The sequence below is a fragment of the Brachybacterium sp. ACRRE genome, assembly GCF_022346485.1.
GTDB lineage: Bacteria > Actinomycetota > Actinomycetes > Actinomycetales > Dermabacteraceae > Brachybacterium > Brachybacterium halotolerans.
In genome coordinates, this window is record NZ_JAKRMO010000017.1 from 1 (window position 1) to 56392 (window position 56392).

Genomic DNA, 56392 nt, shown 5'->3' on the forward strand with positions numbered 1-56392 from the left:
GCCCCGGCCCCGGGGGACGACGCATGAGCGCCCCGCGCCTGGGCGTCGGCATCATCGGCGCCGGCCGCGTCGGCGCCGCCCTCGGCGCCGCCCTGCGCGCCGAGGGGCACGCGATCACCGGTGCCTACGCCGTCTCGGACGCCTCCCGCGAGCGCGCCGCGCAGATGCTCCCGGACGTCCCCCTGCTCGAGGTCGACCGGATCGTCGAGCGCAGCGAGCTCGTCCTGCTCGCCGTGCCCGACGACCAGCTCGCACCGCTGGCCGCGGGCATCGCCGCGACGGGCCTCGCCCCGGGCGGGCAGATCTTCGCCCACACCTCCGGCCTGCACGGCATCACCTCCCTCGCCCCGCTCGAGCGCACCGGCGCGATCGCCCTCGCCCTGCACCCGGCGATGACCTTCACCGGCACCGCCGCGGACCTCCCGCGCCTGGTCGGCTGCCCGGTCGCCGTCACCGCCCGCGAGGCATTCCTGCCGATCGCCCAGGCCCTCGTCGTCGAGATCGGCGCCGAACCGGTGACCCTCGCCGAGGGGGATCGCGCGCTCTACCACGCGGCCCTCTCCCACGGCGCGAACCATCTGGTGGTGCTCGTGGACCAGGCGCGCGAGCTGCTCGCCAGGATCGGCATCGACCAGCCGGGGGAGTACCTGCGCCCCCTCATGACCGCCGCCCTGGAGGAGTCCCTGCGGCGCGGTGCGAACGCCCTCACCGGACCGGTCTCCCGCGGCGACGCCGGCACCGTCGAGGCGCACCTGTCCGCCCTCGCCGAGGCCGACGGGACGGCGGGCGCCCTGTCCCCGGGCGACAGCGCCCGCACCTACCGGGCGCTGGCGCGCGCAGCGCTCGAGCGCGCGGGACTCGGTGCGGCCGAGGAGCGCGCGATCCGTGAGATCCTGCGGGAGCCCGGCGCAGAGGAGTGACCTGCGGGCCGACGTGCGTCGGAACGGGCGGGACCAGGAGGAGCAGATGACGAAGCCGGCCACGCAGCTGGTGACGACGAAGGACGAGCTGCGCGCCGCCCGCGCGCGGCTCGAGGGGCCCGTCGCGGTGGTGATGACGATGGGTGCCCTGCACGAGGGGCACCTGAGCCTCGTCCACCGCGCCCGCGAGGTCGCCCGGCATGTGATCCTCACCGACTTCGTCAACCCTCTCCAGTTCGGACCGGGCGAGGACCTCGAGACCTACCCGCGGGATCTCGACGCGGACCTCGCGCTCGTGGACGGACTCGTCGACCTCGTCTTCGCCCCGTCGGTCGAAGAGATGTACCCGGTGCTCCTGCCCGCCGTGAGCGTGAGCGCGGGCCGTCTGGGCACCGCCCTCGAGGGAGCCGCGCGGCCCGGTCACTTCGACGGCGTGGTCACGGTCGTCACCAAGCTCCTGCAGCTCACCGCTCCCGAGGTCGCCGTGTTCGGCCGCAAGGACGCCCAGCAGCTCGCGATCGTCCAGGCCCTCGTGCGCGACCTCGACCTCCCGGTCCGCATCGAGGCGGCGCCCATCGTCCGCGAGCCGAGCGGGCTCGCGCGCTCGAGCCGCAACGTGCGCCTGGACGCCGCGGGCCGCGAGCACGCCCTCGCCCTCTCGCGGGCCGTGCGCGCCGCCGAGGCCGCCGCGCCGTCGGCCCCCGGGATCCGCGCGGCCCTCGCGGACGCCGTCGCCGCGGGGTCGCCCGGGGTGCGCTGGGACTACGCGCTCGCCCTCGACCCCGTGACCTTCGAGGAGATCGCCGACGACCACGCCGGCGAGGTGCTCGTGGTGATGGCCGCGCACGTGCACGGGGTGCGTCTCCTGGACGCCGCTGTGGTGGAGGCGACACCGTCCTGAAGACCACCCCGCCTGGGATACTCCGGGCCGGTGATGCGAGAATCACCCCTATGACTGCACAGCCCCCCAGCGATCAGCATCGCGCCCCGGACGCCCTGGACACCTCCGACCAGATCGCTGTCCGCAAGGCCAAGCGCGAGCGGCTGATCGAGCGGGGCGAGGAGGCCTACCCGGTCTCCGTGCCCGTCACCACCACGATCGCCGCGGTGCGCGAGGCCTACGGCCACCTCGAGGCAGGACAGGAGACGCAGGACGTCGTCGGCGTCGCCGGGCGCGTGGTCTTCCAGCGCAACACCGGCAAGCTCTGCTTCGCGACCGTCCAGGACGGCGCGGGGGAGCGACTGCAGATCATGCTGAGCCTGGCCGAGGTCGGCGAGGAGCGCCTCGGCGCCTTCAAGGCCGATGTCGACCTGGGCGATCACGTCTTCTTCCACGGTCGCGTGGGCGCCTCGCGCCGCGGCGAGCTCTCGATCTTCGCCGACTCCTGGACGATGGCCGCCAAGGCCGTGCGCCCCCTGCCCGTGCTGCACGCGGACCTCTCCGAGGAGTCCCGCGTGCGCCACCGCTACGTGGATCTCATCGTGCGCGAGGAGGCCCGCGCCTCCGTGCGCCAGCGGGCCGAGGTCATGCGCTCCCTGCGGTCCTCCTTCCAGGACCGCGAATTCGTGGAGATCGAGACGCCGATGCTCCAGGTGATCCCCTCGGGCGCCGCGGCGAGGCCGTTCGTCACCCACATGAACGCCTTCGACATGGACCTGTTCCTGCGCATCGCCCCCGAGCTCTTCCTCAAGCGCGCGGCCGTGGGCGGGCTCGAGCGGGTCTTCGAGATCAACCGGAACTTCCGCAACGAGGGCGCTGATTCCACGCATTCGCCGGAATTCGCGATGCTCGAGGCGTATCAGGCCTACGGGGACTACAACACGATCGGCGAACTCACCCGTTCACTCATCCAGGAGGCGGCAGAGGCCGCGACCGGTTCCCAGGTCGTCACTCTCGCGGACGGCGAGGAATACGACCTCTCGGGGACCTGGGACCGGATCACCGTCTACGGGTCCCTCTCGGAATCCCTGGGACAGGAGATCACGCCGGAGACGACTCCCGAGGAGCTGCGGAGGATCGCGCGCTCCCTCGATCTGGATCTCGACCATCCGAAGTTCGGTCACGGGACGCTCGTCGAGGAGCTCTTCGAGCACCAGGTCTCCGATCATCTCCACGCCCCCACGTTCGTCCGCGATTTCCCGGTCGAGACCAGCCCGCTGGTGCGCGCGCACCGGGAGACGCCGGGCGTCGTGGAGAAATGGGATCTGTACGTGCGCGGATTCGAGCTCGCGACCGGATATTCCGAGCTCGTGGATCCCGTCGTCCAGCGCGAGCGCTTCGAGCAGCAGGCGCGTCTGGCCGCCGCCGGCGACGACGAGGCGATGCGCCTGGACGAGGACTTCCTCGAGGCCATGGAGTACGCGCTCCCGCCCACGGGCGGCATGGGCATGGGGATCGACCGCCTGCTCATGGCCATCACCGGCCTGGGCATCCGCGAGACCATCACCTTCCCGCTCGTGAAGCCGGAGGCCTGAGATGGACAGCGGATTCCTCTACGAGGCCGGCTCCCTCCTCCCGCCGATCGGCGTCGGACTGCTGTTCTGGTTCACGATGCGCGCGATCCTGAGGGCCGACCGACGTGAACGCGAGGCGGAACGCCAGGCGGAGCGCGAACTCCGCGCCCAGCAGGGCGGATCGGGAGAGCATCCGGACGCGCCGTGACCGAGATTGTTATGAGACGGACAATGCCTGAGGCGTGATTCATCGGCCGGCGAACAGCTCGGTGCAGGAATTCGCGTTCGGATTGTATTCTCAGGTGCGGTGTGCAGATAATGGGGCGCGTCCAACATGAGTTAGGCGCTCCACACGCATCAAGGAGAACCATCCCATGGCACGGAAGACTTTCGTTGAACTCATCGACGACGTCGACGGGTCCAAGGCCGAGGAGACGGTGAGCTTCTCGCTGGACGGCGTCGCCTACGAGATCGATCTCTCGGACGAGAACGCGGAGAAGCTGCGCGCGGAGATCGGTGAGTGGGTCACCCGTGCGCGCCGCGTGGCCGGGCGCCGTATCCGCGGCACGGGAAGCGGCTCCACCTCCAGCTCCTCGAACGATTCCGCGAAGATCCGCGTCTGGGCCCGCGAGAACGGCCGCGAGGTCTCGGACCGCGGCCGCATCCCCGAGGAGCTCCGCCAGGCCTACTACGCCGCCAACTGACAGCGCGACGGCCTCCTGCACGAGGGCCCCGGGACGCATCAGCGTCCCGGGGCCCTCGTGCATGCTCGGACGGTCGCGCCGTCCCTCGGCGTCACCAGCCGCGGATGCTCCAGGAGGCCGTGTGCTCGGCGCCGGGGGAGAGCCGCACCAGGTCCTCGCCGCTGCGGAACGCATCGGGCGGGCAGGTCATCGGCTCCACGGCGAGTCCCTTGCGGTCGTTCTCCGGCTCCGGGCGATCGCCGGTGTGGACCTGCACCCAGGGGCAGGCGCCGTCGGCGGAGATCTCCACCCCGGTCCCGCCGGGTGCGGTCGCCGTGACGCGCCAGCGGCCGTCGGCCTCGGCGGAGAGATCGGTGAAGGCGTGGTCGAGGAAGCGGCCGGCGACCGGACGCACCCGCCGCAGATCGAGATCCGAGCCCTCCTCGACCGCGCGGGTGCCGACGGGCAGCAGGCGGTCCGGGGTCACCTCGAGGACTGTCGCGGCCGGGCACGACAGCGTCCACTCGTCCAGCGGCTCGGGGCCCGCGAGCAGGTACGGGTGCGGGCACACCCCGTAGGGGGCGTCGGCCGATCCGACGTTGCGGGCGGTGACCGTGGTGGTCAGGCCGCTCTCGGCGTCGAGCCGGTGCTCGACGCGCACCTCGAGCGCGAAGGGGTACCCGGTGGTCGGGTACAGCACGGTGCGCAACGTGAGCGCCACGGCGCTCTGCTCGGCGACCTCGTAGGCCTGGAAGCTCAGCAGCCCGTGGAGGGCGTTGTTCCGCTCGACCTCGGTGATCGGGACCTGCAGCTCCCGCCCGTCCCAGGTGTACCGGCCGTCGCCGATGCGGTTCGGCCACGGGGCGACGACCGCGCCGCGGTAGAAGAGCATCGGGCCCTCGGCCGGACTGCGCAGAAGCAGGTCGCGCCCGCCCACGGTGAGCGACTCGAGGGTCGCGCCGACCTCGGACACCTCGGCCGCGTACTCGCCGGAGGCGATCCGGTGCAGAGCGCCGCGATCGCGCACGCTGCCGGAGGCCGTCACGTCCATCGTCTCCTCGGCCATGGCGATCAGCCGTCCTCGAGGCCCAGCAGGTGGGCGGTGCGGGCGAGGGACGCCGAGGCCGCCGCCGGGTCCTCGGCGAGGTGGGTGCCGAAGCTCGGGATGATCTCGCGGATCCGGGACTCCCAGGTGCCGAAGCGGTCGGGGAAGACCTTCTCGAGCATGCCCAGCATGATCGTGGTGGCGGTCGAGGCGCCGGGCGAGGCGCCCAGCATGCCGGCGATCGAGCCGTCGGCCGCGGTGATCAGCTGCGTGCCGAACTGCAGCACGCCCACCTTCTTGGGATCGGGGGCGATGACCTGCACCCGCTGACCGGCGGTGATGAGCTCCCAGTCGTCCGCGCGGGCCGAGGGCATGTACTCGCGCAGCGCGTCGAAGCGCTTGGCGGGCGAGGCGATGAGCTCGCCCGCGAGGTACTTCATGAGGTCCAGGTTCGGCGGGGCGACCGCCATCATCTGCGCGATGTTGCCCGGCTTGATCGACTCGAACAGATCGAGATTCGAGCCGGTCTTGAGGAACTTCGGCGACCAGCCGGCGTAGGGGCCGAACATGAGCGCCCGCTTGCCGTCGATGTAGCGGGTGTCCAGGTGCGGGACGCTCATCGGCGGGGCGCCGACGGCGGCCTTCCCGTACACCTTCGCCTCGTGGCGGTCGATGATCTCGGGGTCGGTGCAGCGCAGCCACTCGCCGGAGATCGGGAATCCGCCGAATCCCCGGATCTCGGGGATCCCGGAGTTCTGCAGGATCGGCAGCGCGTTGCCCCCGGCGCCCACGAACACGAAGGGCGCGCGGACCACGCGCACCTCGCCGGACGTCGAGCGGGCCATCACGCCCCAGTCGCCGCCCATGCGGCGCAGGGAGGTGACCTCCCAGCCGGTGGAGACCGTGGTGCCGGCTCCCTTCGCGACGTCCAGGAGCTCGCGGGTCAGGCGCCCGAAATCGACGTCGGTGCCGTCGGGCGAGTAGGTCGCGGCGATCGTCTCGGTCTCGGGACGCGCCTCGGTCACGAGCGGCGCCCACTCGCGCAGCTGCTCGTGGGACGTCGTGAACTCCATCGAGTCGAACAGCGGGTTCTTCACGAGCGCATCGTGGCGGCGGCGCAGGTAGTCCACGCTCTCCATGCCGTGGACGAAGCTCATGTGCGGCACCGGGTTGATGAAGGCGCTGGGGTCCTCGATCTTCCCGGTCTCCACGAGGTGCGCCCAGAACTGGCGGCTGACCTGGAACTGCTCGTTGATCGAGATCGCCTTCGCAGGGCTCACCGAGCCGTCGATGTCCTGCGGGGTGTAGTTCAGCTCGCACAGGGCGCTGTGGCCGGTGCCGGCGTTGTTCCAGCCCTGGCTGGACTCGAGGGCGACGTCGTCGAGCTTCTCGAGCACCTCGATGCGCCAGCTCGGCTCGAGGTCGGTCAGCAGGGCCGCCAGGGTCGCGCTGGCGACCCCACCCCCGATCAGCACCGCATCCGCTCGGGTCACGTCCACCGTGAGCTCGCCCATGACACTCCCGTCCTCATCGCTGATGTGCTCCGAAGAGGCTACCCCGGTCCACCTGGGCGGGGTGCTCGACCGACGGAGGGCGGGCTGTGGTCCGCGGCACGGCGGGGCGTCGTCCGGCCCGGGCCCGTGGAGCTCGAGCGCAGCACGATGAGGCGCGCGAGGGCGCGTCAGCGCGCCGCTCCGAGCCCCGCCCGGATCTCTGATGAGGTGGGTGCATGTCCGACGACGTGCATCCCGAGCCACCGCAGCAGCCCGTCCCGCCCCCGCAGCCGAGCGACCCTCTGCGGCCGACGCCCGAGCAGCTCGCATGGCAGCGCGAGGGGCTGGGCGTGTTCTTCCACGTGGGCGTGAACACGTTCGCCGGTCGGGAATGGAGCGACGGGACCCTCTCGCCCGGCATCTTCGACCCCGCAGATCTGGATGCCGACGAATGGGTGCGCACCGCGCACGACCTCGGCGCCGCCTACGTGGTGCTCACCGCCAAGCATCACGACGGGTTCTGCCTGTGGCCGACCGCGACCACCGACTACAGCGTGCGCGCGAGCCCGTGGCGGCAGGGCCGCGGCGACCTCGTCGCCGAGGTCGCCGCGGCCTGCGAGCGCTGGGGGCTCGGTCTGGGCCTGTACCTCTCGCCCTGGGACCGGCACGCACCCGAGTACGCGGATCCCGCGCGCTACGACGCCCTCTACCTCGCGCAGCTGCGCGAGCTGTGCACGGGGTACGGGCCCCTCCACGAGCTCTGGTTCGACGGCGCGGGCTCTGCGGGCCGCGAGTACGACTGGGAGGCCATCGGCGATCTCATCGACGAGCTCCAGCCGGGGGCGATGGTGTTCAACATGGGACGCGCGACCAGCCGCTGGGTGGGGAACGAGGACGGCCTGGCGAGCGATCCCGTGGAGTACGTGACCACGAGCGCCGACCTCAACAACTATGACGCCGACGTGATCGAGACGGCGGCCCCGCGCTACCTCCCGCCCGAGTGCGACGTGTCCCTGCGCGACGGCTGGTTCTGGCAGGAGGGTGAGCAGCCGAAGTCCCTCCCGCACCTGCTCGCGATCCACGACCGCTCGATCGGCCTGGGCGCGAACCTGCTGCTGAACATCCCGCCGGACCGCCGCGGCCGCATCGATCCGGCCGATGCCTCCCGGGTCTCCGAGCTCGCCGGGGCCCTCCGTGCCCGGTTCGGGTCGCCGATCCCGGCCCGCTGCGAGCCCGCCTCCGCGGTGCTGCGCCTGCCCGGGCCGACGACCTTCGACCATGTCGAGCTGCGCGAGCACCTCGAGGGCGGCCAGCGCATCCGCCGCCACCGGATCCTCGACGCCGAGGGCCGGGAGCTCGCGGTCGGCGGCACCGTCGGCGTGCGCAGGATCCACAGGCTCGCCGCGCCCGTCACCGCCGAGGTGCTCCAGGTGGAGATCGAGGGGGAGGGCGCCGCGCTCGATGCGGCCTGCGTGCACGACGCCCGCGGAACCGTCGTCCCGGACCTCTCCGGCGCCCGGCCTGCCCCGACCACGGCGCCGGACGGACCGCTGCCGGGGCGACCGCTCCCGGAGTGACCGCTGCCGGGGCGACCGCTGCCGGACTGATCTGCGGGCCCCTGTCGCGCGCCGTCACGCCCGCGGCGAACAGCCATCGATCGGCGGTGGGGTTCCGACTAGTCTCGATCCATCACCACCGCCCGATGGGGGAGAGACATGTTCGAACGCTTCACCGACCGCGCGCGGCGCGTCGTCGTCCTCGCACAGGACGAGGCGCGTCTGCTGAACCACAACTACATCGGCACCGAGCACATCCTGCTCGGCCTCATCCACGAGGCCGAGGGCGTGGGCGCGAAGGCCCTCGAGGCGCTCGGGGTCACCCTCGACGCCGCCCGGGACCAGGTGCGGGACATCATCGGCGAGGGGAACCAGGCCCCCACGGGTCACATCCCCTTCACGCCGCGCGCCAAGAAGGTCCTCGAGCTCTCGCTGCGCGAGGCGCTCCAGCTGGGCCACAACTACATCGGCACCGAGCACATCCTGCTCGGCCTGCTGCGCGAGGGCGAGGGCACCGCGGTCAAGGTGCTCTCCCGTCTGGGCGCCGAGCCCGCCGCGGTGCGCCAGGAGGTCATCGAGCGCCTGTCCGGCTACCAGGGCAAGGAGCCCGCGAACGCGGGCGGCCCCGCGGAGGGCCAGCCCGCCGGCTCGCTCGTGCTGGACCAGTTCGGCCGCAACCTCACCCAGGCCGCGCGCGACGGCAACCTCGACCCGGTCATCGGCCGCGAGCACGAGGCCGAGCGGGTCATGCAGGTCCTCAGCCGCCGCACCAAGAACAACCCGGTGCTGATCGGCGAGCCCGGCGTGGGCAAGAGCGCCGTCGTCGAGGGCCTCGCCCAGTCGATCGTGCGCGGCGACGTGCCCGAGACCCTCAAGGACAAGCAGCTGTACACGCTGGACCTGGGGTCGCTGGTCGCCGGCTCGCGCTACCGCGGTGACTTCGAGGAGCGCCTGAAGAAGGTGCTCAAGGAGATCCGCACGCGCGGCGACATCATCCTGTTCATCGACGAGATCCACACGCTCGTCGGCGCAGGGGCGGCCGAGGGCGCGATAGACGCCGCGAGCATCCTCAAGCCGATGCTCGCCCGCGGCGAGCTGCAGACCATCGGCGCGACCACGCTCGAGGAGTACCGCAAGCACATCGAGAAGGACGCCGCGCTCGAGCGCCGCTTCCAGCCGATCCAGGTCGACGAGCCCTCGATCGCCCACACGATCGAGATCCTCAAGGGGCTGCGCGACCGCTACGAGGTGCACCACAAGGTGACCATCACCGACGGCGCCCTCGTGGCCGCGGCGAACCTCTCGGACCGCTACGTCAACGACCGCTTCCTGCCGGACAAGGCGATCGACCTGATCGACGAGGCCGGCGCGCGCCTGCGCATCCGCCGCCTCACCGCGCCGCCCGAGCTCAAGGAGTACGACGAGAAGATCGAGGACGTCCGCAAGCGCAAGGAGGAGGCGATCGACGGCCAGGACTTCGAGAAGGCCGCCTCGCTGCGCGACGAGGAGCAGACCCTCAAGACCGAGCGCGACGAGCGCGAGGACGCATGGCGCAACGGCGAGACCGACGCGGTGACCACGGTCTCCGAGGAGGTCATCGCCGAGGTGCTCGCCGCCTCGACCGGCATCCCGATCGTCAAGCTCACCGAGGAGGAGTCCTCGCGACTGCTCCACATGGAGGACGAGCTGCACAAGCGCGTCATCGGGCAGAACGAGGCCATCAAGGCGCTCTCCCAGGCGATCCGCCGCACCCGCGCCGGCCTCAAGGACCCCAAGCGTCCCGGCGGCTCGTTCATCTTCGCGGGCCCCACGGGCGTCGGCAAGACCGAGCTCGCCAAGGCCCTCGCGGAGTTCCTGTTCGGCGACGAGGAGTCGCTCATCCAGCTGGACATGTCCGAGTTCGGCGAGAAGCACACGGCCTCGCGGCTGTTCGGCTCGCCCCCCGGGTACGTCGGCTACGACGAGGGCGGCCAGCTCACGGAGAAGGTGCGTCGCAAGCCCTTCAGCGTGGTGCTGTTCGACGAGGTGGAGAAGGCCCACGTGGACATCTTCAACTCGCTCCTGCAGATCCTCGAGGACGGCCGCCTGACCGACTCGCAGGGCCGCGTCGTGGACTTCAAGAACACCGTGATCATCATGACCACGAACCTGGGCACCCGCGACATCGCCAAGGGCGTCTCCATGGGCTTCACCGCCGGCGGGGATCTCTCCACCGACTACGAGCGCATGAAGTCGAAGGTCCACGAGGAGCTCAAGCAGCACTTCAAGCCCGAGTTCCTCAACCGCGTCGACGACGTGGTGGTCTTCCCGCAGCTCTCCCAGGAGGAGATCGTGCAGATCGTCGACCTCATGGTCGCCAAGCTCGGCACGCGCCTCGCGGAGAAGGACATGGACATCGAGCTCACCGAGGGCGCCAAGGAGCTGCTCGCGGAGAAGGGCTACGACCCCGTGCTCGGCGCGCGTCCGCTGCGCCGCACGATCCAGCGGGACATCGAGGACGCGCTCAGCGAGCGGATCCTGTTCGGCCAGGTCTCGGCGGGCGACCACATCGTGGTCGACTCCGAGGGCGAGGGCCTGCTGGGCGAGCTCGTGTTCCGCCGCCGCACCGACGGCGGGTCCCTCGAGCCCCTCTCGGACGATGTCTCCGTCAGCGCGATGACGGAGGCCCGCACCGAGGACGCCGCCCACCCGGACGTGCCGGAGGGCGAGAGCTCCTCCGGGAACGACGACGGGACCGACGCGGGCACCGGCTCCGGCACGGAGTCCTCCGCGGACACCGATGTGAGCTCCTCGCGCTGACCTCCGGGTCGGCAGAGCAGTGAGCGCCCGGCGCCCCCTGAGGGCGCCGGGCGCCGTCGCCGGAGGCACGGCGCAGTCGGACGGAGAGGCGGAGCGCGATCGTGGGAGTGGGCACGTTCCAGGCGTGGATGACCGGTCTGCAGGACTGGATCGTCGCCGCGGGCGATACCTGGTGGGTGCACCTGGTGGTGTTCGCGCTGTGCGCGATCGACGCCTTCTTCCCCACGGTCCCCAGTGAATCGGTCATCGTCGCGCTGTCCTCCCTGTGGGCGTCGTCCTCGGTGCCTCCGATCTGGCTGACGGTGCTCGCCGCCTGGGGCGGCGCCTTCCTGGGCGACAACATCGCCTACCTGATCGGACGCACCGTGGGCTGGGAGCGCTTCGGCTTCCTGCACCGAGGACGCGGACTGAAGGCGGTCCAGGCGGCGGAGCGCGGCCTGGACCGGCGCGCCCTGCTCTTCCTGATGACCGCCCGCTACATCCCCTTCGGCCGCACCGCCGTGAACCTCACGGCCGGTGCGGTCCGCTATCCCTGGCGCCGGTTCTGGCACCGCTCGCTCGCGGCGACCTTCGTGTGGGCCGTCTACTCGTGCGGCATCGGCGCCGTGGCCGGCAGCTGGTTCGAGGACAATCATCTGCTGGCCATCACGGTCGCCGTGGTCATCGCGGTCGTCGTGGCCCTCGTCGTCGAGCGCCTGGTCTCCCTGATGAACCATCTCCTGGACAGCCGCCACGAGCGTGCCGCCCAGCAGGCCGAGCAGGAAGCGGCGCAGCGGGAGGGCGGGGGCTCCGACGAGCAGCCGTCGGACGGCGCCGAGGACGATGCGCAGAGCGGCGACTGTCCGTCCGCGGCGCCGCGCGAGACGACCGACGGCGCCGGCGCCCGGGCGAGTAGCGTCGGGGAGCACGAATCGTCGGACGAGGACCGATCGGCCGAGAACCCGGGGGCCGAGAGCGACGCCGACACGGACCCCCGAAGGACGGCATCCCCCGCATGAGCATCGAGCTGCGCCCCGCGCTCCCGGCCGACGTCCGGGCCATCGACCGCCTCGTGCAGCCCTTGGCCGCCCGCCAGATCCTGCTCGGCAAGGAGCTCGTGGTCTACTACGAGGCCATCCAGGAGTTCCTCGTCGCGGTCGACGAGGACGGCACCGTGATCGGCTGCGGCGCACTGCACGTGATGTGGGAGGACCTCGGCGAGGTGCGCACCCTGGCCGTGAGCGAGGACGCGCGCGGCACGGGCCTGGGCCATCGCATGCTCGAGGCGCTCCTGCAGCGCGCCCGCGACCTGGGGCTCGAGCGCGTGTTCTGCCTGACCTTCGAGGTCGACTTCTTCGCCCGCCACGGCTTCCGCGCCATGAGCCCGGATCCGCTGCCGCCCGAGGTCTACGCCGAGCTGCTGCGCTCGAGCGACGAGGGCGTGGCGGAGTTCCTGGACCTCGCGCGGGTCAAGCCCAACACCCTGGGCAACACGAGGATGATCCTGCGCCTGGCCGACGCACCGGTCTGACCCCCAGTCTCGGCTGCGGTGTCAGGGCAGGCGCACGGTCCCGTCCTCGATCACCGCGAGCCCGTCGGCGACGAGGGAGTCCAGGCAGCGCGGCACCCTGTCGTCGGCCTCGTCGCTGCGCAGGAGCGCGATCCGCTCCCTGCGCGCGGGTCCCTCGCGCAGCAGCGCCATGATCCGTCCGCGCATCTGACGGTCGGTGCCCTCGAAGGCCTGGGGACGCGACGGCGTCCCGGAATCCGCAGGACGCCCCTTGGCCAGCCACGCGCAGTGCGGGGCGAGCGGGCAGATGTCGCAGTGCGGGGAGCGGGCCGTGCACACGAGCGCCCCGAGCTCCATCACCGCCTGGTTCCAGCGCACCGACCGTTCCGTCTCGGCGGGGAGGACCTCGGTGGCCAGCGCCCGCTGGGATGCGGTGAACGTGCTGCCGGGGGAGGCCTCCCCGCGCACGCAGCGCACGAGCACCCGCCGGATGTTGGTGTCCGCGACCACCGCGCGGCCGTGGTGGGCGAAGGCGGTGACGGCGGCCGCGGTGTACTCGCCGATCCCCGGCAGGGCGCGCAGGGCGTCGAGCCCGACGGGCACCTCGCCGCCGTGCTCCTCGACGATCGCGCGGGCGCAGGCCTGCAGGCGCAGCGCCCGGCGCGGGTAGCCCAGGCGGTCCCATGTGCGCAGCACCTCGGCCGTCGGCGCCTCGGCGAGGTCCTGCGGTCGCGGCCAGCGGCGCATCCATTCCTGCCAGCGGGGGAGGACCCGCACCACGGGGGTCTGCTGGAGCATGATCTCCGAGACCAGGATGCTCCAGGCGCTCGCATCGCTCGCCCGCCAGGGCAGGTCGCGGCCCGCGTCGGCGAACCAGTCGATCACCGCGTCGATCCCGCTGCCGTCGAGGAGTCCGACGGGATCGGGGACGGTCGCGGGGGAGTCGGCGGGCACTCGGGAACGGTACCGCACGGGCGGGGCCGCACAGTCTGCGCCGCTCGAGGCGAGCCGCCGGGTGGGCTTCCCTTGCGGTCTGGCATGAGAAACGGGGCGGGACCATGTGGTCCCGCCCCGTCCGTGCGCCGCTCTCACGGCGTCATGCGGAGCCTCCGGCCGGGCCGGAGGGGTTCCTTCACTGCTGCGGGGTCTGCCCCGGGGTGCTCGAGTCCCTGTTCTGGAGGGCGTCGCGGATCTCGGTGAGCAGCGCGATGTCCTCCGGGGTGGCCTCCGGCGCGTCCGGGTCCTCGCCGCGACGGATCATGGCCATGCGACGGGCCTTGGCCATCGGCAGCACGAACACGAAGTACACCACCGCGGCGGTGATGAGGAACGTGATGACGGCGGAGATGACCTCTCCGACGTTGATGAACGTGTTCTCGTTGCTGGAGATGAGCTGGTAGCCCAGGCCGATGCTGTCCGCGCCGCCGGCCGCGGCCACGATCGGGTTGATGATGTACGTGACGAAGGCGGTGACCAGAGCGGTGAACGCACCGCCGATCACGACACCGACGGCGAGGTCGATGACGTTGCCCTGCATGACGAAGTCCTTGAAGCCCTTCACGGTGCTTTCCTCACTGCTCGGAGACGCGGGGGATCGGGTGACACAGTGGATGCTGGGGAAGCACCCGCTGGGGAGATTAGAACATGATCGCGATCTCGAGCCAGCCTTCACGCACGGCGTGAGCGACTTCTCCCGTGTGAGACGGATCCACGGCGACGAGGATCTCCACAGCATCCGTGCTGGACACGGCGCCCATCGGGCCCGTCGCCGTCGCGTCGGCCGGGACCTCGACGACCATCGCATCGATCCTGCGCGTGTCACCGGGCATCTCGGTCGAGACGACGAGACTGAGCTCGTCGCCCGGCGCGAGGTGCGGAAGCAGCGCGGGGGCCACGGGCACGACCACCACGGCCCGTCCCGCGAGCGGCGGAGACTGCGCCTCCTCACGCAGCCTCTGCGGGGCGAGGACCTCCCCGGCGCCCACGCTCCGCGAGACGCGCAGGCCCTCCAGATGAGAGGGATCCGAGGTCGAATCGTCAGGGACGAGAGCATCGGCGACCTCGGCCTCGCGCAGGTCCCCGGACCGGATCACCGTGCCCGCAGGGAGGTCGTGCGCGGCCACGAGCACGCCGCGCGCATCGGCCGACGCGGGCAGCAGGCCGGGCAGGACCGCGACCGCGAGCAGCGCGGCGAGCAGGATGCTCAGCAGGCGCCGGCGCCGACGGACGGCCCGGTGCCAGCGGGGGAGGGAGTCGTGCAGTCGTCGCAGCATGCTCCGACGCTAGGGCGAGCTGACGCGCGCCGGGCGTCGCCCGTCGTCACTGTGGACGACGGAGTGATGTGGAGGAACGACGGCGGAGCGCTCAGTCCGCGGCGGAGGCGGCCGCAGGGGCCGCGGATGCGCTGCTCGATGCGCTCGAGGACTCCTTCGACGAGGAGGCGCTGCTCGAGGAGTCGGAGGAGCTCGAGGAATCGGACGAGCTCGACGAGCCCGAGGAGTCCGACGACGAGGAGGCGGTGCGCGAGGACGCGGAGTCCGTCGAGTAGAAGCCCGAGCCCTTGAACACGACGCCCACGCTGTCGAAGACCTTGCGCAGAGCGGACTGCCCGCACTCGGGGCAGACGGTCAGCGAGTCCTCGCTGAAGCTCTGGTACTTCTCGAAACGGTGGCCGCAGTTCTTGCAGGCGTACGCGTACGTGGGCACTAGGGTCCTCCACATCCAGGGTGATCGGCGCCTCCCGAGGCGCCCGCACGAGCTTACCGCCGCGCGGGGCCGACCAGCAGGGCCGCCCGGGGTGATGCTCGCCGCGCCCCTCGCCGGCAGCACCGCGCGGACGGCGGATCCCCCGGGCGATGGCCCGGGCCGTCAGGAACCGGCCCGTCAGGAACCGAGCCGCTCCACCCCATCCGTGGTGAGCACGGCGTGCGCCGGGCGGTCGTGCGCCTCGCGCGGCAGGGCGCCCGGCGCCAGCACCTCCCAGGGATGGACGACGGCCACGACCGCCGTCGTGCGCGCATGCTCGAGCGCCCTGTCGTAATAGCCTCCGCCGTGCCCGAGGCGCGTGCCGGAGCGGTCCACGGCCAGGGCCGGGGCGAGCACGAGATCGGCCCGGGCCAGGGCGTCGGCCCCCTCGCGCGGTCCCGACGGCTCCCCGCCGAAGCCTCGCGCGGGCGGCGGTGCCAGCGGGGACGACCCGTCCCATGCGGCCCAGTCGATCCGCTCGCCCGCGTGGACCGGCAGCAGGATGCGGTGGCCGCGGGCAGCGAGCACGCGCAGCAGCATCCGCACGTCGGGCTCGGTGGGCGTCGGGTCGAAGGCGGCGATCCGCAGCGGGCCCGTCGCGCGGGGCAGGAGGGCGAGCAGCTCGTCGGCCCGGCCCGCGAGGCGCGCGTCCTCGTCGGGCGCGCGGTGGCCGGTCGCGGCGCGCTCGGTGCGCAGTCCCGTGCGCAGGGCCTTCTTGCGCACGGCGGGGGTCTGCTGAGAGTTCTCCTCCACCGCCCCAGCATGGCATCGCGGATGCCGCCTCCGCGATGGCTACGATGCCCGGATGCCCCCTGTCTGGCCGCTCGTGCTCTCGGATGCGGAGCTCACCCTGCGCCCTCTGCGCCGTCGCGACCGCCGCGCCTTCGAGACGCTGCTGGTGCGCAACCGCGAATGGCTCGCGCCCTGGGACGCCACGGACCCCGAGCGCCGTCGGCCCCGGCCCACCCACGGGGAGCTCCTGCGCTGGGCGGAGCGGGAGGGGCGCGCCGGTCGCCACCTCAGCCTGCTGCTGTGCGCGGACGGCCGGCCTGCGGGGCAGGTGAGCGCGGGACCGATCCTGTACGGCGCGCAGTCCTCGGCGACGATCGGCTACTGGATCGACCATGCGCGCGCCGGCCGCGGGTATGCGCCGCGCGGCGTCGCCCTGCTCATCGACCATCTCTTCGCCGAGGTCGGGCTGCACCGGGTGGAGATCAACATCCGGCCCGAGAACGAGGCCAGCCTGCGGGTGGCCCGCAAGCTCCACCTGCGCGAGGAGGGGCTGCGCGAGCGGTTCATCCATGTCGACGGCGCCTTCCGCGACCACCTGAGCTTCGCCATCACGGCCGACGAGGTCGAGACCGACGAGCGCGGCAGGGGAGTGCTCGCGCGGTATCGGCGCGAACACATGGGCGCCACGGGCGCGTCGTGACCAGCTGAATCACAGCCGTGTCATTAGGGTGGGCGAGGTGGAGACCTTCAACCTCGGGGCTGTCCTGTTCGCCCTCCTGCTGCTCGTCTGGGTCGGCTATGCCGTCCCGCGCAGCGCGGAGCGCCGGGAGCTGATCTCGAGAGCGCGTGACGCGATGCGCTCCCGGGACTCCCGCACCGCGCGGGATCTCTCCGAGGCCGCCCACTCCCGCCCGAGAGCCCGTGAGGTGCACGTCATGAATGACGACCGTCTGCTGCTGCGTCCCGCCGATCCGACCGCCCGCCCGCGCTTCGACGCGTCGCCCGGCACTCGCGTCGACCCCTATGAGGAGGCCGGACGCCAGCGACGCACCCTGCGCGTGGTCCTGCTCGCGCTCGCGCTGGTGACGATCGGCGTGGGCGTCCTCGCCGGCTTCTCGATCCTGCCGGTGTGGAGCGTGCTGCTGCCGCTCGCGGTCCTCGCCGCCTACGTGGTGGGCCTGCGCCGCGCCGAGCTGGACCGCCGGTCCCGTCTGCGCCGCGCCGCCGAGCTGCGAGGCGCGGGTGCGGCGACGTCGGCCACCACCGCATCGAGCCCCGCCGTGACGAGCGCCTCTGCCGAGGAGGCCCCGCAGGTCGCCGCACCGGCCGCGGCGACCGATCGGTCGGACGAGCTCTCCGCCTCCACCGTGACGACCGCGCGCACGCCCGGCGACTCCGCCGCGCACACGCAGGAGCACGCGGAGCTGGGCGAGGAGATCGAGTCCGCGAGCGCCGCCCTCGCCGCGCCCGGCGAGTGGATCCCGCGTCCCGTGCCGCGCCCGTCCTACGCCCTGCACGGCGAGGTCGAGGATCTCGCCACCCGCCACGCGGCCCACCGCAGCAGCGTCGCCCCCCAGCAGGTCGCTCTCGAGGTCGAGGTCGACGACGTGGCCGACGAGGCCCTGCGCGAGGAGCCGCAGCGCACGCCCGCCTCGGATCTCGGCCTCGACGAGATCCTCGCGCGCCGCCGCGCCTGAGACCCCGAGCCGACCACAGCCCGCCCCAGCAGCCCGCCCCAGCCACAGGAGGCACAGTGACCGCACCCGAGGAGCTTCTGGAGGCGGCCGAGGCCGCCGCGTCCCTCGCCGCCGACTACGTGCGGGGACTGGATCGCACCGCCCTGCAGCGGGAGTACAAGAACGACAGCCACGACATCGTGACCACCCACGATCGCGCGTGCGAGGAGATCATCGTGCGCGAGCTCGCTCGCCGCGTGCCTGGCGCACGCGTGATCGGCGAGGAGGGCGGCGAGCGGCCCGGTGCCGGGGCCGACGGCGGCGCCTCCGACTCCGAGATCACCTTCTACGTCGACCCGATCGACGGGACCAGCAACTTCGCGGCCGGGCTGCCGCTGTTCTGCGTCTCGATCGGCGTCGCCGTCGACGGAGAGCTGGTCGCGGGAGTGGTCGACGCGCCCGTGCTCGGCGAGGTGATCAGTGCGGCCGACGGGCCGGTGCGGCTGAACGGGGTCGAGGTCGCCGGGCGCCCGACCCTCGCCGCGAAGGACGCGCTCGTGCTCACCGGCTACCCGGGCTACCGCGCCTACCGCGAGCTGCCCGAGCTGTCCGCGGCGCACGGACGGCGCCTGTCCGACGGGGTCTCGGCGGTCCGCCACCTGGGCTCGGCCGCGCTCGAGCTCGCCTACGTCGCCCTGGGCCGCGCCGATGCGACGCTGCTGCCCTCGATCAACGCCTGGGACGTCGCCGCCGGATTCCACCTGGTCCAGAGTGCCGGCGGCAGCCTGCGCACCTGGCCCGGGACCACGGGCCAGGGACGGCCCGTGCAGGAGCAGCCCGCGTACGTCGCGTGCACCGGTCCCGAGCGCCTCGCGGTGCTCGACGAGATGATGGACGAGGTGCAGGCCGCCCGCGATGAGCGGGTCGCGTGACAGCCGGCGACGGCCGTCGCCGGGGGCCCGCTCCGGCTCCGTGACCGGTCGCTGTGATCCTCGTCAAGGCGGCTCGTGACGGTCGTGAGCACCGGCTTCGCGATGCTAGGCTTGCCAGGTCGCCACGCGGCACGGGGCTTTAGCTCAGTTGGTAGAGCGTTTCGTTCGCAATGAAAAGGTCAGGGGTTCGATTCCCCTAAGCTCCACGGCATCACCGGAAGGCTCCTCATCATCAGGATGAGGGGCCTTTTTGTTGCGACGAAGCAGTGTCATCCTTCGGGGAACCATGGTCGGGATGCCCATGAGGTTGCCCATCCCGGGAGCGGATGCCCAACACCCTCTCCGCACTTTCCCGACCGATACAGCCTCACCTGTCCCACCCGACGCGCAGACTTCCTCCATGAAGACCATGCGAGAGCGAGACGCCGAGTGGGCGCTGATGGTGCGCCAGCGGATCGAGGGTCATCGGGTGCACCCGTTCTTCGAGCCACCCGCCCCGCCGGCAGATGATGTGTGGGCGCGCCGTGGCGAGGAGTCGCAGGATCCCGGTGGCTGGGAGGCGGCGTGAGGGACGTCGGCCTCTTCGCGGCATCGGAGCGCATCGAGCAGGTGATCTCCTCCGTGCTCATCGGCTACCGGCTCGCGATCCGTAGCGGCACCGCGGTCGAGTCGATCCCCTGGCACCGCGACGACGCCCTGCCCCGCTACTCGGTGCGCGTCTCGACGCCGGACGACTCCATCGTCGACACCGCCCTCGTCTGGGCGTGCAGGGACGAATAGCTCGAGGCGCACCTGCGCCGGTGGCTGCTCGAGCGGATCCATCTCGAGGGCACTAAGCGCGGCCACGGCCGCCGGCATGACCCGTGGTGGTCCGCCGTGTGGCGGAAGGCGAACCCAGGGCGATCATGACGAAAGCGCCCCCACCCCCGACCGTGAGATCAGGATGGGGGCGTTCTCATGGGCGCTCGCGTCAGGGGCTCTCGATGAGCTCGATCGTGGATCCATCCGCATCGCGTAGGTAGGTGAAGCGCGTGCCGGCGCGGGGACCATCGGGCATGCGCTGGGGTTCACCGAGCGTTCGCCACCCGTAGCTGCTGCACGCCTGAACGGTCGCATCCAGGTCGTTCACTCCGAGCGCGAGATGCCACGACCCCACCTCGTTCGATGCGGGGCGGTGGTGCCGCGCGCCCTCTGGCCGGGTGTACTGGAGGAGTTCGATGGCGTAGCCATTGAGATCGATGACAGCAGCGTCGATCTCGGCTCCCGCGACGCCGACGACTTCCGCCGCGAACTCGCCACCCAGGCGGAACCTTCTCTGGATCTCCGCTCCGAGCGCTCCAGCCCAGAAGGCGAGCGAGGCTTCGAGGCTTCGGACCGTGATTCCCGTGTGCACGACAGAGGGCTGCTGAGTTGGTGGCATTCCCCCACCGTAGGACTGTGGGGTTGTGGTGGCGAAGGTGGAGGGCGGCTACGCGAGCTCGCGCTGCGACCGCCACCGGGTGACGGCGAGTCGCGCGCCGTCGAGGATCGCGACGTGCCCACGTTGCCCGCGGCCACGCCTGACACTTCCTCGCCGCCGTGGAGCATGACATCGACCGGAAGTCGCCTGCGGCCTCATCGACGTCGACAAGTTCTGCGAAGCCGCCGCCTGGTCCCCGCCCCCGATCGGCATCGCGCAGTACTCGACGTCATGCCCGAGACCGTCGTCGACCGCTTCCACGCCTTCACCGACCACGAGCGCGCCGCCCGCACCGAGCGGCTCCACATTGCCCGCTGGGCCTCCTAGGGCAGGTCACAGTCACGGTTCCATCACGGACCGTCCAGAATGTCGGCGCGTCTGCCTACTCTCAGCTCATCCCGTCCCACGCCCCAGGAGAACCCCATGAAGCGCACCCTGCGCACCCTCGCCGTGCCTGTCCTCACTGCCGTGCTGCTTGCAGGATGCGGTGGCGCGAGTGGCGACTCCGAGTCCTCGTCGGCGTCCAGCACTTCGAAGTCCCAGCAGAGCGATACGGGCGGGGCGTCAGACGCGTCCGCCCCCATGGATGATGGCGGCGACGACACTCTGTACGACGAAGCTAACTGCTCCCCGGAGCTCTGGGACGAAGTCGAGGGTATCTGCGCCGATGCCAGCACTCTCGAACCGCTCTCTGTCGAGGGTGCTTTCGGATTCTCCGAGGGCGGCGCGACGTACACGCTGGGCGTACCGCATCCTCTCCCTGGCCCTGTCATTGATGGGATGAAGGGACTCGGATTTACCGACGCGGAGCTCAGCGCCATCAAGGTGATCCCCGTGGAGATCGACAACACCGAGGGGCTCCAGTCGGAGTCGCTGTTCGGGGCAACGGCGGTCAGCGAGGACGGCCAGCAGCACGAGTGGCTCTCGCTCAGCGGCTACCTGTTCGACACCCTCGACGAGTACGCCGAGAAGAACGACTCAGGTCTGGGTGATCCCGTGTATGACGAGCTTTACGAGGTGAAGGAGGACGCGATCCAGGAGGTTGCTCGGACCGCGAAAAGCACTCAGTACCTCGTCGCCGATGATGAGGCTGATCTCGACGGGAAGTTCACGTACATGGAGCTCGAAGGCGGGGAGCTCGGGGGCAGTCCGTTCCCGATGTTCCCCAAGCTGCCATGACAGCCTGAAGAATCGCCCCGGCTCCGAGCGGAGTCGGGGGGGGGGGGGGCGTGGTCATGCGGCGAGTTCGAGCTGCCGCGCGACGCCCTCGAGGGCCTTGAACATCATTTGCGGATCGGCGTGTTGGTGCTTCCTCGTGCTGAGCACGCTGCTGCGGCCGAAGATCGCGATGGTGATCTGCGTGTCGATGCCGAGCGCGAGGAGCATTGTCGCGGTCGCGTGCCGACCTTGGTGGACCTAGTAGGGCCCGCCGGCGGGGTGACTCGACCATGAGGACGCGCTGCTGCACGGTGTGTACCTCGAGGATCGCGGCCTTGAGGGCGAGGGTGAGGAGGTCGCGTGCCCGCTTCGATGTCGCGATCGACTTGCCGGCTTCGCGGACGGCGTTGTCGATCTTGCGGAGGTCGGCGGGGAGAGGTCCGCGACGTAGTGCTTCCCAAGCGTCGGGATGATCCAGTGGTTCACTGCGGACTTGTCGTACGCGTCAGCCGCCGAACTCGCCTTGTCGTGGCGTATCGAAAGGTACTGGGTGCACCAGTGCTTGAAGGTTGTGCGGGCATGTCCGGGCCCGCCCCGTTGTCCTAGATCTCTCGAACGAGGAGCCTGAGCGCGTTCTTCGCCTCGGCCTCGCTCGAGAGGACGACTGGGCGCATTCGACGCTTGCCCTTCGAGGTGAAGCCAGCGTTGATTGCACCGGCCCACTTGCGGTCCTTGCTTTGGCTCACGAATCCCATTCCGTACTGCGTGCGTCGCTTGTGTGCCATGGCGCCTGCCACTCGGATGCCTGTTTAACTGCCCATGTCTGGCCTCCGCCCGGCACGCGACTGACGACCATCCGTTCAGGCAGGAGACCGATTCCGTGTCTCCCAGTGTGCCGAACCCCTTTGTTCGCAATGAAAAGCTCAGGGGTTCGATTCCCCTAAGCTCCACGGCATCACCGGAAGGCTCCTCATCATCAGGATGAGCGGCCTTCCGCCGTTCGTGGACGGGCACTCAGTCCTTGAGGGTCCCGCTGTCGATCGCGGGCTCCTGCGCCCAGGTCGCCTCGCCGGGCTCGAGCACGCTCATGGTGCCGTGGGCGGTCAGCTCCCCGGCCTCGGTGCCGAAGAAGGTCGCGGAGAGTCCGCCTCCCTGGGAGGCCGGCGTGAGCGAGAACGTGAACGTCGAGGCGGTGGTGCCCGTGGCCGGGGATGCGACCCAGCCCGCACCGACCGAGCTCAGCTGGGCCGGCTGGGAGAGGTCGATGACGATCTGCAGTGTGGCCCCGTCCGGTGGCGGGACCCAGGGATCCGCCCGGTAGCTGACCTGGGCGGAGACCTGGAACTGCAGATGGCTCTCTGCGGCGGCGACGGTGATGAAGTGCGCGTTCGCCGCGACGTTCCAGTAGTAATTGGCCTCGTCATTCGGCGCCGGCCCGGGTTCCGAGGCGGCGATGGCAGGGGCTGCGGTGGACACGAGGACCAGCGGGGCAGTCCACGCCGCGCCGCGGAGGATGCCTCGGCGGCGGAGCTCTCGGGAGGGCGGGGGCTGAGGAGGCATGGGGATCCTCGTTCTCGGCACATATCGGGCCGTCGGGTCCAGATGCTACGCCCGGGCGGCACGCCGGTCGCCCCCGGCTACCATCATGGACACCTGACGAGGAGGCCCTCATGTGCGGACGGTTCGTGCTCGACTTCGACGAGGCAGGGCTGCTGCGCGCCTACGTCGCCACCAAGGCGGACCAGGACGGCCCGGACTGGTCGCCGGCCTACTCGATCGCCCCGTCGACCCTCGCGCCCGTCGTCCGCGAGCACTATGACGAGGACGGCGAGCTGCGCCGCACCCTCGAGCCCGCACGCTGGGGCCTGCATCCCTCCTGGGCGAAGGACAAGGGGCCCCGCCCGATCAACGCGCGCTTGGAGACCGTGACCACCAACGGCATGTTCCGCGGTCCCTTCGCGAGCGCCCGCGTGGTGGTCCCGATGAACGGCTACTACGAGTGGGTCGAGCAGGCCGACGGTGCCAAGCAGCCCTTCTACGTGCACGCCGAGCACGGTGATCTGCTGCACGCGGCCGGTCTCGCCTCCGCGCGCAAGGACGGCGAGTCCTGGCAGGTCTCCTTCACGATCATCACCCGCGAGGCGAAGGACGCCGCAGGTGACGTGCACGACCGCATGCCCGCGTACCTCCCGGAGGACATGCTCGGGCGCTGGCTCGCACCCGACAAGCTCGAGGGCGAGGAGAAGAACGCGCTGCAGCACGAGCTCGGCGAGGCCTCCGACGAGATCGCCACGACCCTGGTCACCCATCCCGTGGACCGCCAGGTCAACAGCGTCCAGAAGATCGACCGCACCGATCCCTCGCTCATCGAGCCCGTCGAGCTGGACTGACGGCGGGCGCGAGACGGCACGGGTCGCGCTCCGCCTGCACGCGGCCTCCGCCTACACTCGCCGCCATGGGACACGTGCTCGGCATCGGCGGATGCTTCCTGCGCGCCTCGGATCCGCAGGCGCTCACCACCTGGTACCGCGACGTGCTGGGACTCGACATCGACGAGAACGGACTGTGGCACCAGCAGGCGGGGCCGACGGTCTTCGCCGCCTTCCCCCAGGACACCGATTACTTCGGGGACTCCGGGCAGACGGCCATGCTCAACCTGCGCGTCGACGATCTGGATGCGCTGCGCGCGCGGCTCCGGATGACCGGGGCGATGGTCGAGGACGAGGTGCAGGAGATGGAGAGCGTGGGCCGCTTCGGTTGGGTGCGAGACCTCGAGGGGAATCGCATCGAGCTGTGGGAGCCGGCACCGGGCGGCTCATGTGCCGTCGCGCCACGGCGCAGCGGGCTCTGCTGAGCGTCGTTCCGCGCACCTGCGCGAACCCGGATTTCCGCATGTGACGAGGCCCTTCCGTGCAGCGCGGGGCGCCGCATACGTTCGGCACAGGTCGCGGCCGTGAAGCCGTGACCGGACGAACGACTCCCGAGCCGGAAGGTGCCGCCGCCGTGACCTCACCGAAAGACGCAGAGAAGATCGCACGGAGGTTCCGCGAGGTCTTCGCGCGGATCGCCCCGGGCGCCGTGGAGCGCGAGCGCGAGCACCGGCTGCCGCGCGAGGAGGTCGCCGAGCTCGCGGCCCTGGGCTTAGGCGCGCTGCGCGTCCCGATCGCCGACGGCGGCGCGGGCCTGAGCATCCCGCAGGCCGCCCGCATCTGGGTGGACGCCGCCGCGGCGGACTCGAGCCTGCCGCAGATCTTCCGCGGCCAGTTCGCGATCGTGGAGGACCGCGTCCACACGAGCGAGGACTCCCGCGAAGCCTGGCTGCGCCGCTTCGTGGACGGCGAGATCGTCGGCAACTCCTGGAGCGAGGCCTCGGGCTCCACGACCGCGAGCCCCTCGACACGCCTGGTGTCCACGTCGCAGGGCCTGCGTCTGCGCGGCCGGAAGTACTACACGACCGGCAGCATCTTCGCCCAGTGGACCGATGCCACCGCGGCCGACGACTCCGGCGAGACCGTCGCCGTGCTCGTGCCCACGGACGACCCCGGCGTGAGCGTGAGCGACGACTGGAACGGCTTCGGTCAACAGCTCACCGGGACCGGCACGATCGTGTTCGACGACGTCCCCGTCGACCCCGAGAACGTCATCGTCCTCACGGACCGCTTCAGCTACCAGACGGCGCTCTACCAGCTCGTCCTCCTCGTGGTGCAGGCGGGCATCGCACGCCGGGCCGCCAAGGACGCGGCCGACGCCGTCCGCGCCCGCACCCGCGTCTACAGCCACGGCCTCGCCTCCCGGGCGCGGGACGACGGCCAGATCCTCGCTGTCATCGGACAGGTCCGCTCCGCGGCCTTCGCCGCCGAAGCCGTCGTCGACCGCGCCGCCGAATCGCTCCAGCGCGCCTCCGACCTCGAGCCCGAGCGCGGCTCCGAGGCGCAGCGGGAGGCCCTCGCCGAGGCCGAGCTCGCCACCGCCGAGGGCCAGGTCGTGCTCGCCGAGCTCGTCCCCGAGGCCGTCACCCGGCTCTTCAACGCCCTCGGCGCCTCCGGCACGAGCACCGACCTGGGCCTCGACCGCCACTGGCGCAACACCCGCACGGTCTCCTCCCACAACCCGGTGATCTACAAGCAGCGCATCATCGGCGACCACCTGGTCAACGGCGCTGACCCCGTCCGTCTCTGGGGCGTCGGCACGGACGCCCCGGCAGGCGGAGAGGGGACGAGGGCCGAGCCCGATCCGGTGCTTCGCCCCGTCGAGACCCGAGAGGCGGTCGCCCGCGCATGAGCAAGCAGATCCGCTTCAACGCCTTCGACATGAACTGCGTCGCCCACCAGTCGCCGGGGCTCTGGCGCTGTCCCGGGGACCAGTCCTGGCGCTACAAGGACATCGAGTACTGGCAGGACATCGCGCGGATCGCCGAGCGCGGACTCTTCGACGCCGTGTTCATCGCCGACGTGCTGGGCACGTACGACGTCTTCGACGGCAACGACCTGGCCGCGATCCGCCAGGGCGCGCAGGTGCCCGTGAACGATCCGGTGCAGCTCGCCGCGGTCGGCGCGGCCGTCACGGAGCACGTGGGCTTCGGGATCACTGCGGGCACCGCCTTCGAGCACCCTGTGCCCTTCGCGCGGCGCCTGTCGACCCTCGACCACCTCACCAAGGGCCGGGTGGGATGGAACGTCGTCACCGGCTACCTGCCCTCGGCGGCGAGGAACCTGGGCCAGCACGATCTGGTCGAGCACGACGCGCGCTACGACCACGCCGACGAGTACCTCGAGGTGATCTATAAGCTCCTCGAGGGGTCGTGGGAGGACGACGCCGTGGTCCGCGATGCCGAGTCCGGTGTGTTCACGATCCCGGAGAAGGTGCACCACATCGGGCACCACGGCACCTTCTTCGACGTCCCCGGCATCCACCTCTCGGAGCCCTCGCCACAGCGCACCCCGGTGGTCTTCCAGGCCGGAGCCTCCCCGCGCGGTGTGCGCTTCGCGGCCGAGAACGCCGAGGCGATCTTCATCGGCGGCCCCACCAAGGAGGTCGCCCGCAGCACCGTCCAGCGCATCCGGAAGGCGCTCGTGGACGCCGGCCGTGGGCCCTACGACGCCAAGATCTACCTGCTCAGCACGATCATCACCGACGAGACGGCGGCCGGGGCGCGCGCGAAGCACGCGGATCTGCTGTCGTACGCGAGCGTCGAGGGCACCGAGGTGTTCTTCTCCGGCTGGCTCGGTGTCGATCTCGCCGGCTACGACCTGGACGCGCCGCTGGGCGACGTGCAGTCCAACGCCATCCAGTCCGCGCTCGCCGCCTTCCAGGGCGACAACGAGCGCGGGGAGACCTGGACCGTGCGCGACATCGTGCGGCTCGGCGGCATCGGCGGGCTGGGGCAGGTCTTCGTCGGCTCTCCCTCGGAGATCGCCGACACGCTGCAGGACATCGTCGAGGAGACCGACGTGGACGGCTTCAACCTCGCCTATGCGACCACGCCGGGGACCTTCGAGGACGTCGTGGACCTGGTGGTGCCGGAGCTGCAGCGCCGAGGGGTCTACCCGCAGGAGTACGCGCCGGGGACGCTGCGCCACAAGCTGCTCGGCGCGGGAGACCGACTGCCCGCGAACCATCGCGGTGCGCAGTACCGGGTGGGCGGCCCGCTCTCGACGATCGACGACGTCACGGGGACGGGCAGACCCGGCCCGGCCTCCGGTCCCGGCCGGGCGACCGCCTGACGCGCGTCGCGGGGGAGAGGATCAGGACCGCACGAGACGACGGATCGCCTCGGTGGCCTCGTCGATCTTCTCCTCCGCGTTCGCGCCGCCGCCCTTGACGGCGTCCGCGACGCAGTGGCCCAGGTGGTCGTCCAGCAGCTCGAGGGCGACGTTCTCGAGCGCCCGGCTGACGGCGGAGATCTGGGTGAGCACGTCGATGCAGTAGCGGTCGTCCTCGATCATCTTGGCGACGCCGCGCACCTGGCCCTCGATGCGCTTCATGCGGCGCTCGAGAGCCGCCTTGTCCTCGCTGTACCCGTTCATGGCGCTCCTCCCCGTCGGCCGCACGTCCTTCGGCCCGGCATCGCACGATACCCCTCCCCGGTATGCCCGGCAATGGTCGGACGGTCAGCCCGAGCCGAGCCGAGCCGAGCCGGGCCGGGCCGACCGGATCCGATCAAGGGGGCGATCCGGGGAGGGGAGTGCGCGGTGCGGCTCAGGCGGCGGCGCGGCTCCCGGCCGAGCGGCGACGCAGCGTCGGATCCAGGATCGGGGGAGTGCTGTACTCCTGGTCCATGCGTCCCACGCCCGTGCCGGGCGCGACGATCTCGTCGATGCGGTCCAGGACGTCGTCCGTCAGCTCGACCTCCGCGGCGGCGAGCGAGTCCTCGAGGTGCTCCATGGTGCGGGGACCGATGATCGCGGCGCTGACGCCCGGGTGGGCGATCACGAAGGCGAGCGCCATGTGCGTCAGCGTGAGCCCGGAGTCCTGCGCGAGGGCGAGCAGATCCTCCACGGCGTCGATGCGACGCGGGTCCCGGAGCGCCGCGAACATCTGCGTGCGGCGCAGGTCGCTCTGTTGCCCCCGCCGCACCCTGCCGGTGAGCATGCCGCTGGCCAGGGGGCTCCAGATGATCGTGCCCATGCCGTATCGCTCGGCGACGGGGAGCACCTCGCGCTCCACGGTGCGGTCCAGGAGCGAGTAGTGGGGCTGCTCGGTGCGGAAGCGCTCGAGCCCGCGGTCGCGGGCCACCCACTGCGCCTCGATGATCTCGGACGCCGGCATGTCGGAGGTGCCGATCGCCCGCACCTTCCCGCTGCGCACCAGATCGGTGAGCGCGGAGAGGGTCTCCTGGATGTCGGTGGTCGGGTCGGGGCGGTGCATCTGCAGCAGGTCGAGATGGTCCGTCCCCAGGCGGCGCAGCGAGTTCTCGATCGCCGTCATGATCCAGCGGCGGGACCCGCCGCGGTGGTTGGGGTCCTCGTCGAGCGGGAGCCCGAACTTCGAGGCGAGGACCACCTCGTCGCGGCGGCCGCGCAGCGCGCGCCCGAGCATCTCCTCGGACTCGCCGTAGGCATCGGCGGTGTCGACGAGGTTGATGCCCGCGTCCAGCGCGCGCCCCACCATCGCATCCACCTCCTGCTGGTCGCCGTTGCCGAACGAGCTGAACATCATGGCGCCGAGGGCGAAGGGCGAGACCTGGATCCCTGTGCGGCCGAGCGAGCGGTGCTTCATCTGAGTCCTCCTGGGGCGAGGCCGTGCCCGGGTCGATCCCGGGTAGGCTGACCGAAGAAACGGAACCTGCGTCCACAACTATGCGGAACGTCGTTCCGGTTTGTCAACGTCCTGCCGCGGGACCCTGCGCCCGCGTCCGATCCGAGAGAGGGTGCGCGTGAGCCAGGAGAGGCCGGAGAGCCCCGAGAGCCCGGAGAGCGAAGGAGCCCCGCGGCGTCGGCGCGCGGATGCCGTGCGCAATGCCGAGGCGGTGCGCGAAGCGGCGAAGCAGGTGTTCGCGGAGTCCGGGGTCGACGCCCCGATGCGCGAGATCGCCGCGCGCGCCGGGGTCGGCGTCGGCACGGTCTACCGCAGCTATCCGCTGCGCTCCGACCTCATCATCGCGGTGTTCCGGCACGAGCTCGAGGCCACGGCCCAGGACGCGCGGGCCCTGGCCGACGAGCATCCTCCGCGCGAGGCGCTGCGACTGTGGACGCGCAGCCTGGCGCGCTTCCTGGCGACGAAGCGGGGCTTCGCGACCGCCCTGCATTCGGGCGACCCCGCCTACGCGCCCCTGCCCGCGCAGTTCCTCGGGGTGCTGGCACCCCAGGTCCAGCGCATCCTGGATCTCGGAGCGGCCGACGGGACCATGCGCCGTGACATCCGCGCCGAGGACCTGATCCCCGCGCTCGGCCGGCTCAGCGACGCGGGTCCCGCCGACGGCACGGACGCCGACGCCTCGCGCATGATCGACGTCCTGCTCGACGGCATCGCCGCGCGGTGAGAGGTGGAACCGGCCGTAGTCTGAGCGCATGAACCGTCGGCCCCGCCCCTCTGCCGCGCGCTCCGGCCGCACCGCCGCCTCCTCGCGACGCACTGGACGCGCCGCCTCGGGACGCAGTGCCGCGGAACGCAGCGCCCCGGGACGCGCCGCCACCACCGAGCGGACGACGCCCGCCGAGCTCCCGGTGCTGCGCGTCGGGTTCATCCCGGGCGTCGAGCCCGACCGGTTCGCGCGGCGCTGGCGCAGCGGGCAGCGTCCCGCCCGGCTCGAGCTGGTCCCCGTCCCGCACTCCCGTCAGGCCGACGTGCTCCGGGCGGGAGAGGTCGACATGTGCTTCGTGCGCCTGCCGCTGGAGGCCGACGGGGAGGACACGGCGGGCGGACCAGGGGAGCTGCATCTCGTCGAGCTCTGGCAGGAGCGCCCGATGGTCGTCGTCGGCAGCGAGAACATCCTCTCCCTGCACGAGGAGCTCACCGTCGCCGACCTCGCCGAGGACCCGGAGATCCCCTCCGCGCACCCCGACGACGCCGCGGACCGGGTCGCCGTGGTCGCCACCGGGGTCGGCCACGCCCTGCTGCCCATGTCCCTCGCGCGGCTGCACCACCGCAAGGACGTCGTGCACCGGCCGCTCGCGGATGCGCCCGCCACCCGGATCGCCCTGGCCTGGCCGAGGGCCGCCGACGACGCCGTGCGCCAGGAGTTCGTGGGCGCCGTGCGCGGACGCACCGCCCGCTCCTCGCGCTGAGGCCCGCAGCGGTCTGACCACGCCGGACGCCCCGTGCGCGCTGCCGGGCGCGGCGTTAGGGTCGTAGCAACGCCGTCGCACCCGAGGAGAACGCCGTGACCGAGTCGCCCCGCATGAACGTCGAGAGCTTCAACCTCGACCACCGCGCCGTGCATGCCCCCTACATCCGCATCGCCGACCGCAAGACGCTGCCCCACGGCGACGTGCTCACGAAGTTCGACGTGCGCTTCACCCAGCCCAACGTCGCCCACCTCGACTCCGAGGTCGTCCACTCGCTCGAGCACCTGATGGCCGAGCACATGCGCAACCACACCGGCGACGTCATCGACGTCTCCCCGATGGGCTGCCGCACGGGCTTCTACGCGCTGCTCTCCGGAGAGCACGAGGTCGCCGACTTCGCCCCGGTCCTCGAGGCCACCCTCCACGATCTGCTGCAGGCCGACGAGGTCCCCGCCGCGAACGAGGTCCAGTGCGGCTGGGGCGCACACCACACCCTCACCGGTGCGAAGGACGCCGCCCAGGCCTTCCTCGCCCGCCGCGACGAGTGGGAGGACGTCGGCGCCTGACTCAGGTCGCGTCCATCGCCTCCCGCACCGCGGCGAGCAGCCGCGCCGTCCGAGTGCTGGTGGCGATGTCGTCGACGGTGACGACCTCGCCGTCCTGATCGGCCAGCGGCACGCGCCAGTTCGGGTACTCCGAGTCCGTGCCCGGCTGGTTCTGGATCCGCCGCTCGCCCACGCAGTCCACGAGGGACACGCCCACCAGCAGTGACGGGGTCATGGCGAGATAGCGGTGCAGGGCGATGACGGTCGCCTCCACGTCCTCGCGAGGATCCGCGTCCTCGTCGAGGAGGCCGCGTGCGCGGACCGCGTCCAGCACCTTCGCCTGGGCGGCGGCGTCCACGGCGATCTCCTCGTCGAGGTCCCGCTCGAGCAGTCCGAGCTCGTGGCGCAGGCGCACGTGGTCGCCGGCGAGGTATCCGGCCGTCGGCGGCAGGTCGTGCGTGTTCACCGAGGCCAGGCACAGGCGGCGGTAGTCCTCGGGCGGCAGCGGGTTCCCCGCGGCGTCGTTCTCGAACCACAGGATCGAGGTGCCCAGGATCCCGCGCTCGGTGAGGTAGTCGCGCACCCACGGCTCGAAGGTCCCCAGGTCCTCGCCCACGACGATCGCGCCGGCGCGCTGCGCCTCGAGGGCGAGGATGCCGATCATCGCCTCGTGGTCGTAGGTGACGTAGGTGCCCTCGGAGGCGGGGGAGCCGTCGGGGATCCACCAGAGGCGGAACAGGCCCAGCACGTGGTCGATCCGCAGGGCGCCCGCATGGCGCAGCAGCGTGCGCAGCTGGTCGCGCCAGGGCCGGTACCCGGCCGCCGCGAGGGCCTCCGGATGCCAGGGCGGCTGATGCCAGTTCTGCCCCTGCTGGTTGTACTGGTCGGCGGGCGCGCCCACGCCCACGCCCCGCGCGAGGACGTCCCCGAGCCGCCAGGCGTCCGCGCCCACCTCGGTGACGCCCACGGCCAGGTCGTGCATGAGCCCGATCCGCATGCCGCCCTCGCGCGCTCCCGCCTGGGCGGCCGCGAGCTGCTCGTCGAGCACCCACTGCACCCAGGCGTGGAAGGTGATGCGGTCCGCGAGCTCGGTCCGCGCCTGCTGCGCGGCGGGGGAGTCGGGCGAGGCGAGCTCCTCCCGCGTCCGGTCGGGGAGCTCCTCGCGGTGCTCGTCCAGTGCGCACCAGAGGGCGAAGTCCTCGAGGCCCCGGCCCTCGCGCGCCCGATAGGCGTCGAACAGGGCCTGGCGCGCGGGGGTGCGGGGCGCGGCGAAGATCTCCTCTAGCGCCTCCATCTTCGAGGCGAGCACGGGGTCGCGCTCGAGGCGATCGGCCCGCGTGTTCGCGGGCGAGACCTCGCCGCGCAGCGCGGCGATCCGCTGACGGGCGTGCTCCGGCAGGTCCCGGAACTCGGGGACGTCCTCGGGGCGCACGTACAGGGCGCTCGTGAAGCGGCGGGTCACCGGCAGGTAGGGGGAGGGCAGCATCGGCGGCAGGGGCCGGGAGGCGTGCAGCGGGTTGATGAGCAGGAAGTCGGCGCCGTGGCGCACACCCAGGATCGCGGCGAGGTCGCGGGCGTCGGCCAGGTCGCCGATGCCCCAGGATCGGGGCGAGCGCACCGAGTACAGCTGCGCCTGCACACCCATGGCCCGGCGATCGCCGAGCCCGTCCTGCACGGTGATGCGCGCCGGGGTCACCACGAGCGGGCACTCGCGCTCGCCCTCGCTCGTGTGCGCGCGGATCGTGTGCCACCCCAGGGGCAGGCCGCGCGGGATCCGGAACGAGGCCTGGCCCCGCCGGGTCCCGTCGAGGTCGTAGGGAGCGGTGAAGTCCTCGACCTGCGTCAGCGGCCGACGGGAGCCGTCCTCGAGGATCGCCTCGACGTCGACGGGGGTGCCGTCCACGACGTGCACGGCCAGCGACTCCTCGCGGTCCTCGCGCAGGACGACCACGCGGGGCAGCGTCGCCGCCCAGGCGGCGCGGGCGCGATCGGCGCGGATGCGGCGCACGTCGGCGTCGTCGGCGACCTCGTGGCCGAGGGCGGCCAGCACGCGCACCAGGGTCGTGTCGGCCACCTGCTTGCGGGTGCCGTCCCACCCCCAGAAGTCCGTGCTGACGCCGAGGTCGCGGGCGAGGGAGCGCAGTGCTCCGGGATCCAGGGACATGGCCACATGCTAGTGGCGTCGGCCACGTGCGGCGCCTTCAGGTCCGCGCGGCTCCGATCAGGTCCAGCTGGGCAGCCACATCCTCCACTCCCACTGGTCGACGTCGATCACCTGGCCCGTCCAGATCGGCCAGAAGAACGCGGAGACCAGCACGATCAGCGTGAGCAGGCTGCCGGCGAGCAGGGTCCCCGCGAGCCGGCGCTCGCCGTCGGCCGACCGCGGGCCGACGAGAAGGCCGATCACGTACGCGAGGCACAGGATCATCCAGGGCTCGTAGACCACGGAGTAGAAGGTGAAGATCGTGCGGTCCATGTACATCAGCCACGGCAGGTAGCCGCCGATGATGCCCGTCAGCGCCGCCCACGCCCGGCCGTCCCGCTTCCAGATCGCGACCACGAGCACGATCAGGATGCTGAGCGCGCCGAACCACCAGATCAGGGGATTGCCGACGGAGAGCACCTGCGAGGCGCACTTCTCGACCTCGCAGCCCATCTCCCCGTAGTCGTAGGAGCGGTAGTAGAAGTTCGTGGGCCGTATCTGCAGGAGCCAGCCCAGCGGGTTCGCCTGGTAGGGGTGCGGGGAGTCCAGATGGATGTGGAAGTCGTAGGCCTGCGCGTGGTAGTGCCACAGGGAGCGCAGGGCATTGAGCACGGGGTTCCCGCCCGCGTGTCCGTTCTCCTCGGCCCAGTGGCGCATGTAGCCCTTCGAGGACGCGAACCAGCCGGACCACGAGGCCACGTAGACCACGAGCGAGGTGCCGACCATCGCGACGAACGCGGGGACCGCGTCGCGGAACAGGCCGTTCTCCCACCAGCGCCGTTCGCCCACCCGGCGCCGGGCCCACCAGTCCCACAGCACGGTCATGATGCCGAAGACCGCGAGGAAGTAGATGCCCGACCACTTCACCGAGCAGGCGAGCCCGAGCAGCACGCCGGCGCTCAGTCGCCAGGGCCGGAATCCGGCCCGATAGCCCAGCAGCGGGAGCTCCTCGCCGCGGGCGCGGGCCGCGGCGACCGATCGCGCGAGGCCCTCGCGGAAGCGGTCGCGGTCGATGAGCAGGGCCCCGAAGGCGGCGAGGGCGAAGAACATGAGCACGAGGTCCAGCAGCGATGTGCGGGACATGACCAGGTGCAGGCCGTCGACCGCGAGCAGCAGGCCCGCGATCAGGCCGATGCCCGTGGAGCGGAAGAGGCGCCGCCCGATCCGCGCGAGCATGAGCACCGAGAGCGCCCCCAGCAGCGCGACGGAGATCCGCCAGCCCCATGCGGAGTCCCCGCCGAGGGCGAGCATCCCCAGGCCGATCACCCACTTGCCGATCGGGGGATGCACGACGTACTCGCCGCTGTCCTCGGAGGAGTTCACGTCGCCGGAGGTGAAGGCGGGGTCGGGGTCGTCGGGCCAGCTCATCTCGACGCCGTGGTGGACGATCGTCCAGCCGTCCTTGACGTAGTAGGTCTCGTCGAAGATCAGCTCGTGGATCGAGCCCAGGTGATAGAGCCGCAGCACCAGGGCGAGGGCGCACACGAGCAGCGCCCCGAGCCAGGGCTTCGTGCGTCCGGGGAGGTCCATGCAGTGCAGGCGCGTGCGCAGCGTCGCCAGGAGCGCGCCCTCGCTCTCGGCCTCGACGGCGTCCTCCCGGGCGTCGCGCAGGTGCCGGTGCGGATCCGCGTGATCGGGCTCGGCTCCGGGGCTCCGGGGGTCCTCCGGCCCCTCGGCCTCGTCCGCTGGCGTGGTCTGCTGCACGCGGTCATGCTAGGGCATGCCACCTGCGGATCCTCGGTCGACGGGGCCGGGGCGGGGCGACCGTCGGCCCCGTCCGCCCGCCCTATCATGGGGCGCATGCTCGTCCCCGGAGTCCTGGTCCTGGCCGCCACCCCGATCGGCAACCCGCTGGACGCCTCGGTGCGCCTGGTGCGGGCCCTGGGCGAGGCGGATCTCATCGCCGCGGAGGACACGCGGCGGCTGCGGCGCCTGACCCGCGAGCTCGAGGTCGAGCCGACCGGCCGGGTCATCTCGTACCACGAGCACAACGAGGACGAGCGGACCCCCTGGCTGCTCGACGCCCTGCGCGAGGGGCAGCGCGTGCTGCTGGTGACCGACGCCGGCATGCCCGTGGTCTCCGACCCCGGCTACCGCGCGGTGCGCGCCGCGGCCGACGCAGATCTTCCGGTGCAGATCCTCCCCGGCCCGTCGGCCGTCCTCACCGCGCTCGCCGTCTCCGGGCTGGCACCGGACCGCTTCTCCTTCGAGGGCTTCGTGCCGCGCGGTCCCGGGCAGCGCGAGAACCTCTTCGCCCAGCTCGCCGACGCCCGCCGCACCCTCGTCTTCTTCGAGTCCCCGCGCCGCACGGCCTCCGCGCTCGCCGCGATGCGCGACGGCTTCGGGCCCGCGCGCCGCGCCGTGCTGGCCCGCGAGCTCACCAAGACCCACGAGGAGGTGCTGCGCGGCACCCTCGCCGAGCTCGCCGCGCACACCGCCGCGCACGAGGCGCTGGGAGAGGTCGCGATCGTCGTCGCGGGCGCGGACACCGTCGAGGCCGACCCGGAGGACCTCGTGGCGGAGGTGCTGCGCCGCACCGAGGCGGGCGAGCGGATGAAGGACGCCGCCAAGGCCGTCGCCCGCAGCGCCACGGGCGTGGGCGCCCGCGAGCTCTACGACGGGGCGCAGAAGCGGCGCGGCTGAGCGCGTGCGGCGCAGCGGAACTGTGCCCCGCAGCAGCGCCCCGGACATGCGAGAGGGCCCCGACCGAACGGTCGGGGCCCTCTCGTGGGTATCTGCTGCGGGAGATCAGTCGTCGATCTCGATGAGGCCGCGCTGGTAGGCCTTCGCCAGACGGCGCGGCACGGACGCGGTGCGACCGCGGACCGTCACCTGCACGAGGTCGGCGTTCTGGGCCTTCCACTGCGATCGACGCGAGTGGGTGCGAGCCCGGGACATCTTGAACTTGGGCACTGCCATGGGAACGCTCCTTGACGGTCCTGGATGATGGTCGGCGAGGGTGTCCGCCCAGCGGGCTGGCCCGTCCCGGAGGACTGAGGCGACCCGGGGTCGCCGGGCGCGCGGAAGGACACGCAACGGTCGATCATTCTGCCACATTCCCCTGGCCGCGGCCCGGGGAGGGCAGGTGAGATGCACCACCGGCCCCGCCGTCGGCGTCGGCGGGCTCCGTCGGGCGCGCGCGGGCTCCCGCCTACGATGTTCCCATGCCGAACGCCCCCGAGGACCCGCGCGCAGCAGGGTCCGCAGCGCCCGACCCCGCCGCGCCCGTGCACCACCGGGAGGACCTCGATCCCCGGCGCTCCTCGCGCGACCGCTCCTGGCCGCCGGTCCCGGAGGCTCTGCCGGCACCGGTGATCGACAATCACTGCCACCTCGACTTCGCCGACGGCGAGGAGGGGCTGAGCATCTCCGAGCACGTCGCCCGCGCGGCGGAGGCCGGCATCACCGCGCAGATCACCATCGGCTCGGACCGCGAGGCGGCCCTGTGGACCGCGCGCCTCGTGGGCGCCGAGGACTGCCCTCCCAGCCTGCGCGGCGGCGTCGCCGTCCACCCCAACGAGGCCGCCCTGCACGCCCGCGGCCACGACCACGAGGGCCGGGAGCTCATCGGCCTGGACGAGGCGCTCGCGGAGATCGACTCCCTGGTGCGCGGCCCGGGGATGGTCGTCGTCGGCGAGACGGGGCTGGACTGGTTCCGCACCTCGAGGAAGGACGAGCAGGCGCGCTCCGCGCAGATCGACGCCTTCCGCCATCACATCGCGCTGGCCAAGGAGACGGGCCTGCCGATGCAGATCCACGACCGCGACGCCCACGCCGACGTCCTGGAGGTCCTCGACGCCGACGGCGCGCCCGAGCGCACCGTGCTGCACTGCTTCTCCGGCGACGTCGAGTTCGCGCGCGAGTGCGTCGCTCGCGGCTTCTACCTCTCCTTCGCCGGCAACGTCACGTTCAAGAACGCCCAGAACCTGCGCGACGCCCTGGCCGACGTGGGCCTGGGCCGCGTGATGGTCGAGACCGACGCCCCCTTCCTCACCCCCGTGCCCTACCGCGGGCGCCCGAACTCCTCGTACCTGATCCCGCACACGATGGCGACGATCGCCGAGGTCACCGGCACCGACCTCGGCGCCGCCTGCGAGCGGATCGCCGCCACCACGCGGGAGGTCTACGGATGGCCGGCGGCATGAGCGGGGACGCGGGCACGGGGGAGAGCGGCTCGATCCTGCTCAGCGGACGCGACATCCGTGCGCTCGCCGAGGGCGCGGGCGTGAGCCCCAGCAAGCAGCGCGGCCAGAACTTCGTGGTGGACCCCAACACGGTCCGCGTCATCGTCGAGCGCGCCGGGGTGCGCACGGGGGAGGCGGTCCTCGAGGTCGGTCCGGGACTCGGGTCCCTCACCCTGGGACTGCTCGAGGCGGGGGCCGACGTCGCCGCGATCGAGCTCGACCGGGGCCTGGCCGAGCTGCTGCCGCGCACGCTCGCCGGCCGCGGCGTCGACCAGGACCGCTTCCGCCTGGTCCACGCCGACGCGCTCGCCGTCACCGAGCTGCCCGCGCTGCCGGACGCGGGGGAGCCGACTGCCCTGGTCGCGAACCTCCCCTACAACGTCGCCACCCCGATCCTGCTGACCGTCCTCGAGCGCTTCCCGGGCATCGAGCGCTGCCTGGTCATGGTGCAGTCCGAGGTCGTCGACCGTCTGGCCGCCGAGCCCGGCTCGCGCGTCTACGGCGCCCCGAGCGCGAAGGCCGCCTGGTACGGGGAGCGGGAGCACGCGGGCCGGATCTCCCGGCGCGTGTTCTGGCCCGTCCCGAACGTCGACTCCGCGCTCGTGCTGCTCACCCGGCGCGCCGAGCCGCTCGGCACCGAGGACGAGCGCGCCCTGACCTTCCGCGTGATCGACGCGGCCTTCGCCCAGCGCCGCAAGATGCTGCGGGCGGCTCTTGCGGGCTGGGCCGGGAGCTCGGCCCGCGCGGGAGAGATCATCGCGTCGGCCGGGATCGATCCCACCCGCCGCGGGGAGACGCTCGCGATCGAGGACTTCCTCGCCGTCGCGCGGGCCGGCGCCGGGGGCGGGGAGGCTGCGCCGCGGGCGTGAGACCGCGCGGCCTCCTCGGCGCGTCGCCTGTAGCGTGAGCTCGGTGCCGTCCGCCGCAGGGGCGGGCGCAAGGTTCGGACGGAGCGGGACGCGACCCCATGTGCGGAATCGTCGGCATGGTCGGCAACGGGCCGGTCAACCAGGACATCTACGACGCCCTCCTGCTGCTGCAGCATCGCGGGCAGGACGCGACCGGGATCGCGACCGCCGAGGCGAACGGGATGATGCACATCGCCAAGGGCCAGGGCATGGTCCGCGAGGCCTTCCGCACGCGGGACATGCGCGCGCTGCGCGGCGGGACGGGCCTGGGGCACGTGCGCTACGCGACCAAGGGCGAGGCCTCCCGCGAGGAGGAGGCGCAGCCCTTCTACGTCAACGCGCCCTACGGGATCGTCCTCATCCACAACGGGAACCTCACCAACACCCGTGAGCTCACCGAGGAGATGGCCCGGCACGACCGCCGCCACGTGAACTCCACGAGCGACACCGAGCTGCTCGTGAACGTCCTGGCCGGGGAGCTGCAGGAGACCACGTCCTCCGAGCTCCTCGAGCCCGAGGCGATCTTCGAGGCCGTCGGCCGCACCCACGCCCGCATCCGCGGCGCCTACGCCGTGATCTCCGTGATCGCCGGCCACGGCCTGCTCGCCTTCCGCGATCCCCACGGCATCCGCCCGCTGATCCTGGGGCGGCGCCCGGGAGCGACCGGCGAGCAGCACGACGAGTGGGCCGTGGCCAGCGAGTCCCTGGTCCTGGAGAACGGCGGGTACGAGATCGTCCGCGACGTGGAGCCCGGCGAGGCCGTCTTCATCCGCCACGACGGAGCCCTGTTCATGCGCCAGTGCGCGGCCGCCGAGGGCGCATCCCCCGCCGCCTTCACCCCGTGCGCCTTCGAGTACGTCTACCTCGCCCGTCCGGACTCCGTGATGAACGGCGTGAGCGTCTACGAGTCGCGCCTGCGGATGGGGGAGAGGCTCGCCGCCACGATCGCCGCCCACGTGCCCGTCGAGGAGATCGACGTGGTGATGCCGATCCCGGACTCCTCGCGGCCCGCCGCGATGGAGGTCGCCCGCCGGCTCGGCATTGAGTACCGCGAGGGCTTCTACAAGAACCACTACGTCGGCCGCACCTTCATCATGCCCGGTCAGGCCGTGCGCCGACGCAGCGTGCGCCAGAAGCTCAACGCGATGTCCCTCGAGTTCCGCGGCAAGCACGTGCTGCTCATCGACGACTCGATCGTGCGCGGCACCACCAGCCAGCAGATCATCGAGATGGCCCGCCGCGCGGGCGCCGCCTCCGTCACGTTCGCCTCCGCCGCGCCCCCGATCCGCCACCCCCACGTGTACGGGATCAACATGCCCTCGCGCGAGGAGCTCGTGGCCCACGGGCGCACGATCCCCGAGATCGCCGAGGTGCTGGGCGCCGACCACCTCGTCTACCAGGAGGTCGAGGACCTGCGCGCCGCGATCGTCGAGGGCTCCGAGCTCACCGACCTGGACATGTGCTGCTTCGACGGCCGCTACGTCACCGGCGACATCGACGAGGAGCACCTCGCCTGGGTCCAGGCGTCGCAGGCGTCGTGAGCCGCCGCGCGGCCGGGGTGCTATAGTCCTCGCCGAACGATCTCGTTCGCAGGATTGTGACTCCCCGCGGGGAGCCCGCGGCCGTCGGCCCGAGGCTCCCGGGAACGGGGAGGCAAGACCTGGGACGCACCCCGCAGGGGCGCATCCCGGGTCTTTTTTCATGCCCGAATGCAGCACCCCGAGGATGCGAGGACGCAGCCATGAGCACACACCCCAGCGGGACCGGCACGATCGCGGAGGACATCGTCCGCGGCGTGGGCGGCCCCGAGAACATCGAGAGCCTCACGCACTGCGCGACGCGGCTGCGCTTCCAGCTCCGCGACGGCCAGCAGGTCGACCGGGGGTCCCTGGACGGCCTGCCCGGCGTGATGGGCACGGTCCCGCAGTCCGGCGACCGCTTCCAGGTCGTCATCGGCGGCGCCGTCGCCGGCGTCTACTCCGAGATCATGAACCTGCCGGTGATGAGCAGCACCTCGGGACGTCCCCGCTCCGACGCCGAGGTCAAGGCCGCGATCCGCGCGAAGAGCCGCGGCCGCTTCGCCTGGCTCGACAGCTTCTTCGAGTACCTCTCGGACTCCTTCCGGCCGCTCATGGGCGTGCTGCTCGGAGCCTCCCTCATCATCGCGATCGCCTCGGTGCTCGACGCCCTCGGGGTCGTCGACTTCCGCGCCGAGGACAAGTCCGCGACCTGGGTCTTCGTCGACGCCATGTGGCGCTCGGTCCTGTACTTCCTGCCGGTCATGGTCGCCTACAACGCGGCGAAGAAGCTCGCGATCGATCCGTGGGTCGGCGCCGCGGTGATGGCCGCCGTGATGACCCCGAACTTCACCGGGATGCTCAACGCGGACTCCGGGATCCCCGGCGTCACCTGCACCACCAACGCGACTCTCGGCACCCAGCAGTGCGTGGCGAGCGTGTTCGGCCTGCCCATGCAGCTCAACGACTACGGCGGCCAGGTGTTCGTGCCGCTGATCATGGTCGCCCTGCTCGCCCTGCTCTACAAGGGCCTGCAGAAGGTGTTCCCGCAGAACGTGCAGCTCGTCTTCGTGCCGTTCTTCGCCATGCTCATCATGATCCCCGTGACCGCCTTCGTCCTGGGCCCGATCGGCATCTGGGCCGGCAACGGCCTGGGCATCGGCCTCTCCTGGCTGAACTCGCACGCGCCGATCGTCTTCGCGATCCTCATCCCGCTGCTCTACCCGTTCCTGGTCCCGCTGGGCCTGCACTGGCCGCTGAACGCGCTCATGCTGCAGAACATCAACGCCCTCGGCTACGACTTCATCCAGGGCCCCATGGGCACGTGGAACTTCGCCTGCTTCGGCGCGACCGCCGGCGTGCTGCTGCTCTCCCTGCGCCATCGCGAGACCGAGATGCGCCAGACCGCGACCGGCGCACTGCTCGCGGGCCTGTTCGGCGGCATCTCGGAGCCCTCGCTGTACGGCATCCACCTGCGCTTCAAGCGCATCTACCCGCGCATGCTCGTGGGCTGCCTCGCGGGCGGTCTCATCGTGGGCCTGCTGGGCGGCGTCGACACCAGCGCCTTCGCCTTCACGTCGCTGCTGACCATCCCGGTCTTCGACCCCATGGGCGTCTACGTCATCGCGATCGCCGCGGCCTTCGTGATCTCCATGGTCCTCGTCTACTTCTCGGACTACATGAACCCGGCCGAGCGCGCCGAGGCCAACGCCCGGCGCGACGAGCTCGAGGCCTTCCACCGCGGCGACGCGACCGGTGCCGAGGGCGCTGTCGAGGCGAGCGCCGAGGAGCGCGCGCAGGAGCGGGCGGAGCAGAAGGTCGGCGCTGCGGCCGCGCCGATGGGCGCGGGTGCGGGTGCCGGCGCCGGTGGCGGCGCCGTGACCGGCGCCGCCACCGCGACCGCGACCGCGGGCGGAGCGCTGCGCGAGTTCGCGGCTCCCGTCGGCGGCAGGGTCGTCGGCCTCGACGAGGCAGGGGATCCGGTCTTCGCCTCCCGTGCTCTCGGCGAGGGCGTCGGCATCGAGCCGGTCGACGGTCGGATCCTCGCCCCGGTCGACGGCACGGTGGCCTCGGTCGCGCAGACCGGGCACGCGATCGGCCTGCTCACCTCCGACGGCGTCGAGGTGCTCATCCACGTGGGCATCGACACCGTCCAGATGCAGGGCGAGGGCTTCGACGTCGCCGTCTCGCAGGGCCAGAAGGTCGCGCGCGGCGATCTGCTGGTCACCGTCGACCTAGACGCTGTGCGCGCGGCCGGGCACCCGACGGTCACGCTGATGACCATCACCAACACGGCGTCCCTCGCGGGCGTCGAGCCCGTCGCCGACGGCGAGGTCGCCGTCGGCGACACCGTGGTGCGCGTGCGCCGCTGAGTCGGGCGGTTCGAAGAGGCCGACGGCGCGTCCCCCATGGGGGCGCGCCGTCGGCGGCCGTCGGCCTCTTCTCCGCGCAGGGGGCGGGCTCATCAGGCAGGATGGAGCGCAGGGCGCCGGAGAAGGTCAGGGGTCGCCGAGACGTCCTGAGGAGTTCTCGGAAGCCGAGCCGCCGACGACGAGGTCGGAGATCGACGACGGGCGAAGAAGGGAGGAGCCGCGATGAAGGTGCTCCGCGTCCTGAACAACAACGTGGTCCTCTCGCGCGACGGCGAGGGCCAGGAGGTCATCCTCACCGGTCGCGGCCTCGGCTTCCGAGCCCGTCCCGGCGACGAGGTCGACGCCGAGGCGATCGTGCGCGTCTTCGTCCCGGTCGACGGCCGCGACCCCGACCACCTCGCCGAGGCCCTCTCGATGATCGACGAGGAGGTGCTGCGGGCCGTGGTCATCGCGCTGGGCACCGCGGGCATCGAGGGTCGCGAGTCCACCCGGCCGACCCTCGCGATCGCCGTGGCGGACCACGTCGCGGGGGCACTGGATCGCGCGCGTCGCGGCCAGGTCGTGGAGTACCCGCTGCGCGCCGAGGTCCAGACCCTGTACGGACGGGAGTACGAGCGCGCCCGGGGCCTGCTCGCGGCCATCAACGAGCACGTGGACCCCGCGCTGGGGCCCGAGGAGGCGACGGCGCTCGCGCTGCACCTGGTCAACGCCGGCTTCGCGTCCGGCGACCTCGCCTTCACCTACACGATGACCGGCGTCATCCAGCAGATGCTCGCCGTGGTCTCCGAGCGCTTCGGCCTGGACCTGGACAGCCGCTCGATGAGCGCCGCCCGGTTCATCACCCATGTGCGCTACCTGTTCGTGCGCATCCAGTCCCGACGCCAGCTGGGCGGGCAGGAGTCCACGATCGGACTCAGCATCCGCGAGAACTATCCCGAGGCCACCCGCACCGCAGAACAGCTCGCGACGATCGTCCAGCTCCGTCTGGGGGAGGCGCTCTCCGCCGACGAGGTCTCCTACCTCGCCCTGCACGTCGCCCGGATGACGCTCGATGCCGGAGGCCACGGGGCTGGTTGAGGCTTCCCCGGCGCGGGGACAGGGCGGAGGCGAGGTCGTGGCGGGTCGGAACGGGCACGTCGGCGTTCCTCGCGTCTCTGAGCGCGTCGAGTCCCCGGCGGAGATTCGCTGAGCGGGTCCTCCACAATGGTGTGTTTTCCACGGGGCTATCCACTGAGGGCGGGTGGATGCAGACGAAGCGAGGAATGTCCGCAGGTTTATGCACATTCTCGATGAGGGTCTGGTTTTCCGTGCCGCGACGGGATAGAATCGGATATATCGAAAGCGAGCGGCGACGACTTCATTGGTGAGGCCGAAGGATTCTGTGTTCTGGTCTCTCGAATCAGAGTTATCGCATTGCACGAGCTCGCGGGATTCCAGGAAGGGGGTGGGTGTCATGAGTGCGGTGGAGCAGCCGGAGTCGCAGGGGCGTCTGGACCTGCCCGGGGAGCCGGCGATCGAGTCGACGTTCACGATCCTCGACGATCTGGAGAAGATGACCGAGCGTCAGCGCGAGGACATGCACGCCCACACGCCTCGCTTCGTGGCCGCACCCCCGGAGGGCGTCAAGCCGCTGTTCGTCGTGAAGGAACCCAAGAAGGCGGTGTGCCGGGATGTGGTGGCGCGCAGGGTGAAGGCCCGCCCGGATGCGGAGCTGACCGCGCAGGTCCGTGCCCTGTGGGATGAGGGTGTCGACGAGTCCTACGAGCTCTCCCGCCGGTTCGTGGCGTTGGCGCCGTTCTGGGCGGGGCGTGAGGACATGGACGCCGACCCCTACGAGGTCGAGCAGCAGGACCTGATGGTGGCTGTGGCGATGCGCTGCACCCGCGGGCAGGCCGCCAAAGCCATCACCGACGCCCACCGGGCCGTCGATCTCCTGCCGCGCTGCACTCAGGCATTGGAGGCGGGGGAGTTCCCTGCGGAATGGTTCCGGACCCTGTTGCGGCGGACCGCGGATTTCACGCCGGCGGAGATGGTGCTGGTGGATGTCACGGTCGCCTCGTGGTGTTTGGCGATCATGCCGAGGGTGTTCACGAAATGCCTCGACCTGCTGGTGGCGAAGATTCAGCAGCGGCATCCGAAAGAACCCGAAGAAATCTCCGCGACCCGCCGCCGGATGGTCCTGGACCCCGGAACCCTCGACGGCGTCGCCTCTCTGCGGATCATCGGACCCGCCCCCGAGATCAAAGCATTGGCCGGGAAATTCGACCAGGCCGCGCGGGCGATCCAGAACGCCCAGCGCCACGCCCTGATCGAGGGCACGGAGATCCCGCTGGATCCGGACCGGCAGGTCGAGAACGAGGGCATGCCCCTGTCGCTGAACCTGATCCGCTACCACCTCGCCCACGCCGCCCAGCTCGACACCGGCGGCATCACCGTGCCCGAGGCCCGGTTCCGGTTGAACGTCCTCGTCCCCTTCCTGACCCTCGTCGGTGGCGACGACGCCCCGGGCGTCCTGGAGGATGGGACCCCGATTCCCGCGCAGATGGCCCGTGAGATCGCCGGGAAGAGCGAGGAGTGGTTCCGGGTCCTCACCGATCCCTCGAGCGGGGAGTTTCTGCCGCGGCCGGCGGACAAGTACCGGCCGACCGGGGCGATGCTCGAACACCTCCGCTTGCGCGGCCAATCCTGCGGCGTCCCCGGATGCGAACGCACCGCCTCCGTGGCCTCCGAAGCAGACCACATCGTCGAGTACAACCACGCCGATCCCGTCTGTGGTGGTTCGACGGCGGTGGAGAACCTGCACTTCCTGTGCTGGTTCCACCACGCGATGAAAACCGCCGGGCGACTCGACCCCATCCGCGTAGAAGCAGACGAGTCGCCCGCCGGGACCGCGGGCACGGTGTGGGAGATGCACGAACGCTTCCGCGTATTCCGCGAGGACGACACCGACCTCCTCACCCCACAAGCCGTCGCACAGCTCGACGCCGTCTGGGACTCGATAGAGCGCAGGCAGGACGACTACGAGCAGCAACGCGATGCAGACGCCGGAACCAGTGCAGAGGCACCGACTCCCGATCCCTCCCGGCTGGACTCACCGTGGCCGATCCGGCCCGGGCCACCGGACCCGTGGCCCCGCGTGGACATGGACCAAGCTGGGGCCCCCGACCTGGAAGAAGTCCCCGTCGAGAAGCCTGTCCGGCGCCGGTACCAACCGCTCCCGACGTTCCACTACGACGGTGACCTCCCGATCAGCGCCACCATGCGCCGACCACGCAAGCGGCAGGATCCCCCTCCGAAGTTCGACCCCGGACCACCACCCTTCTGAGCCACCGGCCCGGCCCGCCATCGCAAGGCGGCAAGGTCAGCAACCCCGCAAGCAGCACCACCCCCGCCTGTAGAGGGGCACACCACCGTGCCCCTCTACAGGCACGCCCTGAAACTGGCTGGCAGCGCGGCGTCTGGGAGTGGGATCGACAGGATGTGGCGTGCCAACCCTGCGCCAGGCGAACACGTCCAGAGGTCTGTATTCCTCGAGGTCCCATCGGGGCAGACGATCCCGCATGCCCATCTCCACCTGATCCCGCGCTTCGCCGGCGACGTGCAGAACCCGGCAGGGGGAGTGCGGCACGCCGTGATCGGGCGCGGATTCGACGAGTGACCCGACCAGGGCGCGTCCAACGCCGGCACCGGTGGCATCAGCGGCACCGACTCCACGGAGAGAGCCCTGTGTTCAGCCCACCTGTTCGGACAGCTCGAGCCAGCGCTCCTCGGTCTCGGCGAGCTCGCCCTGGACGCCCTGGAGTGTCGCGCCGAGCTCCTGGAGGCCGGAGACGTCACCCGGATCGTGCGAGGTCATCTGCGCGGTGAGCTCCTCGGCCCGCCGGGTCAGCTTCTCCATCCGTCTCTCGACGGCCGACAGGGCCTTCTGGGCCTCCCGCAGCTCGCGACCCGAGAGCCCCGTGGCGGGGGAAGCCGCCGCCGGCTGAGCACCGGTGGCCTGTGCGGGCTCCTCCGACGAAGCCCCTGCGCCGCCTCCACCAGCTCCGCCGACCCCACCGACCCCACCAACTCCACCAGTTCCATCGGCACGCAGCGCGAGGTACTGCTCGACGCCGCCCGGCAGGTGCCGCACGTGACCATCCAGCACCGCGTACTGGAGGTCCGTCACGCGCTCGAGCAGATACCGGTCGTGGGAGACCACGATCAGCGGACCGGGCCACGTGTCCAGCAGATCCTCCATGGCCGCGAGCATGTCGGTGTCCATGTCGTTCGTCGGCTCGTCGAGCACCAGCACGTTGGGCTCGTCCAGCAGCGTCAGCAGCAGATCCAACCGGCGCTGCTGCCCGCCGGAGAGGAAGCCCACCCGCACCTTCTGATGGGCGGTGGTGAAACCGAGGCGCTCGAGCAGCTGGCCCGGTGTGACCTCGTCCTTCCCCGCCCGGAACGTGGTGCGGTAGCGGCCGACGACATCGCTGACCCGTTCGTCCAGATGATCGGCGAGGCCCTCGAGCTTCTGCGTCACCTGCTGGACCGTGACGGTCTTCCCGCGCTTCACGCGCCCGGCCATCGGCTCCAGATCCCCGGTGACCAGCGCCAGCAGTGTCGACTTGCCGGCGCCGTTCGGGCCCAGCACGCCGATCCTGTCCGCCGGCCCCACGTGGAGGGTGACGTCCTCGATCACCGCACGCCCCTCGTACCCGGCGGTCACGTCGTCGAGGTCGATGACGTCACGGCCCAGACGCGAGGTCGCCAGCTGCGTGAGCTCGACCGTGTCGCGCACGGGCGGCTCGCCGGCGATCAGCTCGTTCGCGGCGTCGATCCGGAACTTCGGCTTCGACGTGCGAGCCGGGGCCCCGCGGCGCAGCCACGCGAGCTCCTTGCGCATGAGGTTCTGGCGCTTGGCCTCGATCGCGGCGGCCTGGCGGTCGCGCTCCACCCTCTGCAGCACGTACGCCGCGTACCCGCCCTCGAAGGGGTCGACCACGCCGTCGTGCACCTCCCACATGCGGGTGCAGACCTCGTCGAGGAACCAGCGGTCGTGGGTGACGACCACGATGCCGCCGCTGCGCGAGGACCAGCGTCGCTTCAGGTGGGCCGCCAGCCAGGAGATGCCCTCGACGTCCAGATGGTTCGTGGGCTCGTCCAGGAGCATCACCTCCACGTCGCGCACCAGCAGCTCGGCGAGGTGCACGCGGCGCAGCTGCCCGCCGGAGAGGCTCGTGAGCTCCGCGTCGAGGTCGAGCTCGCCCAGCAGGCCCGAGAGCACGTCGCGGATCCGGGGATCCGAGGCCCACTCGTGCTCGGGACGGTCGCCGACCACGCGCGAGCGGACGCTCTCCCCGATCTCGGCGACGTCCTGCTGGGACAGCGCGCCCACGCGCAGACCGCCGCGCACGGTCACGCGTCCGTCGTCGGGCGTCTGCGTCCCCGCGAGCACGCGCAGCAGCGTGGACTTGCCGTCGCCGTTGCGTCCGACGACGCCGATGCGGTCGCCGTCCTCGATGCCCAGGGTGACGGCGTCCAGGAGGACGCGGTCGGGCAGGGCGACGTGGATCTTCTCGGCTCCCAGCAGATGGGCCATGCGGTCGGGGCTCCCGTGTCGGTTCCCGCGATCCCGTGCCGGTGGCAGGGGCTCGCGTCGGTGGTTCTGGTGCGTCAGTTCTCGGTCTCGAAGGGCAGCAGCAGCTCGCGCAGCGCCCGGGCGAGCATCTCGCCGTCGGCCCGCTGCCCGTCGACCTCGTGCCCGTCGGCCCGCTGCCCCTCGTGCCCGCCGCCGAGCACCTCGCGCTCGGCCTCCAGGAGGATCTCCATGGCGGCGTCGACCTTCTCGGTGCCCGCGGGCTCGAGGCTCACGCGCACGGCGCGTCCGTCCCGCGGATCCTTCTCGCGTCGCACGAGCCCGCGCGAGGCGAGCTTCTCGAGGCGTGTGGACATGGTTCCGCTGGTCACGAGCGTCTGGCGCATGAGGGCGCCGGGGCTCAGGGGCTCGTTGCCCGCGCGGCGCAGGGCCGAGAGGACGTCGAACTCCCAGCCCTCGAGGCCCGTCGCGGTGAAGGCGGCGCGGCGCGCGGACTCCAGGTGGCGGGCGAGGCGCGAGATGCGGGAGAAGACCTCGAGGGGCGAGGTGTCCAGGTCGGGCCGGGCCTGGGCCCAGCCGGCGACGATCCGATCGACCTCGTCGGTGCGTGGGGCGGCAGGCGGCATGAGGGCGAGTCTACGGAATCGCCGGGGCGGAGCTGATGCGGACCTGGGCGGAGCTCGTTCCTCGCCTTCGATCGCCGCCTTGGTTCCCCGCGTTCTCTCCCCGTTCCCGAACCCGCCCTCACTTCCCGCGCAGCTGCGGGTCCTTCTGCAGGGCGCCCAGGCCGAACCAGGAGAGGTTCACCATCCGTGCGGCCACATCCTCCTTCGCGGGGATGCGCGTCTCGAGCCACCACTGGCCGGTGAAGGCGACCATGCCCACGAGCATCTGCGCGTACAGGGCGGCGTCGGCCGCGGTGTAGCGGCGCAGCCGCAGCTGCGCGGTGAGGATCGACTCGACCTTCGCGGCGACGTCCCCGAGCAGCGTCGAGTACGAGCCGCCCTGATGGGTCGCGGGGGAGTCCCGCACCAGGATCCGGAAGCCGTCCTCGCGCTCGTCGATGTAGGTGAGGAAGGCGAGCGCCGCGCGCTCCATGAGCGTGCGCGGATGGGCGCGATGATCGTCCAGCGCCGCCTCCAGCGCTCCCAGCAGGGTCGAGGTCTCGCGGTCCACGATCACCGCGTACAGCCCCTCCTTCCCGCCGAAGTGCTCGTAGACGATCGGCTTCGAGACCTGGGCCCGGGCGGCGATCTCCTCGACGCTGGTGGCGTCGTAGCCCTTCTGGGCGAACACCGAGCGGCCGATCACCACGAGCTGCTCGCGGCGCTCGCGCCCGCTCATCCGCGGGGCGCGGGCGCGGGCGCGGGGACCGGCGGCGCGGGCGGACGGCTTCTCGGAGGCGGGGGCCATGAGGCGAGTCTCCCATGCCTCGCCCCGTCGCTCGCCCGCCGGACGTCGGCCGATAGGATCCCGATGGCCCCGCCCCGGGGCGCTCCGCCATGGTGTAATCGGCAACACCTCAGATTTTGGTTCTGAAGTTTCAGGTTCGAGTCCTGATGGCGGAACGGTCCGCCGGCGCTCGCGTCGGCGCCGGATCCGGAACCGTGCCAGCGCCCCGTCCAGCGCACCGAGGAGAACCGCGTGAACGTCCCCGCACCTGCCGCCGTCATCGTGCTCGCCGCAGGAGCCGGCACCCGCATGAGATCCAGGATCCCCAAGGTCCTGCACCCCTTGTGCGGCCGCTCCCTGCTGCTGCACGCGATCGAGGCCGCTCGCGGCACCTCGCCCGCGCAGCTGATCGCCGTCGTCCGCCACGAGCGCGAGAAGGTCGCCGGCCACCTCGCCGAGCACGCGCCGGACGTCGTCATCGCGGACCAGGACGCCGTCCCCGGCACCGGCCGCGCGGTGCAGTGCGGGCTCGAGCAGGTCGGCGCCGCCTCCGGCACCGTGCTCGTCACCTACGGCGACGTGCCGCTGCTGGACGCGGCGACGCTCACCGAGCTCGTGGCCGCGCACGAGGGCGCGGGGAGCGCCGTCACCGTGCTCACCGCCCGCGTCGCCGACCCCACCGGCTACGGCCGCATCCTGCGCGATGCGCAGTCCGGCGAGGTCGCCGCGATCGTCGAGCACAAGGACGCCGACGAGGAGCAGCGCGCGATCGACGAGATCAACTCCGGCATCTACGCCTTCGACGTCGACGTGCTGCGCCGTGCCCTCGGCCAGGTCACCACCGACAACGCCCAGGGCGAGATGTACCTCACCGACGTGCTCGCGATCGCGCGCGCCGAGGGCGGCGCCGTGCGCTCCCTGGTCACCGAGGACGCGATGCTCGTCGAGGGCGTCAACGACCGCGTCCAGCTCGCCCAGCTCGGCTCCGAGATGCGCCGCCGCCTCCTCGAGCGCCACATGCGCGCGGGCGTCACGATCGTCGACCCCGCGACCACCTGGGTCGACGCGGAGGTCTCGATCGGCCAGGACACCGTGATCCAGCCCGGCGTGCAGCTGCTGGGGGCCACCACGATCGGCGAGGACGTCCGCCTGGGCCCCGACTCGACCCTCGAGGACACCGAGGTCGACGACGGCGCGAGCGTGGTGCGCACCCACGCCCTGCTCGCCGAGATCGGGCCCGGCGCGTCCGTCGGCCCCTTCACCTACCTGCGTCCGGGCACCGTGCTGGGAGCTGACGGCAAGATCGGCGGCTTCTGCGAGACCAAGAACGCGCAGATCGGCGACGGCGCGAAGGTGCCGCACCTCAGCTACGTCGGGGACGCCGAGATCGGCGAGGGCACCAACATCGGGGCGGCCACGATCTTCGCGAACTACGACGGGGTCGACAAGCACCGCTCGCGGGTGGGCCGGCACGCGAAGGTCGGCGCCGACAACGTGATCATCGCCCCCGTCGAGATCGGCGACGGGGCGGTGACCGGCGGCGGCACCACGATCCTCCAGGACGTCCCGCCCGGGGCGCTGGCCGTCAACGACACCACCATGAAGATCGTGGAAGGATGGACCTCGCGCCGACGGCCCGGCACCGTCGCCGACGAGGCGGCGCGCGCCGCCCAGGCCGGCGCCGGCGAGTCGGAGACGTCTTCGTCCGAGGACGGGAAGGAACAGGAGAACTGATGAGCGGTATCACCGCGACAGGCGAGAAGCGGCTGGTCCTGGTCTCCGGGAGGGCTCATCCCGTGCTCGCCCAGGAGGTCGCCGAGGAGCTCGGGGTCGACGTGCTCCCGATGGACGCCTGGGACTTCGCCAACGGCGAGATCTACGTGCGCTACGGCGAGTCGGTGCGCGGCGCCGACGCCTTCGTGCTCCAGTCCACGCCCGCCCCGATCAACCAGTGGGTGATGGAGCACCTGATCATGATCGATGCGCTCAAGCGGGCCTCCGCCAAGCGCGTCACCGCGATCGCCCCCTCCTTCCCCTACGCCCGCCAGGACAAGAAGCACCGCGGCCGCGAGCCGATCTCCGCGCGCCTCATGGCCGACCTCTACGAGACCGCCGGCATCGACCGCATGATCTCCGTGGACCTGCACGCCCCGCAGGTCCAGGGCTACTTCAACAGCCCGCTCGACCATCTCATGGCCCTGCCGATCCTCGCGGACTACGTGAGCTCGAAGTACGGCGAGGAGGACCTCACGGTCGTCTCGCCCGACGCCGGCCGCATCCGCGTGGCGGAGCAGTGGGCCAAGCGCCTGGGCGGCGTGAACCTGGCCTTCATCCACAAGTCGCGCGACCCCAAGAAGCCCAACCAGGCCGTCGCCAAGCGCGTCATCGGCGACGTGGCGGGCAAGACCTGCGTGCTCGTGGACGACATGATCGACACCGCCGGCACCATCGTGCAGGCCGTCGAGGCCCTGAAGGCCAACGGCGCCGCGAGCGTCATCGTGGCGACCACCCACCCGATCCTCTCCGACCCCGCCGCCGAGCGTCTGCGCAGCAGCAGCGTGCGCGAGGTCATCTGCACCAACACCCTGCCGATCCCCGAGGAGAAGTGGTTCGACGGGCTCACCCAGCTCTCGATCGCCCCGCTGCTCGCCCGCGCCATCCGCGCGGTCTTCGACGACGGCTCCGTCACCAGCCTCTTCGACGGCGAGGTCTGACCCGAGGCAGAAGCATCGGCGGACGCATCGGCGGACGGCCGGGCGCGGGGCTGTGAGGCCCCTCGCCCGGCCGTCCTGCGTCGGCCCCGGCCGTGGTAATCTCCCCGGGTCACTTCGGCGAGGGAGAGCATCCGCTCTCCGTGATCGACGCGGTGCGGGACGGCTCCCTCGGCGAGGGCGCCCGGTTCCGCGGCGTGCGCTCGCCGCCCGGAAACCGCAAGGAGCATCCCCATGGCTGAGAAGCTGAACGTCGAGAAGCGCGAGGAGTTCGGCAAGGGCGCTGCCCGCCGCATCCGCACCGAGAACAAGATCCCCGCCGTCCTCTACGGCCACGGCACCGATCCGGTGCACCTCGTGCTGCCCGGTCACGAGACCGCGCTCGCGGCCCGCAACGCCAACGCGCTGCTGGACCTGACCCTTCCCGACGGCGAGTCGCACCTGGGCCTCATCAAGGAGATCCAGCGCCACCCGCTGTCGCGCAACATCACCCACCTCGACCTGATCCTCGTCCGCCGCGGGGAGAAGGTCGAGGTCGACATCCCCGTGTACGTCACCGGCGAGCCCGTCTCCCCGGCGATCGCGGTCGTCGACGCCCAGTCGCTCACCCTCTCCGTGGACGCCCTCGCGGTGCCCGAGAGCATCGAGATCTCCGTCGAGGAGCAGGAGGAGGGCTACCAGCTCTTCGCCGGCGACGTCGTCCTGCCCCAGGGCACCGAGCTCATCACCGATCCGGAGCTGCTCGTCGTCGCGGTGCAGCTGCCGCGCGTCGAGGAGGAGCCCGAGGAGGAGACCGAGGGCGAGGAGACCGCCGAGGGCGAGGAGTCCTCGGAGGACGCCGAGGAGTCCTCGGAGGAGTCCGAGAAGGAGGAGTGAGCCCGGGCGGTCGCCCGTGCGATCGCTTGCTCACAGCTCGTCACCGGGGCGTCGCGCACTGCGCGGCGCCCCGGTAGCGTCTCCCAGGTCCCCGCCCCACATCGCCCCTGGAGGATGCCCCCATGACCACCGCGAACGAGACGTTCCTCGTCGTCGGCCTCGGCAATCCCGGCCCCTCCTACGCGGCCACGCGGCACAACATCGGCCAGATGGTGCTCGACCATGTCGCCGCGCAGACCGGCGGCCGCTTCAAGGCGGCGCGACGCGCCCCCGCCGTCGTCATCGAGGGACGCATGGGCCCGCCCGGGGCGGGCGCCCGCACGATCCTCGCGAAGTCCACCGGCTTCATGAACACCTCCGGCGGCCCCGTCTCCGCTCTCGCCTCCTTCTACGGCGTCGATCCCGAGCACGTGATCGTCGTGCACGACGAGGTCGACCTCCCCTTCGGCACCCTCCGGCTCAAGCGGGGCGGGGGAGAGGGCGGCCACAACGGTCTGCGGGACATCACCAAGGCCCTCGGGACCAAGGAGTACCTGCGCGTGCGCGTCGGGGTGGGCCGCCCGCCCGGCCGGCAGGACACCGCGGATCACGTGCTCGCGCCCTTCCGCCCCGCCGAGCGCAAGGAGCTCGACCTCGTGATCGACGAGGCGGGCGACGCGCTCGAGCTGCTCGTCCTCGAGGGCCTCACCGCCGCCCAGCAGACCGTCCACTCCCGGGAGGCCCGATGACCGCCTCGAACGCGCCGACCCCTCCGGCCCGTCCGGCTCCGTCCGGCCCGCTCGCCCCGCTGCTCGACCTCGTCGCGAGCGGTGAGGACCTCACGCGCCTGCGCGAGCTCGTCGCCCCCGATCCGGCCGCCTCCGACGTCCCCGTCGAGGACTCGGCGACCGTCGCCCCGACCTCCCTGGTGCCCTTCGCCGTCGCCGACCTCGCACGCAGCGCCACCCCCGACTCGCCCCTCGTCGTGCTCACCGCCACGACCCGCGCGTCCGAGGACGCCCGCGCCGCGCTCGAGGCGATGGTCGGCACGACGCACGTGGCCGAGCTGCCCGCCTGGGAGACCCTCCCGCACGAGCGGCTGTCCCCGCGCGCCGACACCGTCGCCCGCCGCCTGCAGACCCTGCGGCGCATCGCCCACCCGGAGACAGAGCAGGGCGTCAGCGTGCTCCTGCTCCCGGTGCGCAGCCTGCTGCAGCCGATCGCGAAGGGCCTCGGGGACCTGCGGGCCGTGCGCGCCCGCGTCGGCGACGACTACCCGCTGGAGCGCCTCGAGCAGGACCTCGTCGACGCCGCGTACGTGCGCACCGACATGGTCGAGAAGCGCGGCGAGTTCGCCGTGCGCGGCGGCATCCTCGACGTCTTCCCGCCCACCGAGCCCCACCCCGTGCGCGTGGACCTGTTCGGCGACGAGGTCGACGAGGTCCGGTACTTCTCCATCGCCGACCAGCGCTCCCTGGAGTCCGTGCCCCACGGGCTCGACGCCGCGCCGTGCCGCGAGATCCTGCTCAGCGACACCGTGCGCGAGCGCGCCCGGGACATGGCGGAGAAGCTCCCGGGCGTGCGGGACATGCTCGAGCGGATCGCCGCCGGCATCGCCGTGGACGGCATGGAGTCGCTCAGCCCGGTGCTGGTGGGGGAGATGGAGCAGGTCGTCGACGTGCTCCCCGCGGACTCCCGCTTCCTCGTGATCGACCCGGAGCGCGTGCGCGCCCGCGGGGCGGAGCTGGTCTCCACGACCGACGAGTTCCTCGCCGCGGCCTGGTCGAGCGCCGCCGCCGGCGGCGGGCTCCCGATCGACGTGGGCGAGGCGAGCTTCGTGCCGCTCCCGGACGTGCGGGAGCACGCACGCTCCCGCGGCCAGCGCTGGCACACCCTCGCGCCCTTCGGCCTCGAGACCGACGTCGACCTCACCGCGCGCGCCGTGAACCACCCCGGCTACTCCGGCCGCGGGGAGGACATCGCGAAGGATCTCGGCGCCCGCCGCACCGAGGGCTGGCGGATCGTGGTCACGATGACCGGCAGCGGCGGCGCCCGCCACGCCGCCGAGTCCCTCGAGGAGCAGGGCGTGCCCGCCCGCTACGTCCACCCGCTCGACGTGCCGCCCGCGCCGGGGGAGCCGATCGTCACCGTCGGCCCCTTCGCCGACGGCCTCGTCGACGAGTCCCTGCGGCTCATGGTGGTCTCCGAGCGCGATGTCACCGGCAAGACCGGCCAGCGGCGCAGCGGGGGCGAGCGGCGCATCCCCTCGCGCCGCCGCAACGTCGTGGACCCCCTGCAGCTGCGCCCGGGCGACCATGTCGTCCACGCGCACCACGGCGTCGGCCGCTTCGTCGAGATGACCAGCCGCACCGTCGGATCCGGCGCCAAGGCGACCACCCGCGAGTACCTCGTCATCGAGTACGCGGCCTCGAAGAAGGGGCAGCCGGGGGACAGGCTCTACGTCCCCAGCGACCAGCTCGACCAGGTCACCAAGTACGTCGGCGGCGAGGACCCCACGGTCAACCGCATGGGCGGGGCCGACTGGGCGAAGACCAAGTCGAGGGCCCGCAAGGCGATCCGCGAGATCGCCGACGAGCTCGTGCGCCTGTACTCCGCGCGCCAGAGCGCGCCCGGCCACTCCTTCGGCCCCGACACCCCCTGGCAGCGCGAGCTCGAGGACTCCTTCGAGTTCGTCGAGACCCCCGATCAGCTCTCCACGATCGACGACGTCAAGGGCGACATGGAGAAGGCCGTCCCGATGGACCGCCTGATCCTCGGCGACGTCGGCTACGGCAAGACGGAGATCGCGGTGCGCGCCGCCTTCAAGGCCGTCCAGGACGGCAAGCAGGTCGCCGTGCTCGCGCCCACGACCCTGCTCTCCCAGCAGCACCTGGACACCTTCACCGAGCGCTTCACGGGCTTCCCCGTGACCGTGCGGGGGCTCTCCCGCTTCCAGTCCGACGCCGACTCCCAGGCCACCATCGAGGGTCTGCGCGACGGCAGCGTCGACGTGGTCATCGGCACCCACCGCCTGATCACCGGGCAGGTGCGGTTCAAGGACCTGGGCCTGCTGATCATCGACGAGGAGCAGCGCTTCGGCGTCGAGCACAAGGAGACCCTCAAGGCGATGCGCACCAACGTGGACGTGCTGTCCATGTCCGCCACGCCGATCCCGCGCACCCTCGAGATGGCCGTGACCGGCATCCGCGAGATGTCCACGCTCGCGACCCCGCCCGAGGAGCGACACCCCGTGCTCACCTACGTTGGCGCGGAGGACGACAAGCAGATCACCGCCGCGATCCGCCGCGAGCTGCTGCGGGAGGGCCAGGTCTTCTTCATCCACAACCGCGTGGAGGACATCGACGCCACCGCCCAGCGGCTGCGCGAGCTCGTGCCCGACGCGCGCGTGCAGGTCGCCCACGGCAAGATGAACGAGAACCAGCTCGAGCGGGTCATCGTCGACTTCTGGGAGAAGGAGTTCGACGTGCTCGTGTGCACGACGATCGTCGAGACCGGCCTGGACATCGCCAACGCCAACACGCTGATCGTCGAGAACGCCGACCGCTTCGGCCTCTCCCAGCTCCACCAGCTGCGCGGCCGCGTGGGCCGCTCGAGCGAGCGCGCCTACGCGTACTTCCTCTACGACGGGTCGAAGCCCCTCACGGAGACCGCCTCGGACCGCCTCACCACCCTGGCCACCAACACCGATCTCGGCGCGGGCATGCAGGTCGCCATGAAGGACCTCGAGATCCGCGGCGCCGGCAACCTGCTGGGCGGCGAGCAGTCCGGCCACATCGCGGGCGTCGGCTTCGACCTCTACGTGCGGATGGTGGGGGAGGCCGTCGCGGCCTTCCGCGGCGAGTCCACCGCGCCCACGAAGGACGTCAAGGTCGAGCTTCCGCTCGACGCCCACGTGCCCCACGACTACATCGCCTCCGAGCGGCTGCGCCTCGAGGCCTACTCGAAGCTCTCCGGCGCGAGCGACCCGGCGACCATCGAGGAGGTCCGCGCCGAGCTCACGGACCGCTACGGCGCGCCGCCGGCCGCGGTCGAGGTGCTCCTGGACGTGGCCCGTTTCCGCCTGGAGTGCCGTGACGCCGGCATCGAGGAGGTCCAGGCCCAGGGCAAGATGATCCGCTTCGCCCACCTCGAGCTGCCCGACTCGGTGGCCATGCGCATGAAGCGCCTGTACCCGGGCACCATGCTCAAGCCCGCCGTGCGCCAGGTGCTCGTCCCGCGGCCGACGACCTCGCGCGTGGG

Annotated in this window: 52 protein-coding genes and 2 tRNA genes (1 of these 54 cut by a window edge); 36 read left to right on the forward strand and 18 right to left on the reverse strand. The window is 71.8% G+C overall.

Annotated elements, in window-relative coordinates:
- The first annotated feature begins 23 nt into the window (after nt 1–23).
- The 5 genes from MHY49_RS06975 (at nt 24) to MHY49_RS06995 (ending at nt 4078) form a co-directional block, all read left to right on the forward strand.
- A complete protein-coding gene (locus MHY49_RS06975) occupies nt 24–920 on the forward strand; it encodes a Rossmann-like and DUF2520 domain-containing protein (RefSeq protein WP_239203377.1) in 897 nt (298 codons plus the stop codon).
- Between the two features lie 46 nt (nt 921–966).
- Nucleotides 967–1821, forward strand: coding sequence for a pantoate--beta-alanine ligase (panC, locus tag MHY49_RS06980; RefSeq protein WP_239203331.1), 855 nt, complete (start codon nt 967–969; stop codon nt 1819–1821).
- A 50-nt stretch (nt 1822–1871) separates the two neighbouring features.
- Nucleotides 1872–3395: a lysine--tRNA ligase gene (gene lysS / locus MHY49_RS06985; protein WP_239203332.1), complete on the forward strand. Its 1524-nt coding sequence runs from the start codon at nt 1872–1874 to the stop codon at nt 3393–3395.
- Nucleotide 3396: 1 nt separating this feature from the next.
- Nucleotides 3397–3582 (forward strand): hypothetical protein, encoded by a 186-nt coding sequence (locus tag MHY49_RS06990; protein ID WP_239203333.1) that lies wholly within the window; start codon nt 3397–3399, stop codon nt 3580–3582.
- A 166-nt stretch (nt 3583–3748) separates the two neighbouring features.
- Nucleotides 3749–4078 (forward strand): Lsr2 family protein, encoded by a 330-nt coding sequence (locus tag MHY49_RS06995; protein WP_200503858.1) that lies wholly within the window; start codon nt 3749–3751, stop codon nt 4076–4078.
- A gap of 91 nt (nt 4079–4169) precedes the next feature.
- Here the strand turns inward: MHY49_RS06995 and MHY49_RS07000 are convergent, their stop codons facing one another.
- Nucleotides 4170–5123, reverse strand: a complete 954-nt coding sequence (locus MHY49_RS07000) for an aldose 1-epimerase family protein (RefSeq protein WP_239203334.1) — start codon at nt 5121–5123, stop codon at nt 4170–4172.
- 5 nt (nt 5124–5128) lie between these two features.
- Nucleotides 5129–6616, reverse strand: a complete 1488-nt coding sequence (locus MHY49_RS07005) for a malate:quinone oxidoreductase (RefSeq protein ID WP_239203335.1) — start codon at nt 6614–6616, stop codon at nt 5129–5131.
- A gap of 215 nt (nt 6617–6831) precedes the next feature.
- On the opposite strand from MHY49_RS07005, the gene MHY49_RS07010 reads away from it, so the two are divergent.
- The 4 genes from MHY49_RS07010 to MHY49_RS07025 all read left to right on the forward strand — a co-directional run bounded on the left by MHY49_RS07010 (nt 6832) and on the right by MHY49_RS07025 (nt 12460).
- Nucleotides 6832–8172, forward strand: coding sequence for an alpha-L-fucosidase (locus MHY49_RS07010; protein ID WP_239203336.1), 1341 nt, complete (start codon nt 6832–6834; stop codon nt 8170–8172).
- A 138-nt stretch (nt 8173–8310) separates the two neighbouring features.
- Nucleotides 8311–10950 (forward strand): ATP-dependent Clp protease ATP-binding subunit, encoded by a 2640-nt coding sequence (locus MHY49_RS07015; RefSeq protein ID WP_239203337.1) that lies wholly within the window; start codon nt 8311–8313, stop codon nt 10948–10950.
- A 101-nt stretch (nt 10951–11051) separates the two neighbouring features.
- Nucleotides 11052–11948, forward strand: a complete 897-nt coding sequence (locus tag MHY49_RS07020) for a DedA family protein (RefSeq protein WP_239203338.1) — start codon at nt 11052–11054, stop codon at nt 11946–11948.
- Nucleotides 11945–12460 (forward strand): amino-acid N-acetyltransferase, encoded by a 516-nt coding sequence (locus MHY49_RS07025; protein ID WP_200503855.1) that lies wholly within the window; start codon nt 11945–11947, stop codon nt 12458–12460. Before MHY49_RS07020 ends, MHY49_RS07025 begins: the two co-directional genes overlap by 4 nt.
- 21 nt (nt 12461–12481) lie before the next feature.
- On the opposite strand, the gene MHY49_RS07030 is transcribed toward MHY49_RS07025, so the two are convergent.
- The 5 genes from MHY49_RS07030 to MHY49_RS07050 all read right to left on the reverse strand — a co-directional run bounded on the left by MHY49_RS07030 (nt 12482) and on the right by MHY49_RS07050 (nt 15937).
- The gene (locus MHY49_RS07030; RefSeq protein ID WP_239203339.1) at nt 12482–13393 is read right to left on the reverse strand and encodes an A/G-specific adenine glycosylase; all 912 of its coding nucleotides are present in this window, start codon (nt 13391–13393) and stop codon (nt 12482–12484) included.
- Between the two features lie 178 nt (nt 13394–13571).
- The gene (mscL, locus tag MHY49_RS07035) at nt 13572–14000 is read right to left on the reverse strand and encodes a large conductance mechanosensitive channel protein MscL (protein WP_239203340.1); all 429 of its coding nucleotides are present in this window, start codon (nt 13998–14000) and stop codon (nt 13572–13574) included.
- Between the two features lie 76 nt (nt 14001–14076).
- Nucleotides 14077–14712, reverse strand: coding sequence for an SAF domain-containing protein (locus tag MHY49_RS07040; protein ID WP_239203341.1), 636 nt, complete (start codon nt 14710–14712; stop codon nt 14077–14079).
- Between the two features lie 91 nt (nt 14713–14803).
- Complete coding sequence (locus tag MHY49_RS07045; RefSeq protein ID WP_239203342.1) at nt 14804–15145, reverse strand: FmdB family zinc ribbon protein; 342 nt, start codon at nt 15143–15145, stop codon at nt 14804–14806.
- A gap of 177 nt (nt 15146–15322) precedes the next feature.
- Nucleotides 15323–15937, reverse strand: coding sequence for a 5-formyltetrahydrofolate cyclo-ligase (locus MHY49_RS07050; protein ID WP_239203343.1), 615 nt, complete (start codon nt 15935–15937; stop codon nt 15323–15325).
- Between the two features lie 52 nt (nt 15938–15989).
- Here MHY49_RS07050 and MHY49_RS07055 point away from each other — a divergent pair, with 52 nt between their 5' ends.
- From MHY49_RS07055 to MHY49_RS07080, 6 genes are all read left to right on the forward strand, one after another.
- Nucleotides 15990–16616 carry a GNAT family N-acetyltransferase gene (locus MHY49_RS07055; RefSeq protein ID WP_239203344.1) on the forward strand — a complete coding sequence of 209 codons (627 nt, stop codon included), beginning with the start codon at nt 15990–15992 and terminating at the stop codon, nt 16614–16616.
- Nucleotides 16617–16653: 37 nt separating this feature from the next.
- Nucleotides 16654–17613 (forward strand): hypothetical protein, encoded by a 960-nt coding sequence (locus MHY49_RS07060; protein WP_239203345.1) that lies wholly within the window; start codon nt 16654–16656, stop codon nt 17611–17613.
- 56 nt (nt 17614–17669) lie between these two features.
- Nucleotides 17670–18524 (forward strand): inositol monophosphatase family protein, encoded by an 855-nt coding sequence (locus MHY49_RS07065; RefSeq protein ID WP_239203346.1) that lies wholly within the window; start codon nt 17670–17672, stop codon nt 18522–18524.
- Nucleotides 18525–18657: 133 nt separating this feature from the next.
- Nucleotides 18658–18730 (forward strand) — tRNA-Ala (locus MHY49_RS07070).
- Between the two features lie 194 nt (nt 18731–18924).
- A complete protein-coding gene (locus MHY49_RS07075) occupies nt 18925–19092 on the forward strand; it encodes a hypothetical protein (RefSeq protein WP_239203347.1) in 168 nt (55 codons plus the stop codon).
- Nucleotides 19089–19304, forward strand: coding sequence for a hypothetical protein (locus tag MHY49_RS07080; RefSeq protein WP_239203348.1), 216 nt, complete (start codon nt 19089–19091; stop codon nt 19302–19304). Before MHY49_RS07075 ends, MHY49_RS07080 begins: the two co-directional genes overlap by 4 nt.
- A gap of 190 nt (nt 19305–19494) precedes the next feature.
- Here MHY49_RS07080 and MHY49_RS07085 read toward each other — a convergent pair whose 3' ends face one another.
- Nucleotides 19495–19917, reverse strand: coding sequence for a VOC family protein (locus MHY49_RS07085; RefSeq protein WP_239203349.1), 423 nt, complete (start codon nt 19915–19917; stop codon nt 19495–19497).
- A 489-nt stretch (nt 19918–20406) separates the two neighbouring features.
- Between MHY49_RS07085 and MHY49_RS07090 the strand changes: the two genes are divergently transcribed.
- Complete coding sequence (locus MHY49_RS07090; RefSeq protein WP_239203350.1) at nt 20407–21162, forward strand: hypothetical protein; 756 nt, start codon at nt 20407–20409, stop codon at nt 21160–21162.
- 54 nt (nt 21163–21216) lie between these two features.
- Here MHY49_RS07090 and MHY49_RS07095 read toward each other — a convergent pair whose 3' ends face one another.
- Both MHY49_RS07095 and MHY49_RS07100 read right to left on the reverse strand, forming a co-directional pair.
- Nucleotides 21217–21369 (reverse strand): hypothetical protein, encoded by a 153-nt coding sequence (locus tag MHY49_RS07095; protein WP_239203351.1) that lies wholly within the window; start codon nt 21367–21369, stop codon nt 21217–21219.
- 786 nt (nt 21370–22155) lie between these two features.
- A complete protein-coding gene (locus tag MHY49_RS07100) occupies nt 22156–22617 on the reverse strand; it encodes a hypothetical protein (RefSeq protein WP_239203352.1) in 462 nt (153 codons plus the stop codon).
- Nucleotides 22618–22811: 194 nt separating this feature from the next.
- Here MHY49_RS07100 and MHY49_RS07105 point away from each other — a divergent pair, with 194 nt between their 5' ends.
- The 4 genes from MHY49_RS07105 (at nt 22812) to MHY49_RS07120 (ending at nt 26864) form a co-directional block, all read left to right on the forward strand.
- On the forward strand, nt 22812–23531 hold the full coding sequence (locus MHY49_RS07105) for an SOS response-associated peptidase (RefSeq protein ID WP_239203353.1): 720 nt from the start codon (nt 22812–22814) through the stop codon (nt 23529–23531).
- Nucleotides 23532–23596: 65 nt separating this feature from the next.
- Nucleotides 23597–23995 carry a VOC family protein gene (locus MHY49_RS07110; protein ID WP_239203354.1) on the forward strand — a complete coding sequence of 133 codons (399 nt, stop codon included), beginning with the start codon at nt 23597–23599 and terminating at the stop codon, nt 23993–23995.
- 149 nt (nt 23996–24144) lie between these two features.
- Nucleotides 24145–25422: an acyl-CoA dehydrogenase family protein gene (locus MHY49_RS07115; RefSeq protein WP_239203355.1), complete on the forward strand. Its 1278-nt coding sequence runs from the start codon at nt 24145–24147 to the stop codon at nt 25420–25422.
- Nucleotides 25419–26864 carry an LLM class flavin-dependent oxidoreductase gene (locus MHY49_RS07120; protein ID WP_239203356.1) on the forward strand — a complete coding sequence of 482 codons (1446 nt, stop codon included), beginning with the start codon at nt 25419–25421 and terminating at the stop codon, nt 26862–26864. Before MHY49_RS07115 ends, MHY49_RS07120 begins: the two co-directional genes overlap by 4 nt.
- A gap of 21 nt (nt 26865–26885) precedes the next feature.
- Here MHY49_RS07120 and MHY49_RS07125 read toward each other — a convergent pair whose 3' ends face one another.
- Both MHY49_RS07125 and MHY49_RS07130 read right to left on the reverse strand, forming a co-directional pair.
- A complete protein-coding gene (locus MHY49_RS07125; RefSeq protein WP_200503839.1) occupies nt 26886–27167 on the reverse strand; it encodes a metal-sensitive transcriptional regulator in 282 nt (93 codons plus the stop codon).
- A 172-nt stretch (nt 27168–27339) separates the two neighbouring features.
- Complete coding sequence (locus tag MHY49_RS07130; RefSeq protein ID WP_239203357.1) at nt 27340–28359, reverse strand: aldo/keto reductase; 1020 nt, start codon at nt 28357–28359, stop codon at nt 27340–27342.
- A gap of 157 nt (nt 28360–28516) precedes the next feature.
- On the opposite strand from MHY49_RS07130, the gene MHY49_RS07135 reads away from it, so the two are divergent.
- The 3 genes from MHY49_RS07135 to MHY49_RS07145 all read left to right on the forward strand — a co-directional run bounded on the left by MHY49_RS07135 (nt 28517) and on the right by MHY49_RS07145 (nt 30433).
- A complete protein-coding gene (locus MHY49_RS07135; RefSeq protein ID WP_239203358.1) occupies nt 28517–29122 on the forward strand; it encodes a TetR/AcrR family transcriptional regulator in 606 nt (201 codons plus the stop codon).
- Between the two features lie 28 nt (nt 29123–29150).
- On the forward strand, nt 29151–29867 hold the full coding sequence (locus MHY49_RS07140; protein WP_239203359.1) for a LysR family transcriptional regulator: 717 nt from the start codon (nt 29151–29153) through the stop codon (nt 29865–29867).
- 95 nt (nt 29868–29962) lie between these two features.
- Nucleotides 29963–30433 carry an S-ribosylhomocysteine lyase gene (locus tag MHY49_RS07145; protein ID WP_239203360.1) on the forward strand — a complete coding sequence of 157 codons (471 nt, stop codon included), beginning with the start codon at nt 29963–29965 and terminating at the stop codon, nt 30431–30433.
- Nucleotide 30434: 1 nt separating this feature from the next.
- On the opposite strand, the gene malQ is transcribed toward MHY49_RS07145, so the two are convergent.
- Entirely contained in the window at nt 30435–32576 is a 2142-nt protein-coding gene (gene malQ / locus MHY49_RS07150; RefSeq protein ID WP_239203361.1) for a 4-alpha-glucanotransferase, read from the reverse strand.
- Between the two features lie 57 nt (nt 32577–32633).
- Complete coding sequence (locus tag MHY49_RS07155) at nt 32634–34319, reverse strand: phospholipid carrier-dependent glycosyltransferase (protein WP_239203362.1); 1686 nt, start codon at nt 34317–34319, stop codon at nt 32634–32636.
- Nucleotides 34320–34415: 96 nt separating this feature from the next.
- On the opposite strand from MHY49_RS07155, the gene rsmI reads away from it, so the two are divergent.
- Complete coding sequence (gene rsmI, locus MHY49_RS07160; protein WP_239203363.1) at nt 34416–35258, forward strand: 16S rRNA (cytidine(1402)-2'-O)-methyltransferase; 843 nt, start codon at nt 34416–34418, stop codon at nt 35256–35258.
- Between the two features lie 105 nt (nt 35259–35363).
- Here the strand turns inward: rsmI and rpmF are convergent, their stop codons facing one another.
- On the reverse strand, nt 35364–35534 hold the full coding sequence (gene rpmF, locus MHY49_RS07165; protein WP_152353254.1) for a 50S ribosomal protein L32: 171 nt from the start codon (nt 35532–35534) through the stop codon (nt 35364–35366).
- Nucleotides 35535–35779: 245 nt separating this feature from the next.
- Between rpmF and MHY49_RS07170 the strand changes: the two genes are divergently transcribed.
- The 6 genes from MHY49_RS07170 to MHY49_RS07195 all read left to right on the forward strand — a co-directional run bounded on the left by MHY49_RS07170 (nt 35780) and on the right by MHY49_RS07195 (nt 44921).
- On the forward strand, nt 35780–36760 hold the full coding sequence (locus tag MHY49_RS07170) for a TatD family hydrolase (protein WP_239203364.1): 981 nt from the start codon (nt 35780–35782) through the stop codon (nt 36758–36760).
- Nucleotides 36757–37668 (forward strand): 16S rRNA (adenine(1518)-N(6)/adenine(1519)-N(6))-dimethyltransferase RsmA, encoded by a 912-nt coding sequence (rsmA, locus tag MHY49_RS07175; RefSeq protein ID WP_239203365.1) that lies wholly within the window; start codon nt 36757–36759, stop codon nt 37666–37668. The genes MHY49_RS07170 and rsmA overlap by 4 nt, the downstream gene beginning before the upstream one ends.
- A gap of 98 nt (nt 37669–37766) precedes the next feature.
- Entirely contained in the window at nt 37767–39248 is a 1482-nt protein-coding gene (gene purF / locus MHY49_RS07180) for an amidophosphoribosyltransferase (RefSeq protein WP_239203366.1), read from the forward strand.
- A 200-nt stretch (nt 39249–39448) separates the two neighbouring features.
- A complete protein-coding gene (locus MHY49_RS07185; protein ID WP_239203367.1) occupies nt 39449–41596 on the forward strand; it encodes a glucose PTS transporter subunit IIA in 2148 nt (715 codons plus the stop codon).
- A 222-nt stretch (nt 41597–41818) separates the two neighbouring features.
- Entirely contained in the window at nt 41819–42673 is an 855-nt protein-coding gene (locus MHY49_RS07190) for a PRD domain-containing protein (protein ID WP_239203368.1), read from the forward strand.
- 286 nt (nt 42674–42959) lie between these two features.
- Nucleotides 42960–44921: an HNH endonuclease signature motif containing protein gene (locus MHY49_RS07195; RefSeq protein WP_239203378.1), complete on the forward strand. Its 1962-nt coding sequence runs from the start codon at nt 42960–42962 to the stop codon at nt 44919–44921.
- A 405-nt stretch (nt 44922–45326) separates the two neighbouring features.
- Here MHY49_RS07195 and MHY49_RS07200 read toward each other — a convergent pair whose 3' ends face one another.
- From MHY49_RS07200 to MHY49_RS07210, 3 genes are all read right to left on the reverse strand, one after another.
- Nucleotides 45327–47177, reverse strand: coding sequence for an ABC-F family ATP-binding cassette domain-containing protein (locus MHY49_RS07200; RefSeq protein ID WP_239203369.1), 1851 nt, complete (start codon nt 47175–47177; stop codon nt 45327–45329).
- Between the two features lie 74 nt (nt 47178–47251).
- Nucleotides 47252–47800: a MarR family winged helix-turn-helix transcriptional regulator gene (locus MHY49_RS07205; protein ID WP_239203370.1), complete on the reverse strand. Its 549-nt coding sequence runs from the start codon at nt 47798–47800 to the stop codon at nt 47252–47254.
- Between the two features lie 118 nt (nt 47801–47918).
- The gene (locus tag MHY49_RS07210; protein ID WP_370646030.1) at nt 47919–48587 is read right to left on the reverse strand and encodes a TetR/AcrR family transcriptional regulator; all 669 of its coding nucleotides are present in this window, start codon (nt 48585–48587) and stop codon (nt 47919–47921) included.
- 83 nt (nt 48588–48670) lie between these two features.
- On the opposite strand from MHY49_RS07210, the gene MHY49_RS07215 reads away from it, so the two are divergent.
- The 6 genes from MHY49_RS07215 to mfd all read left to right on the forward strand — a co-directional run.
- Nucleotides 48671–48742: transfer RNA gene (locus MHY49_RS07215), tRNA-Gln, on the forward strand.
- Nucleotides 48743–48818: 76 nt separating this feature from the next.
- Nucleotides 48819–50300, forward strand: a complete 1482-nt coding sequence (gene glmU / locus MHY49_RS07220) for a bifunctional UDP-N-acetylglucosamine diphosphorylase/glucosamine-1-phosphate N-acetyltransferase GlmU (protein WP_370646031.1) — start codon at nt 48819–48821, stop codon at nt 50298–50300.
- Nucleotides 50300–51280, forward strand: a complete 981-nt coding sequence (locus tag MHY49_RS07225; protein ID WP_152353240.1) for a ribose-phosphate diphosphokinase — start codon at nt 50300–50302, stop codon at nt 51278–51280. The genes glmU and MHY49_RS07225 overlap by 1 nt, the downstream gene beginning before the upstream one ends.
- Nucleotides 51281–51511: 231 nt before the next feature.
- Nucleotides 51512–52153 (forward strand): 50S ribosomal protein L25/general stress protein Ctc, encoded by a 642-nt coding sequence (locus tag MHY49_RS07230; protein ID WP_228358644.1) that lies wholly within the window; start codon nt 51512–51514, stop codon nt 52151–52153.
- A gap of 122 nt (nt 52154–52275) precedes the next feature.
- On the forward strand, nt 52276–52881 hold the full coding sequence (gene pth, locus MHY49_RS07235) for an aminoacyl-tRNA hydrolase (RefSeq protein ID WP_200503922.1): 606 nt from the start codon (nt 52276–52278) through the stop codon (nt 52879–52881).
- Nucleotides 52878–56392, forward strand: partial view of a transcription-repair coupling factor gene (gene mfd, locus MHY49_RS07240; protein WP_239203371.1) — the 5' portion only. 91 nt of this gene lie beyond the right edge of the window; only the first 3515 of its 3606 coding nucleotides appear in the window; it begins with the start codon at nt 52878–52880; the stop codon falls past the right edge of the window. The genes pth and mfd overlap by 4 nt, the downstream gene beginning before the upstream one ends.

Excerpts from the sequence above, each read along its gene's own strand:
- MHY49_RS06975 (WP_239203377.1), top strand. The coding sequence starts at position 24 with ATGAGCGCCCCGCGCCTGGGCGTCGGCATCATCGGCGCCGGCCGCGTC.
- panC (WP_239203331.1), top strand. The coding sequence starts at position 967 with ATGACGAAGCCGGCCACGCAGCTGGTGACGACGAAGGACGAGCTGCGC.
- lysS (WP_239203332.1), top strand. The coding sequence starts at position 1,872 with ATGACTGCACAGCCCCCCAGCGATCAGCATCGCGCCCCGGACGCCCTG.
- MHY49_RS06990 (WP_239203333.1), top strand. The coding sequence starts at position 3,397 with ATGGACAGCGGATTCCTCTACGAGGCCGGCTCCCTCCTCCCGCCGATC.
- MHY49_RS06995 (WP_200503858.1), top strand. The coding sequence starts at position 3,749 with ATGGCACGGAAGACTTTCGTTGAACTCATCGACGACGTCGACGGGTCC.
- MHY49_RS07000 (WP_239203334.1), bottom strand. The coding sequence starts at position 5,123 with ATGGCCGAGGAGACGATGGACGTGACGGCCTCCGGCAGCGTGCGCGAT.
- MHY49_RS07005 (WP_239203335.1), bottom strand. The coding sequence starts at position 6,616 with ATGGGCGAGCTCACGGTGGACGTGACCCGAGCGGATGCGGTGCTGATC.
- MHY49_RS07010 (WP_239203336.1), top strand. The coding sequence starts at position 6,832 with ATGTCCGACGACGTGCATCCCGAGCCACCGCAGCAGCCCGTCCCGCCC.
- MHY49_RS07015 (WP_239203337.1), top strand. The coding sequence starts at position 8,311 with ATGTTCGAACGCTTCACCGACCGCGCGCGGCGCGTCGTCGTCCTCGCA.
- MHY49_RS07025 (WP_200503855.1), top strand. The coding sequence starts at position 11,945 with ATGAGCATCGAGCTGCGCCCCGCGCTCCCGGCCGACGTCCGGGCCATC.
- MHY49_RS07040 (WP_239203341.1), bottom strand. The coding sequence starts at position 14,712 with ATGCTGCGACGACTGCACGACTCCCTCCCCCGCTGGCACCGGGCCGTC.
- MHY49_RS07055 (WP_239203344.1), top strand. The coding sequence starts at position 15,990 with ATGCCCCCTGTCTGGCCGCTCGTGCTCTCGGATGCGGAGCTCACCCTG.
- MHY49_RS07075 (WP_239203347.1), top strand. The coding sequence starts at position 18,925 with ATGAAGACCATGCGAGAGCGAGACGCCGAGTGGGCGCTGATGGTGCGC.
- MHY49_RS07090 (WP_239203350.1), top strand. The coding sequence starts at position 20,407 with ATGAAGCGCACCCTGCGCACCCTCGCCGTGCCTGTCCTCACTGCCGTG.
- MHY49_RS07095 (WP_239203351.1), bottom strand. The coding sequence starts at position 21,369 with ATGCTCCTCGCGCTCGGCATCGACACGCAGATCACCATCGCGATCTTC.
- MHY49_RS07105 (WP_239203353.1), top strand. The coding sequence starts at position 22,812 with ATGTGCGGACGGTTCGTGCTCGACTTCGACGAGGCAGGGCTGCTGCGC.
- MHY49_RS07110 (WP_239203354.1), top strand. The coding sequence starts at position 23,597 with ATGGGACACGTGCTCGGCATCGGCGGATGCTTCCTGCGCGCCTCGGAT.
- MHY49_RS07120 (WP_239203356.1), top strand. The coding sequence starts at position 25,419 with ATGAGCAAGCAGATCCGCTTCAACGCCTTCGACATGAACTGCGTCGCC.
- MHY49_RS07125 (WP_200503839.1), bottom strand. The coding sequence starts at position 27,167 with ATGAACGGGTACAGCGAGGACAAGGCGGCTCTCGAGCGCCGCATGAAG.
- MHY49_RS07130 (WP_239203357.1), bottom strand. The coding sequence starts at position 28,359 with ATGAAGCACCGCTCGCTCGGCCGCACAGGGATCCAGGTCTCGCCCTTC.
- MHY49_RS07140 (WP_239203359.1), top strand. The coding sequence starts at position 29,151 with ATGAACCGTCGGCCCCGCCCCTCTGCCGCGCGCTCCGGCCGCACCGCC.
- malQ (WP_239203361.1), bottom strand. The coding sequence starts at position 32,576 with ATGTCCCTGGATCCCGGAGCACTGCGCTCCCTCGCCCGCGACCTCGGC.
- rsmI (WP_239203363.1), top strand. The coding sequence starts at position 34,416 with ATGCTCGTCCCCGGAGTCCTGGTCCTGGCCGCCACCCCGATCGGCAAC.
- rpmF (WP_152353254.1), bottom strand. The coding sequence starts at position 35,534 with ATGGCAGTGCCCAAGTTCAAGATGTCCCGGGCTCGCACCCACTCGCGT.
- MHY49_RS07170 (WP_239203364.1), top strand. The coding sequence starts at position 35,780 with ATGCCGAACGCCCCCGAGGACCCGCGCGCAGCAGGGTCCGCAGCGCCC.
- rsmA (WP_239203365.1), top strand. The coding sequence starts at position 36,757 with ATGAGCGGGGACGCGGGCACGGGGGAGAGCGGCTCGATCCTGCTCAGC.
- purF (WP_239203366.1), top strand. The coding sequence starts at position 37,767 with ATGTGCGGAATCGTCGGCATGGTCGGCAACGGGCCGGTCAACCAGGAC.
- MHY49_RS07185 (WP_239203367.1), top strand. The coding sequence starts at position 39,449 with ATGAGCACACACCCCAGCGGGACCGGCACGATCGCGGAGGACATCGTC.
- MHY49_RS07190 (WP_239203368.1), top strand. The coding sequence starts at position 41,819 with ATGAAGGTGCTCCGCGTCCTGAACAACAACGTGGTCCTCTCGCGCGAC.
- MHY49_RS07200 (WP_239203369.1), bottom strand. The coding sequence starts at position 47,177 with ATGGCCCATCTGCTGGGAGCCGAGAAGATCCACGTCGCCCTGCCCGAC.
- MHY49_RS07205 (WP_239203370.1), bottom strand. The coding sequence starts at position 47,800 with ATGCCGCCTGCCGCCCCACGCACCGACGAGGTCGATCGGATCGTCGCC.
- MHY49_RS07210 (WP_370646030.1), bottom strand. The coding sequence starts at position 48,587 with ATGGCCCCCGCCTCCGAGAAGCCGTCCGCCCGCGCCGCCGGTCCCCGC.
- MHY49_RS07225 (WP_152353240.1), top strand. The coding sequence starts at position 50,300 with ATGAGCGGTATCACCGCGACAGGCGAGAAGCGGCTGGTCCTGGTCTCC.
- MHY49_RS07230 (WP_228358644.1), top strand. The coding sequence starts at position 51,512 with ATGGCTGAGAAGCTGAACGTCGAGAAGCGCGAGGAGTTCGGCAAGGGC.
- pth (WP_200503922.1), top strand. The coding sequence starts at position 52,276 with ATGACCACCGCGAACGAGACGTTCCTCGTCGTCGGCCTCGGCAATCCC.